We start from the raw sequence: 57,671 nt of genomic DNA on the forward strand, positions 1-57,671 counted from the left end.
CGTTGCTCCCATTACTACATCGGAGTGTCCGCCTAAATATTTTGTTACGGAGTGCATAACAATGTCGGCACCTAGATTAAGCGGGTTTTGAAGGTAAGGAGAAGCAAAGGTGTTGTCAACAACCAAAATCAGATTATTTTTTTTTGCAATCTCTGAACAAGCCGCTATATCAATAATTTTCATGGTTGGGTTGGTTGGTGTTTCCACCCAAAGCATTTTTGTGTTATTGTTTATGTAAGAGTTTATATTGCTTGCATCGTGCATGTTTACATAATGAAATTTTATTCCAAAAGGTCTGAACACCTTTTCAAACATGCGATACGAGCCTCCATATAAATCATCGGCTGCAATTACCTCATCACCCGGGCGCAATAATTTTATGATGGCATCGGAAGCCCCCATTCCGCTTGAGAAACACAAGCCATATTTTGCATTTTCAAGAGAAGCAATACATTTTTCTAATGCACTTCGTGTTGGGTTTTTACCGCGTGCGTAGGCGTATCCTTTGTGCTGACCCGGACTTGGTTGTACATACGTAGATGTTTGGTAAATAGGAGTCATGATAGCTCCTGTTGTAGGATCTGGCTCTTGGCCTGCATGTATTGCTTTGGTTGCGAATTTCATAAAAAGGTGTTATTTATATAATTCAAAAATAATAGTTGAGTCTTCTTTTTCAATAAAATGTTTAATACTTAAAAAGTTAGCGTTTAAAGTACTTATAATGTTTTGTGTGGATGTGTTTCCGGTACGAAAAAAAATAATTTTTGGTGATTGTTTTTTAAGTATTGCTAAATCTATAAAGTCGGAGTCAAAAGTAACGATAGTATAATTATGTTGTTTCGCATAATACCAAATGTCAACATCTGATTTGTTTTCTAGGTATAATTCCTTTACCGAAGCGCTATTAGGAAATAGGCTCGAAATTGTTTTAACAACTCGAAAAGAAATGTTTTGATCAAACAGTAGCTTCATGACGCAATATGCAGCTTGTGCTCTTTATCAGCGGCAAAAGCTAAGCAAGCTCTTATCTTTTCCTCATCTAATTCTGGAAAGTCTTCTACTATTTGTTGGATGTTCATTCCGGATGCCATCCAACCCAATACATCATAAACTGCAATACGAGTATTAATAATGCAAGGTTTTCCGAATCGAATGGATGGAGTTATCGTTATATGATTATGGTAATTCACGGTATAAAAGTACTCAAAAATATAAGAAATGTCAAAGAGCTATCAGTTGCGTTGCTTTACTACATACAACGGTCTATTCCTAACGTTGGTGTTTATGCGTGATATATACTCTCCAATTATCCCCAAACAAATTAACTGAATGCTACCGATAAACAATATAGCAAACAACAACAATAAAGCAGATGATGGATGTTGATTTGTTTCTAACCAATTAAAAAAAAGATAACCCAATAACACTACCGATATTGTTAATAAGCACAAGCCTATATTAGAAGCTATTTTTAGTGGTGTGCTGGAAAAAGCCGTTATTCCATCAACAGCCATTGCCCACAATTTTTTGTACGTATAGGTTCCCTTTCCGGCATATCTGGGTTCTCTGTCAAACTCAACAAACGATTGGTTAAAACCAAGCCAAGCAATTTGTGCTCGTAGAAAGCGCTGCTGTTCGGGCATTTGTCTGAGCTGCTCAACAATACGTTTGTTTAGGATTCTAAAATCGCCTGTATCTATTGGTATTTCGAAAGGAATTATTTTTGAAAAAACTCTGTAAAAATATTTTGCAACTAGCTTTTTCAAAAAGCGCTCACCCTTTCTCTCTCTACGTTTTGCATACACTACATCAAAACCCTCATTTAATTTGTTATATAGCTCAGCTATTAATTCCGGTGGGTCTTGCAGGTCGGCATCTATTATAACCACCGAGTTTCCTAGTGCAGCATCAATGCCGGCAGATAACGCTATTTGATGTCCGAAATTTCTACTTAAATCAATGTACTTTACGTTGTTGTCAATAGACGCAAAGCGTTTAATGAGTTCTATCGACTTATCTTTACTACCATCATTCACAAACAGTAGCTCGTAATTCGAAGAGATTTTTTTTATACTTGCCGTAATACGAGTATAAGCTGCATCCAACACCAATTCTTCGTTGTGTACAGGAATAATGACTGAAATTTCTGGTTGCATTAAATGTATTTGTTAAAATAAAAGACGTTGTAATTTTCTTTTACTTAATTTGTAGTAATGTCTGCTAAAATAAAAATACTTTTTGTAGTCCTCTATTTTTCTATACTTTATTATTCGGGAAACATAGAGCTACTTAACCAACCACCGGTAGGCAGCCACACCTGGCGGCAAGCAGATTGTGCCTCGTTTGCAAAAATGTACTACGAGCACGGTATGAACTTTTTAGAACCCCGCGTACACAATTATTTGAGTAACGATGGGTATGCAGCCGGAGAATGCCCTTACTTGTACTACTTCATTGCTATACTCTATAAGCTTTTTGGGCAACATGATTTTATTTTTAGGGGAACAACCCTTTTTATTTTTTTTATTGGGTTGTACAATTTGTTTTTATTTACCTATCGGGTAACAAAAGATCAATTTGCAGCTCTGATTGTGCCGCTATTGCTTTATTCCATCCCGTACATTAATTTTTTTTCCGTTAGTTTTTTGCCCGATACTTCTGCGCTCAGCTTTACATTTGTTGGTTGGAATTTTTTATATAAATACCGGGAAACAGCTAAGAATAGAGACATTTGGATAGCAATGTTTTTTTTCTCACTCGGTATTTTATTAAAGGCAAATGCTGCGCTAAGCTTAATTGCTATTGCAGCGCTATTCTCTTTAGAAATGGTTGGCTGGGTTACGCTAAAAAAAGAGAACAGTTGGTTTAAAAGAATGGATGCAATACCCATATTATTCGCCTTCTTGCTGGCTGCGCTTTGGTACAGGTATGCTATATACTACAACCAAAGCCATTTTGTTTCTTTTTTAGGAACAAGCACTTGGCCCGGTTGGCCTATTTGGGAATCAGAACACGAAAATTTTTTTCATTCACTTAGAAGGTTGGTTCAGTTTACCAATATTTATTGGGGACCCGCACAATTCTTTTTATTTATCCTATTAAGCGTATATGTTTTTATAAACAATAAAGAGCTCTCTGTTTTTTTTAGGGGGGTGTATTTTCTTTTATTGATAGGTATTGCAGCCTTTGTATTTAATTTTTATGTAGGCGTAAGCGAGAATATTTATTACACCATCAACCTTACCATACTACCCGTGTTCACATCTATTTTTTCGTTTCATATATTTAAAAAAACCAACTCAAAAATATACGAGAGTATATTGTTTAAGGGGCTGGTATTAGCAGTGTTTGTTTACTTTGTTTATGACATGCCAAAGCAGTGGCAAAAGCACAACCAACAGCCTGCAAAATGGAATTCGGCACTGTTTTATGAGCCGGAGTTTTTGAAATTAGCCGACAGTGTATTGACTCCCAAAGACGCTAAAATTATTTGTATTCCGGATGTTACGCCAAACGCTACTCTTTACAATATGAACAGGCAAGGTTGGACATCGTTTACATTCAAATCTTTTACAAAACAAATTATTGCCAGCTGTGCCTTGAATGGAGCAAAATACATTATTGTTGATTCGGATAACCTGCAAAAAGATACAACACTGAAACATTCTCTAGGAAAAAAACTCGCTACGTATAAAAATGCATTTATTTACACCATAAATCCAATTAAAGGAAATAGAATAAAAACAAAAAGCAATGTTTATTTATTTTCAGATCCTGGTAAACAGAATAAAATAATTGCCGATAAAACTATTCCGGGATTATGGGAAACATTTTATATACATCAACTAGATAGCAACCACATTGCACTTGTTGATTATGGTGGAAACTATTGGTGTTCCGAACTAAACACAACAGAAAAGTTTATTACAGCATCCAAACAAAGAATTGCAGACTGGGAAACATTTGAAACCATAAACCACCCCGATGGATCTGTTTCCTTTAGAGCGGCAAACGGAAAATATTTATTGTTGCACCCGCAAACAAAAGAAATTAGAGCCACAAGCAAAACAATGAACGACTCAACTCTTTTTTTTATTGAATAGCTAAAAGATGCCTATGAAACCATCCTCCATAGCCATATTTATAGTTGTTATAGCTTGTGCAGTAATTGACATTAGTTTAAAAAACTGGCAAAAAGAGGAACGTGTTATAGAGCACGATATACATAGCTATTACGCATATCTTCCTGCCTATTTTATTTACGATGACATAGCGTTAAAAAAAAGCGACTATCGTTATGGCGACAATCAATACCGATTCTGGCCGGCATATACCGCAGAGGGCGAAAAAGTAATTAAAATGACCATGGGCACTGCCATGTTGTATTCGCCATTTTTCTTTGCCGGGCATTTGTATGCAAAAAATTCAACGTACGAGCCCAATGGATTCTCAGAGCCCTACAAAATAGCTCTTCTGCTAAGTGCATTGTTTTATTTGGGTTTGGGCTTATTGGTTACAAAAAAAATTTTAGAATTGTTTTGCTTTTCCGAAGCAGTAATCTCTCTTACCCTTTTGGTGTTGGGTTTGGGAACGGGCTTGTTGTGCTACTCCTCTCAATCTGCGCCAATGTCGCACGTATATAGTTTTTTTCTTTTTGCTGTTTTTATTTATTACAGTTGTAGGTGGCACGAAAATACATCTATAAAAAATGTGCTTATTATTGGTTTTTCGTTTGGTCTAATTTCTTTGGTAAGGCCATCTAATGGTGTGATTGCATTGTTTTTTATTCTATATAACGTAACAGATAGAAATTCGTTACTGCAAAAAATTAAACTGTTTAAAAATTTTTGGTGGCAGCTTGTTTTAATTATTGTTTGTACAGCAATTGTTTGGGTGCCCCAAATAGCTTACTGGAAAAGTGTTACGGGTGATTATTATTATTATGCATACGGAAACGAAACGTTTTATTGGTTGAAACCTAAATTTTTGGATGTATTGTTTAGTTACCAAAAAGGATGGTTAGTATATACACCACTTATGTTACTTGCTATTGGTGGTGTTTACTTTTTAAAGGATGAACTTAGAAAATTTAGATTAGGAATTATTCTTTTTCTTATTAGTAACACATACATCATTTCTTGTTGGTGGTGTTGGTGGTACGGGGGCTGTTTAGGTCAAAGAAGTTTTATTGAAAGTTATGCATTACTAGCAATACCATTAGCCGCAATTATTCATGTTATTCTCAAGCAAAAAAAGTATGTATCTATTTCTGCTGGTGTTGTTGTGGTGTTTTTTTGTTGGCTCAATATTTTTCAAACGTACCAGTTTGAGTTTAAATCGTTGCACCACGATGGAATGTCGAGGAAATTATATTTTAAGCAGTTTGGAAAGCTCGATAAAGTAGCCGATTTTGAACAGCATGTTCGTTGGCCCAATTACGAAGAAGCGCTTAAGGGAAATCGATAAACCAAGTATATTTTCAGAGATTAATTGTCTCTATCTCTCGAATTCCTTGCTGTTATTGGCAGAGGGTTGGAGCTAATTTGCTCTAGGTTTTTGCGAGATCTAAAAATATCACAAGCCAAATAAATCGCATTTCTAAAAGACTGTTCGTTTGCTTGATTCTTTCCTGCAATATCATATCCTGTACCGTGGTCGGGAGATGTTCTAACCACATCTAACCCTGCGGTATAATTAATGCCTGTGCTAAATGCTAGTGTTTTAAAGGGAATTAAGCCTTGGTCGTGGTACATAGCCAATACTGCATCAAACGAGCTGTGTGTGCCTTGACCAAAAAATCCGTCAGCCGAATAAGGGCCAAATACCATCAAGCCCTCTTGTCTTGCTTTTTCAATGGCGGGAATAATAGCTGTTTTTTCTTCGTCTCCAATTACTCCGTTATCTCCCGCATGCGGATTAAGCCCTAAAACCGCTATGCGTGGCTTACGCACACCAAAATCTTTTATGAGTGATTGATTCAGTAGTTTAATTTTTCTGTACACATTGTCGGTTGTAATGTGCTGTGCTACCTGTGCCACCGGAACATGCCCCGTAACCACCGCAACCCTCAGTTGTTCCGAAGCTAATATCATCAATGCGTTTCCGGAAAACTTTTTCTCCAGAAATTCGGTGTGCCCGGGAAACTTAAAATCGTTTGATTGTATGTTGTTCTTGTTAATTGGGGCTGTTACTAACACATCAATCTTTTTATTCAACAGTGCCACCGTTGCAGCATCTAGCGATTTAAACGCATACTTTCCTCCATTGGCTGTAGGTTTACCCAATTCCATCTCCACTTCTTCTTCGTAGCAACTTACGAGATTTATTTTTTTAAGATTTAACCTATCGGAATCTTTTACAATTTCGTAGGCCACATCATCAAAACCTGTTATTGTTTTTTTGTGGTAGGCAAATGTTTTTGCAGAGCTAAACAAAATGGGTGTACACACATCAAACATAGCTTGTTCTGCGAAGGTTTTAATAATTACCTCCAACCCTATACCATTAATATCTCCGTGTGATATGCCTACTTTTATTTTGTTATCTAAACTCATAGTCGTTCGAGCAAATTAAAAATTTATTAAATAGCTACTCCCAAAATCAACAAACGGACTAGATATTTCTAAAAAAATCAAACAAAAACCTAACTCCCACGCCTGTTCCACCTTTTGATTTGTAACCGTCTTTTGCGCTGATAAACGCAGGTCCGGCAATATCAAAATGCATCCATGGATAAGAAGTAAAATGATACAAAAACTTTCCTGCGGTAATAGCACCGGCACTAGGGCCGCCCACATTTTTAATATCTGCAATCTCTGATTTTATCAAATCGCCATATTCTTCCCAAAATGGGAACTCCGCCAAGCGTTCATACACATTATTTCCTGAGTCTTTTAGTTTTGTTTTTATTTTTTCATCCAACACACCCATACACACCATGCCCTGTGGACCAATAGCTGCCATTGCTGCACCGGTAAGGGTTGCAAAATCCAACACCAGTTCCGGATTGTATTTTTTTGCATACGAAAGAGCATCTGCCAATATCATTCGTCCTTCAGCATCTGCGTTCAACATTTCTACGTTTGTTCCATCGTACATAGTTATTACATCGCCCGGTGCATAGGCATTTCCTCCAGGGCGGTTGTCTGTGGCGGGAACTAGCGCTATCACATGAATAGGTAGTTTTGCTTTAGCTATGGCATATACCGCACACGAAACAGTTGCAGAGCCAGCCATATCACACTTCATCAAATCCATAGAATTTGCTGTTGGCTTTAAGGATAATCCGCCTGTATCGTACACCACACCCTTACCAACTAACACATACGGTTTTTTATTTTTTGCATTTTTAGGCTTCCACTCCATTATGGTAAACGTTGGGGGGTCTATACTTCCCTTGTTTACTGATAACAAGCCGCCCATCTTAAGCGATTGTATTTTCGATTTATTAAAAACCTCAACCTTACAACCCGACTCTTTCCCCATTTTTTCTATCTCCTTTGCCAACCCTACCGCGTTTAAGTGGCTTAGAGGCAAATTAACTAAATCTCGCGCTTTATAAGTTGCATCAAGAATAATAGACATAGTCTCTACCTCTTTATTGTCAAGTTTAGCATCAATTATATGTACAGATTTAAGTGTGTTTTGTTCTTTTTTCGCATCCTTTTTAAAACGGATAAACTGATATGAACCCAATACTAATCCCTCTGCAGCAGCAAAAGAATAAGTTGGATTGCTCGTTAAATTAAAAACAGTTATTTCTTTTATCTTATTGTCGTTTAGTACAGATGCTACTGTGCTTGCGTTTTTTCTGATTTTCTCAACAGAATTATATCCATTTACTTTTTCATCTATTTGTAAAAAAATAACGTAGTGACCGAGTTTATTGATAAAAACCAACCTTTTTTCATTATCAGCAATTCGTTGTTTTATATACAATTTTTGATCTGTAGTAAGTTGTATGTTAGACGGTATTGAATCAACCGATTTTGCAAGTATAAGTACAGACTCACCTTTGGCTGCTACTGTGGCTTTTTTTAGTGTTATCATAGAACTTTTGAACGGTATAAGTTGTTTTAATTGTTATTTTTGGTTTACAAACAAATGTAGGAATTTTATATGCAACGAGGGGGAAAACTTTAACAACAATATAGCGTATCCTTTTCTTTGTGTAATTTTGATTAAACGGGATTTCTATATACTAACAACCCTGTGCAATACATGACAGTAAATTCTCTTATTGATAAAGCGTTAAAAAAAGATTTTCTTTCTATTGAAGAAGGTGTTTTTTTATTTAAGAATGCTCCAACATCTTTGCTAATGCACGTTGGAAACGAGCTTAGAAAAGAAAAGAAAAAAGACGGAAAAGTTACTTGGATAATTGACAGAAACGTAAACACCACCAATGTTTGTACTGCTAATTGTAAGTTTTGTAATTTTTACCGCATTCCCGGACACGCAGAGGCTTACATTACAACTATAGAACAATACAAGCAAAAGATAGAAGAAACATTTAGGTACGGAGGAGAGCAGTTATTGTTGCAGGGCGGACACCACCCCGAATTGGGTCTGAAATTTTATGTCGATTTGTTTAAGGAGTTAAAACGACTTTATCCCAATTTGAAATTGCATTCATTGGGACCACCGGAAATAGCACATATTACAAAGCTCGAAAAATCAACACATACAGAAGTTTTAAAAGCCTTGAAGGAAGCGGGATTAGATTCTTTGCCGGGTGCAGGTGCCGAAATTTTAAACGATCGTGTTCGCAGATTGATTTCTAAAGGGAAATGTGGAGGAAAAGAATGGTTGGATGTGATGCGTGCTGCGCACCAATTAAATCTTACCACTTCTGCAACCATGATGTTTGGACACATTGAAACTATTGAAGAGCGATTTGAGCATTTGGTGTGGCTTAGAGAGGTGCAAAGCGAGAAACCAGCAAACGCAAAAGGTTTCCTTGCATTTATTCCGTGGCCGTTTCAAGATGATGGAACGCTGTTAAAAAGACACAAAGGAATTTCCAACAACGTAACAGGAGATGAATACATACGTATGATAGCCATGAGCAGAATTATGTTACCGAATGTGGAGAATATTCAGGCTTCCTGGCTAACGGTTGGAAAGGAAACAGCTCAACTTTGCCTTCATGCAGGAGCAAACGACTTTGGTTCTATTATGATTGAGGAAAATGTAGTTTCTGCAGCAGGAGCACCACATCGTTTTACGGCCAAGGGAATTCAACAAGCAATAAAAGAAGCCGGCTTTGAGCCTCAACTAAGAAATCAGCAATACGAATACCGAGATGTTCCGCAAACTATTGAGGAACAAGCCATTACATATTAGATAATTTATAATATGTTGATAAGCAATATATTATAAACAAGGTAGTTGTTTCAAATGGAAAGAATTCTACTCATTGGTGGAACAGGAATGCTTTTAGGTGCTACTACTTATTTTTGTTCGAAAAATAAGGAAGTTGTAGTTCTTGCGCGAAACAAACTTACAAGCAACAATCAGAGAATTACATTTCCCATAAAAAGTTTAGTGTGCGATTATCACCACACAGAAAAATTTATAAGTATAATTCAAGACGAGATTAAAGAAAAAGGCGCATTCGATACCATTGTGATTTGGATGCATAGTAGTGCAAAAAGTTCTCTTGTTTCACTTTTAAGTTTTATAGATGAGCGAATGCCAAAAACAATTATTTACCATATTAAAGGATCCAATTATTCTACATACAATGATTTATTGCAAGTAGGTTCTAAATTAATTTATCGAGAAATTATATTGGGAAGTCAAACAGAAAATGGGATAAAAAGGTGGCTTACAAATACTGAAATTTCGGACGGTGTAATAAACGCTTTAACAACGGAAGCGAATTGTTCTGTTGTTGGGTATTTAGAATAATCCTATAGTTATGTTCCACGTGAAACACAATCAATTAAAATAAACAGCAAAATGATTGCTCTTATAACTCTCCTCAATATTTGTCATTTATTTGGCGACTTCTCTCCCCTTTCTACATCAAAGATGTTACAGGCAAAAGAAAAAGGGACACCGTCTATTCCAATTTTCCTACATGCAAGTATTCATGGTTTGCTTATGTTGTCAGTTTTGGTTTTCTTTTGCAGTATTAAACTGGCAATTATACTTTGCTTATTTGAAATTGTAACCCACTTTTTAATAGATACCTGGAAAGGAAAAATGAATGTTTGGTTTCCTATTTTCTCCGATAATAAAAATAAATACCACTGGATGCTTTTTGGATTTGATCAGTTTTTGCATCAGCTGGTGATTGTTTCTATTGTACATCTTGCCTTTATAAATCAGCAACAGCTGTTTGAAGGGCATGTCCATTAAACTCTTACTAAGGGAACATATTTTAAACCAAATGAGGTGCCAATATTGTCATCTGGCTATAATAATCTTCCTTCTTTTTAATTGTTCCATGTGAAACAGTTTTTTCTGGGGTATTTTTAATACGCAGTTCTATTATTTATGAAGTTGCATTGTTGCCTTTATGTGTTATTACGACAATCCTTTTAGGAAGGCTTAACCTGAAGAATTTAATCCTAAGAAATATATAGAATTACAAGAACCTATTTTTAAACCAATAATGAAATGGAATACGTACTAATTTGTATCGTTGCTTTCTTGGCTTCCGTACTAACCCTATTTTCGGGATTTGGACTAGGAACAATTCTTGTTCCGGTTTTCGCTCTTTTCTTTCCAATCGATTTTTCGATTGTCTGTACAGCAATTGTTCATTTCTTAAACAATTTTTTCAAACTTCTTTTAGTAGGTGAACATGCCGATAGAAAAACTGTACTTCGCTTTGGAATACCTGCAATTATATTCTCATTTTTAGGAGCAATGTTGCTCTCTGGATTCTCTAATTTTGAACCAATAGCTACCTATCAAATAAGTAACAATGAATTTGAGGTAACTCCGGCAAAGTTAACGATCGGAATATTGGTGTTTTTATTTGCCCTTTTAGAAGTAATTCCCAAATACAGCTCACTCGCATTCGATAGAAAATACCTGTGTGTAGGAGGAATTCTAAGCGGCTTTTTTGGTGGATTATCCGGAAATCAAGGCGCGTTGAGAAGCGCCTTCCTAGTGAAAGCCAACCTTAGTAAAGAAGGTTTTATAGCAACAGGAGTTGTTATTGCTTGTTTGGTTGATCTGTCTAGACTAAGCGTTTATGCACAAAAAATTGTGTCTTTGCAAGGAGATTTGAATTACACCCTAATGATGCTCGCAACTATAAGCGCATTTATTGGCACGTATTTGGGCAATAAGTTTATTAAAAAAACAACGATTAATTTTCTAAAAAAGGTAGTTACAGTTATGTTGCTTCTATTTTCTGTGCTCTTGGCAACGGGTATTATTTAGAATCCAACACACCTAAAAATTGTTCCACGTGAAACGGTGGCTCTAAAACAAATCTGTCTGTTATCCTCTCGAATAATGTATTTGTACCAATCCGGATTCAAACTGTTTGGAATCTACAAGCTTTAAGTTTAATTCAGGCAACGGTTGTTGGAAAAGAGATATTCCGCTACCTAAAATAATTGGTATAATGGAGATGTAAAACTCATCTATCAAATTTTGCTTAAGAAGGATATTTACAATTTCGGCTCCTCCGTCAACAAATATATTTTTCCCATTCCTTTGTTTTAATTCGGAAATTAAATCAATAATATTTCCTGTGAAATATTCAATATTGTCAATTGCTGATTTAGGTGTTCGTGTAATAATAAAAAGTTTTTTATTAGGATGAGGGTTTTCAACACCCATTGAACAAACCTTATCATACGTTTTTCTACCCATAATTACGGTATCTACACTTTCAGTAAATTTTCCATAACCGTAGTCTTCCCCTTTTTTTTCTACCAAACTTAAAAAATCAAGGCTGTCGTTAGCACCGGCAATTAATCCATCTAAACTCATTGCTATGTAGAGAATAACTTTTCTTTCGGAGTACATAAACAGGTATTAATTTTTGAATTATGACCAATAAATAATTCTGACTTTATATAATTGTTGCACGTGGAACAGATGTGCACAATCTGCTTAAAATCAAATTATTATGTTTGTCGAAAAAGCGCCAATAATTTTATTATTGGCGCTTTTTATAAAATAAATGATGGGTATTAGCGGTTACCTACCTCCCATTAATATAGGCATCCAATTCAGAAATAGAAGCTTCAAAAGTAAATGCATCGTTTAGTTTATAGTAGTTTCCGGTATCGTAGGTATAAGCATAGGCAAACTTTGCAAAATCTAATCGTGTTTGCTCAAAATTAAACAACAACATAATTTCTTTTACTTGTGATGCAACCAAACAGTTAGATTGAATAATTTGTTTTGCCATTGTAAACTTACTATCCTCAAAATTTTTTGATGAAATAGATTGCTTTGCAGAAGCAAAATCTTCGCGGCTCATTGGTCTTGGACAACCAACCGGTCCGTTGTAACCATCTACGTAAACAATTGTAGTTGTTTGAGACGTAGTTGTGGTTGAAGATTGTTGAACAGGAGCGCCCATTCCATCGTTAATGTTTATATTCATAGAAACATTAACACCATCTGTACTTGTATTGGAATTAACTCCGGAAGAGCTTCTTGTGTTGGATTTTGTTGTTGTTGATTGCGAATAGGTAGTTGTTTGTGTGGTAGAAACTGCTGTTTTTTGCACAGGTGCAGCTTGTTGCTGAGGCTGTTGTGGAGGAGTTGCCGGCATTAAATCCTTATCAGACAACCATCTTACAACATATTTGCTTTCTTCTGCACGAATTTCTTCTTTCTTTTTTTCGGTTTCGGAAATTGGTTTGTCTTTAAAGTTCTGACCAATTATTTTTACTCTTTTTTCGGCATCACTAATTTTTCTTTTTTTAACCGAATAGGTTATTTCCTTTCCTGGTCTTACATCTATTTTATCTTTTAGTTCACCTAACGCAGGATCTTCAAAAACCACGCGAATTTGGTAAATCAAGGGATCAAGGTTGTCAATTTTAAAATTGCTTAACGGAGCGGCTGAATAGCTTTGTCCGTTTACAAAAAGAGAGAATTTTTCTCCGTTTTCGGAAAAAACAACGATGTTGCTCTTTTGAGCGATTAATTGACTAAGGGATGTACCCGCAAATAGTAATAGAAATAAATATTTTTTCATTTTTGATTGATTTTTTTCAAAGATATGAAAACAAATAATGTGCCAAAAAAATCAATTAGTCGATAGTTTTTGTTTGATTAGCAAAAAACAAAAAAAAGACGCAGGCTGCAAAAAGAAAAAAAGCTCCCGTTTGGTGCAACACGCCCAACACAACCGGAACAGAATACAGAATTGTAAGAACACCCAACACAAATTGAATGGAAACAATTGTCAACAGGGCGTTAGCGGCTTTTTTTATTGAATCGCCCGTAAAGTCAGGTTTACGTGTTTGTGCCCAAATTACCAACACTACAATAAAAACCACATAAGCCAAATATCTATGTACAAACTGAACTCCGGCAATTCCTTCTAAAAAGTTTATATAAAAAGGTTGTAAATAAGTTACTCCTTCCGCAATCCAACTATTGCCCATTTTTGGAAACGTAGGATAATAATATCCGGCTTTTAATCCAGCCACAAATGCGCCATATACAATTTGCAACGAAACAATAAGCAACAGCAAAACAGATAAACGGAAAAGTTTTTTTTGCGGAGTACCTGTCTCTGACTTAGGGTAGATATAGCCCAAGGCCACCCAAAACGTAACACCAAATACAGTAAACGCACTTATTAAATGTGCTGCCAGTCTATAATGGCTTACATAAGGATTTTTAGATAGCCCGCTTTTAACCATGTACCAGCCCAACACCCCTTGAAAAGCGCCAAGTAAAAGCAACACCAAAAATTTAGAAAAATCGCTTGTATTTATTTTTTTTCTCCACAAAAAATAGAGTAGTGGTATAATAAACACAACCCCAATAAGCCTACCAATAAAGCGATGTATGTATTCCCACCAAAATATAGATTTAAAATCTTCTCTGGTAAAATCGTAATTCAATTCTTTGAACTCAGGCGATTGTTTGTATTTATCAAACAGTACATCCCAATCTCCATCGGTACTTGGGGGTAGTGTTCCCAGCAACATATTCCATTCCACCATAGACAACCCGGAATGTGTAAGACGTGTTATTCCTCCCACCACAACCATTACATATATCAATATGCAGCCTGTTAAAAGCCATGTTATGATTGGTTTGTTGGCTGCTGTCATACTAATTAAGATTTTAGCATTGTATCAAAACTAATACCCATGATTTGCTCTATTATCAATAAACGCAACAACGGAAATTTTGTTCGATTTTATTTTATATACAACTGAAGTTTGTTTTCCAACTACACACCTTCTATGTTTTGATTTATTTGACGGGGGGCACAACTGATTGTTTAGTGCGATTGAATTTAATAGCGAAAAAACAGCTTTTTCAAATTTCACCGCCTCTTTAAATGTCCAGTTTTCAAGTATATACTGTACAGTTTTTAAATAGGTTTGTTGAGCTTTTTTCGACCAAACAACTTCCATTTATTTTCTGTACTTGTTAATCAGTTTTTTAGATTGTAGTGCTACCTGGGCATTAGAAACAACATTGCCCGCTTCTATCTGTTCGTCCCCTTCTTCTATAATCGCTTTTTCGTTATCTGTGATAGTATCCCACCAATCCCCTTTTTCTACACCAATTTTTTTTGCAATAGAATTATATATTTTCTGCAATAGCGTTTTGTCGTTTGTACTATCAATTAATCGGTATAGTTGGATTTTTATTTCTGCAGAGCTCATGTGTGCTAACTTTGTAATACAAATGTACTTCAAAAAAAGAAAATGAGAAAACATAGCTCATTATTCACATCGAGATGAAGCTATAAACTTTTCCCCCCCCCCGAAAGATTTATAAACATCGTTATTTGAAACGAATAAAAAAACAGCTGGTTAATCTTTAAAAAATTATAGTCTGGGGCGCAATTTATTACACCCCCAAAAGGGTGTTTCTTTCCCTAAATTTTTGTTTCTTTGCCTTATACAATGCAACAAAAAACTCTTTCTATATTGATTCCAGCCTACAACGAGGCGCGCACAATACACTTAATTTTAAACAAAGTGAAAGCTGTTGTGTTGCCCGATGGAATTCAAAAAGAAATACTAATTGTAAACGATTGCTCTAAAGACAACACCCAACAAGTTGTTGAAGAGTATATAAAAAGCAATGCCGAAATAAAAATTTCTTTGTACAATCAACCATTTAATCAAGGGAAAGGTGCTGCTATACACAAGGGAATTGAATTGGCAAAGGGCGATTACATTATTGTTCAGGATGCCGATTTGGAGTACGACCCCAATGAATACAATATATTGCTAAAACCTATTTTAGATGGTTTTGCGGATGTGGTATTTGGTTCGCGCTTTATGGGCGGAAAGCCACACAGAATATTGTTTTTTTGGCATTCGATTGGAAATAAGTTTTTAACTTTTTTGTCGAACATGTTTACCAATTTGAATTTGACAGATATGGAAACATGTTACAAATTGTTTAAGGCCGACATCTTAAAGAATATTTCTCTAACCGAAAAAAGATTTGGATTTGAGCCTGAAGTAACCGCAAAAACAGCAAGAATAAAAGGGGTGCGAATTTACGAAGTTGGTATTTCTTATTATGGACGAACGTACGAAGAGGGAAAAAAAATTGGTTGGAAAGATGGGGTTAGAGCTATTTATTGTATTTTAAAATACGGTCTCTTTGGGGCCAAATAGTTTTTTCTGTGAAAAAAATTATACTCGTACTTGTTTTAATTGGCGCGCTTCTTAGCGTCTTTTATTTTCAAAAGAAAGAAATTGTACCACAAAAAAATCCCCTGTTTGTATCCATTGGAAAAACCGGATTCGAATTAAAGAATCAACCCTTTTTTCCTGTTATACTAAACTACATTGTTAGCTCGCAAACAGACGGAAACGATATTTGGCCTGCACCATCGGGCAGTTACAAAAGCGATAGTATTTCGGGTGTTTTGTCGAAAGAGCGTTCGCTAAAACAGCTGGATGCCGATTTTAATCTGATAAAAGAATTAGGTTTTAACACCGTTAGAATAGTTGGTATTGGCGAGGTTTCGGTAAACGAAAAAAACAATAAAGACCTAACATTTCAGTCGTACAGAGGAAATGGCAAAGACACAACCCTTATTCTTGCTACAGAAGATACCTACCAAAAATACACAGCAGCATTGGAGTTATTATTTAATACAGCAGAAAAGAATGGATTGAAAATTATTTTTTTGCTTCGCAATCGTCCAGAAAGCCCTGTTAGCGAAGAACACATGGTTACGCTTGCCGAAAAGTTTAAAGAGAACACTACAATTTTTGCGTACGATTTATTTAACGAACCATTGTACTTTGACAAATACGGGCGAAAAAAAAGACATGTATATTACACCACCAAACGATGGAACGAATTATTTAAAAAAGCATCACCCTATCAGCTTACTACTATTGGATTAGAAGGCATACGAGAGGTTTTTGCGTGGGATCCTAATTTAATTGAAGTTGATTTTTTGTCGCTACACCCTTATGAATACGAGCCGGAACAAGTTAGAAACGAAACATACTGGTACGGAAGATACATTAAAAAACCTTGGATAATAGGAGAAACAGCAATTCCGGCCGATAACGATTCGGTAACGTATGAGGAACAGCAATTGTTTGCGAGAAAAACGATTAAGCAAAGTGTACATTGCGGAGCATGGGGCTATTCGTGGTGGCAATACAAAGATGTAGAGTGGGGGCGGTTTCATCCTAATTTCATGGGGATTGTAAATCAAACGGGGTACACAACTACCGCTAACGGAAAAACAATTTTAGGCACCGTTAAACCTGTTGCAAAGGAATTTTTATCTTTAAACACCAATGCAACTAAAGACAGTTGTGTGTGTCTTCAAAATTACTATGATTATTCGCAGAACAAGGCATTTAAACTAAAGGGAGTTTTGTTGGATAAGAACAACAAGCCCATTGAGGGTGGTGTAGTTTTAGCTTGGAATCAATGGTGGGACCATTCGTACCACACCATTACAAAACCGGATGGTAGTTTTGAAATAACAAGCCATTATCCTTTTTATCACTGGAAAGCCTCTGCAACAGAATATACATTTCAATTGGGAGATATAGATCCCCAAACAGCAAAAAAAGATAAAGATGGTATTCCAACTATTGATTTGGGAACACTACACGTTAAGAAACACACCACTTTCAACCTGTATTCATGGGGGATAGGGGAGGAGTTTTCGCAATAAAATTTTTTAAAACGATTTTTTATAGTACAGATCTAAACACCCCAGTTGGCTTAACTTAGTAATGTTGTGGCTATGATAGATGCGAGTTTGTGACATAGCTGGGAGTTTGGGCTGTTATAAATTACCGCAATTATTGTATTATCTTTGTGTATATGTTAGCAAAAAAGGGAACGAAGCTATACAGCATTTTTTACAATAAGTGCCCACAATGTCATGAGGGTGCTTTTTTTAAAACAAACAACCCATATAACCTTTCACAATTCGATAAGATGGACAAAAAGTGTTCTGTTTGCAATCAATCGTTTGAGCCGGAAACAGGATTTTATTATGGAGCCATGTATGTAAGCTATGGAATTAACGTACTTATTTTTCTTGCCTTTTGGATTATAAGTAGTTATGTGTTGCCCAAAGATGCGGCAACATGGAAAAGTTTTGTTTTGATAATAACTCCGTCTTTGCTTCTGGTTCCTGTTACCTATCGATTGGCAAGATTGGTTTGGATAAACATGTTTGTATCGAAAAAAACAACAGATTAGTTGTCCTTGTAAATCGTTAAGCTAATTTTTCCTTGTTTGTATTCTTCGCTTTCGTCTGCCAACTCAATACGCATGGGTATTCCATTCAATTTTATTCCCCAAATAAAAAGAGTGTTGTTTTCTGTGATTGGGTCATCGTATTTATTGGCAAAAAACTCTTTTAGTTTTATCAATAGTTGCGCAGCTTTTGCTTCGCTTATGGTATAAACATCTATTCGTATCTCTGATAAAGAATCTTCGTCAAACGTATAAGCAATAGTGTAGGTGTCTGATGAATCGGTTGTGGCTTCGTACAATAAATAGTTGGCTTCTTGAACAGATGCTTTTATTACTTCTGCTTTTAACACTTCTGATGGCGACATTCCTAAATAAACCCCACGAACAACATTCTCTTCTGAAACGGTTATTTTTTGGGCTAGTTCATCTACATCGCTTTTCGTTTTGTTAAAATTACACGATGTACTAAATATGGTTAGTACAATAGCAAAAAATAAAAGTTTAATCTGTTTTCTAAAACTCATTCTTTATACTAATTAAATGTGTAATGCTCGTTTTCCGGTTGCATCTAAACAGGCCTCCCGGAAAGACTCTGTATAAGTAGGGTGCGCGTGACTCATTCTTGTTATATCTTCGGCACTAGCCCTGTATTCCATTGCTACCACAGCTTCTGCTATCATATCTGCCACGCGAGGTCCTATCATGTGAACTCCCAAGATTTCATCCGTTGCTTCGTCAGCCAATACTTTTATCAACCCGTCTGTATCCATTGAAGCACGGGCTCTTCCGCTTGCTTTAAATGGAAAAGAACCTGTTTTGTATTTTTTCCCGTCTGCTTTTAATTGTTCTTCTGTATAACCAACACTGGCTACTTCCGGCCATGTATATACAACACCCGGTATTAACAAATAATTAATGTGTGGTTTTTGTCCTGCTATTTTCTCGGCCACAAATACACCCTCCTCTTCTGCTTTGTGCGCCAACATAGCTCCTTTTATAACATCGCCAATGGCGTATATTCCGGGTGTGCTTGTCTCTAAATGTTCATTTACTTCAACTTTTCCTCTTGCATCAAGCTTAACACCTGCTTTGTCTAATCCCAAATTATCGGTGTATGGTTTTCTACCCACAGCTACCAAACAATAATCTCCTTTAAAATCAACTGTTTTGCCTGATTTATCTTCTGCTTTTACAACAACCTCTTTGCCTTTGTTTTCAACAGATGTAACCTTGTGGTTGAAATAAAAATCAAATCCAATTTTCTTAAGCGATTTGTTCAACTCCTTGCCCATTGTGCCATCCATGGTACTTATAATTCCATCGGTAAACTCCACCACACTTACTTTAGCACCTAATCTTGCATACACAGAGCCCAATTCCAATCCGATAACACCACCACCAATAATAATTAGGTGTTTCGGCACTTCTGTTAAATTCAATGCTTCGGTAGAGGAAATAATTCTTTTTTTATCTATTGTAATTCCCGGCAATGAAGATGGTTTGGAACCGGTTGCAATTATTATTTTTCCACCTTCAATAGTTGTTTTCTCGTTTTTATCGTTTACAATATCCACCGTGTTTTTACTTGCAAAGCTTCCATGGCCTGTAAATACAGTGATCTTGTTTTTTTTCATTAAAAAATTAATACCATCACATGTTTGCTTTACAACACCCTCTTTTCTTTTTATCATCTGTGCAAGATTAACTTTTACATCCTTCACATCTATTCCATGTTCTGCAAATGTGTGCGTGGCGTTGTAATAATGTTCAGATGAATCAAGCAGTGCTTTAGATGGAATACACCCCACATTTAAGCATGTGCCGCCAAGTGTATTGTATTTTTCTATTAAGGCAGTTTTTAAACCCAGTTGAGCACAACGAATCGCAGCTACATATCCACCGGGACCAGAGCCAATAACTATAACATCAAATTTTTCCATACATATTAATTTCTACTCAAATTTAATACAAACTTTTGATTTAGTGGTGTATTGGCTATTGCCGCGAAACCAATTAATTTGTAGTTTGAAAGTGTAATTGGAGCATGGCTTGTTTGGCTCTATAAATGGGGATTATATATAGTAGCAACTAGATTTCTATAAATTATAGATGTTCTTATTTTAGTATTTCTTATTTTAATGGTGTTGAAAAATATAACAATACTCTCTAATACCGCAAGAACACAAATTCTGCTGTTTTTGTTTTTTACACCCCTATTTTCCGTTGCTCAGTTTTACACACAACCCCAAAAGGTGGTTGCTTCTGATAGAAGTAGCGGAAGTGTTTTTGGTTGTGCTGTTTCTCTTAGCAGAAATTATGCGGTTGTAGGAGCTCAGTACGAATCGAATGATACATCGGGTTTAAACCTCCTTCCATCAGCGGGTGCGGTGTACGTGTTTGAGAAAAACATAAATGGAGATTGGATTCAGAAACAAAAACTTGTTCCTGCCGATAGGGCTTCGGGTGATTATTTTGGCTCAACTGTATTTATTGACAGTACAATTATTGCCATTGGCGCATATGAAAAAGCTATTCAGACATCGGGGGGATATCTTCATGCAGGTGCTGTATATTTGTTTGAAAGGGTTGCGACAGGCAATTGGGAGGAGAAACAGAAGATTCAACTTTTAGATACTACTAATCATAATCATTTTGGATATTCTTTGTGCATTCAGCAAAACAAGTTGATTGTTGGTTCGCCCGCAGACGCTACAGATGCGCTAGGGCAGAATGTTAAATCGAATGCAGGAGCCGTGTTTTTATTTCAGCGCGATTCTTTAGGTGTTTGGCAACAACAACAAAAGTTAGTTGCGCAGGATAGAGATACCACCGATATGTTTGGTTATTCTGTTTCAATACACAACGATGTTGTTGTTGTTGGAGCGTATAGAGAAGATGAGGATGCCAATGGACAAAACACAAAAAAAGAATCTGGTTCTGTGTATGTTTTTCAGGAGGACTCCTCCGGTTTTTGGGTACAACAACAAAAGTTGGTTGCTCCGGATAGGTTTGCTGGAGACCGCTTTGGGGTATCGGTTTCGGCAAGAACTAATTTAATAGCAATAGGTGCATTTTTAGAAGATGAAGATGTTGTAGGTTTAAACACCCTTTCTGCAGCGGGTTCGGTGTATTTGTTTGAAAAGGACTCGGGCGGTGTGTGGGTAGATAAACAAAAAATAGTAGCATTGGATAGAGGTGCTAACGATTATTTTGGAGAGAATATTTGTGCCGATGGAAACAGAATTATTGTTGGTGCTCGAAATGAATCGCAAGATAGTAATGGAGCGAATACCCTTGCCGCATCTGGTTCTGCGTATGTGTATGAAAAAAATAATAATGGCGTTTGGATTCAAATCCAAAAAATAATTGCTCCGGATAGAGCAGTAAATGACCAGTTTGGAACATCTGTTGCAATTGATAATAAAACGGTGTTGATAGGTGCAATGTTTGAGGACGAGGATATACAGGGGGGCAACACTCTCAATGGCTCGGGCTCTGCCTATTTTTTTGATTATTGTTACGAAAGCTATTTTTCGTTTAGTGCAACCGGTTGCTCTACCTACTTGTCTCCAAGCGGAAAGCGTAATTGGTATTCGTCCGGAACGTATTACGATACGCTAGTAAATTTTTTAGGGTGCGATAGCATTGTTGCCATCTACTTAACAATAGACACAATAGATACAACGGTGTCTCAAAATTCGAATGTACTTGCATCAAACCAGATCAATGCAACATATCAGTGGCTAGATTGTAACAATTCATATTTTCCAATACCGCTTGCTATAGCTCAAACGTACACAACACAAACAAGCGGTAGCTATGCAGTAGAAATTAGTAAAGGCAGTTGTGTTGACACTTCTCTGTGTTATACAGTAAATAATATGTTTGTTTCTCCGGGCAATCGAATAAATGACATTTCTGTATTTCCAAATCCGTTCGTTAACTCTTTATATATAGAAACGCAAACCAAAATAAAAAGCATTGCCATTACCAATGTATTAGGGCAAAACCAAAGTGTAGATTTTTTTATAGTGGGAGACACAGCAAAAATTTATTTACCTAAAATTAATTCCGGTTTGTATGTTGTGCATGTTTATTTAGAGGGAGGAATGTATTTTAACTCTGCTGTTGTATCCGCCTCCTTTCAACCCTAAATAATAGACAGTTGGGAAATACAACTGCCTACAACTAAATATTAGTAAAGTTTTTAGGGGTTTGAATAAGTAAGGAAACCTTACTAATACTAAGTTGCGGTTACCTCTACTAAGACAGATAGTGCGCTTTTTTCAAAAGCTTCTACTGTCTAATTACGGTTCAATAAAGTGTAAGTATTACCTAGATACCAGCACATAATCTTTAAGCGAGTGTGCCTTTTCTCCTTCGCATCTTGTTTTATAATTAACTACACTTACATATACATCGTTTTCAACAAGGTGGCCATTGTACGTGCCATTCCAACCGGCATCTATATTTTTGCTTGAAAAAATTAATTCTCCCCATCTGTTGTAGATAAACAATTCAAAGTCTTGCACTTCTTCGCCTTTAGCAGCAAATACATCGTTTAGTCCATCACCGTTGGGTGTAAAAGAGTTCGGTACGAATACCATGTTTCCACCCACATTTCCCCAAACATTAATCTGTTTTTCTACCGAACAAGCTCCAATAGTTATTTGTACGCTGTAAGCACCTTCTTTTTCTGCGGATATTTTTTGCGTTGTTTCTCCTGTTGACCACAGATAGTTAGCACCTTTGTTTTCTGCACTTAGTATTGGTTGGTGGTTGGAACAGAAAGCGGTGTCGTTGCCGAATGTTGGTATAGTTAGTTTGTTTGCTGTAGTTTTTGCTGAGGATGCACAAAAAACATTTGTAACGGTTACCGAATACTCTCCAACATCATCAATAGTAAGTGTTGGAGTTGTTTCTCCTGTATTCCAAGCATACAAGTAGTTTCCCGCATTAGGGTTTAAGGTAAGTGAATTATTTGGGCAAATAACGGTGTCTATAGGTAAATTAATCGTAGGGGTATCAATTACTGTAATAGTTATATAGTTGGTGTCAAGATATAAGCAAACACTAGTGTCTTTACTGATAAGTTGTACTTGAAATACACCTGCTGTTTGGTAGCTATGGATTGGGTTTAAAAGAGTATTTTGGGATGTATTATCGCCAAATCCCCATATGCTTGTAGCTGTGGTGTTTGTAATTAAGCTCGAAAACTGAATTGCCCCGCCCAAACAAATACTATCACTGGGTGATATAGAAACTTCATTTTTTGCAATTGTAAACTCAAAATTTATTTTGAATACAACCTGGTCATACAAAATCGCTGCATTTTTTATAGTTGCATATGCTCCTGTTGTTGTAGGATATTGCGGGCTACTTGTGCAAGCAGCTTGGTATAGTGTTCCGTCTTCGTCAAATCTGCTCATGCCACCATCTGTGTGTTCCCACCCACCATTAGAACCCATGTTGGTTGCATATTTTAGTGTTGTGGCGCTTTTGTTTAATACTAATACAAAATGATCGAATCCATCTGTGTTTGGCTGCAAGCAGCCTTGAGTTACCGGGAAACCCTGTGTTTCACCCCATGCGGCAATATATATATTTTCGCATTTGTCTATTTTAAATGCGGTTGGTGTTTGCCCTGACATTGAGGGTATTTGAACCGGAGCTCCTAAATTAGTTGCGAAAAATATAGTTGAAAGGGTTGAATCAAAATTTACCAAGAAAATGTTTCCGTTGGTGTTGTAAGTACCATTGCTGCTCGCCATTATAACATCTGATGAAGAACACATAAAAACATTGTCTTGATTATCTAAATCTATAAAGCATACTCCATCCCATCCTGTTGTTCCAACATAGGTTGAATATACAAGTGTTGTAAGGTTTGCTGATAGTTCGCATAGAAAATTATCTTGCCCTCCTCCAATTAAGCTAGTGTTGTTCCCGTTTGGTGTAGTAGGAAAGGCTGCGCTTGTTTCTGTTACCCCACCAACCACAATATTTCCATTAGATTTTGTATTTATACTGCAACCTGCTTCAAATCCGTTTCCACCCAAGAAAGTAGAGGATATTAATGTGGAAAGATTTGCATTCAATCTTACTACACAAGCATCTGAATATCCCAATAATGCGTTTTGGTAAACACCAACCGTTTTTGGAAAATTGAACGATTCTGTTGCAAATGTTGCCAATACAGACCCATTAGCGTCTAAAAAAACGTCCCCATATTTTTTCCCATCATCACCACCACCACCCATAAATGTAGATGCTATAAGCGCATTTCCATTTGGGCCAATTTGAGAAATGAACGCATCCTCTTGTCCATTAAAAGTTGGGTCAAAGCTTGCATTGGTTGTTGGAAAATTGCCAGATCCTGTACTGCCTAAAATGTAAAGGTTATTGTTGTTGTCAGAAATTAAACTTAGGGGAAACTCATTTAGTCCGCCCCCCAAATAAGTAGCATAAATAAGGTTTTGTGCATCCGGAGAAAATTTACTTATGGCAATATCTCCAACTCCTCCAAACGCTGTTTGGTAAGCTCCCAGTGTTGTTGGATACCCCACCCCAAAAGACAGAGCAGCCGAAATAATATTTTTTTGAGAATCGTACGTAGCGCAATACCCATAGTTTTGAGTTGTTGAGCCTGTGTATGTAGAACCCGAAAGAACCGGATCTATTACCAGTGTATAGTTTTTATTGTATCCACTTGGAAAAGCAAACGAAACAATAGTATTTTTTAGTACAAACACACAAGGAACAACGAGTGTTTTTCCATTTATTAGTTGGTATGCGTATGGCTTGCTATCTATAAGCTTTTCAACAGAAGTTAAAATATGTAAATCATTTGATTCAATAGAAAGCCCGTCTTGCCCTGCAAATTGCATTTGTATGGCTGCTGCATTTTGATTGGGCTTTACAATAAAATCATATTTTAAATTGTTTTCTTGAGAATATATTTTTAAGTCTATTCCATTGTATATTTCATTGTATTTAACGATTGAGAATGCACTTAAATTACTCGCCCATTTGGTTTCATCGTTACCTATAAAATAGTTGTAAGCCACTTTTTGCTTGTCTTCCGTTGTAATTTTTGCAGAAGCATTGCTGTTTATAAAACTCACCCTAAAAGCATGGCAATTAATTAAATCATTCTCTATCGGTTTTGTTTTATCATGATTTTTGTGGTGTAATTCTTCTATCGCTTTTGCATCGTACAATGCATAGGTTATGCAATTTTTTTCTAGAAATGCAGCTCCTCCCGGCAAATCTGCTTTGTATTTAACTTGTTGCTCCCATTGATTAGCGTTCGGAATAAATTTTAATGAAGCCTTTGCGGCAACAGAAAAAAACACAATACTTAAGATTGTTGCGGTGTAGTGATTCCTTTGCATAGACATTGTTATTAAGTTAAACAATCGTATAGCCGAATAGCCCGGGCTGTACTTAGAAAGGAGGTTAGATGTGGTTTTCTGTGGGCTAACTACTTTAAATGTATAGTTAAATAATACTACATAGTAGCAGTACTATGGGAGTGGACTGTTTTTAAGGATAAACGGAAAATATAAACGTATGAGTGCGTGTTTATACCTTTTTCTTTATTACTATTTCAATAGGAACTCCGTTAAAATTGAAGTTATCACGAAGTTTATTCTCCAAGAAACGTTTGTACGGATCGTTTATGTATTGCGGAAGATTACAGTAAAATGCAAAATTGGGGTTCTTGCCAGGTAATTGCGTTACAAATTTTATACGTACATCTTTTCCTTTGATGGATGGTGGTGGGTAGTGTTCTATTAAAGGCAACATCAAATCGTTCAATACGCTGGTAGATATTTTATTTTGCTTGTTTTGATACACCATTTCTGCTGTTTCAATAGCTTTCATTAAACGCTGCTTTTCTAATACTGAAATAAAGACAATTGGAATGTCTTTCATTGGAGCAATTTTGGCTCTTATTTTTTCTTCAAACTCTTTTACGGTGTTGTTCTCTTTATCCTCTACCAAATCCCATTTATTAACTAAAATAACAATGCCCTTTCTGTTGGTTTGTGCCAATTGAAATATAGACAAATCTTGTGATTCAACGCCCAAGGTAGCATCTAGCATTAAGATACAAACATCGCACTCTTCAATTGCTTTAATGGAGCGCATTACAGAATAAAACTCTAAATCTTCTTTTACTTTTGCTTTTTTGCGAATACCAGCGGTATCAATCAAAATAAAATCGTGTCCAAAAAAGTTGTATCGTGTATTTATGGTATCTCTAGTGGTGCCGGCAATGGGGGTAACAATACTTCTGTTAATTCCAATTAATGCATTTAGCAACGATGATTTTCCAACATTGGGTCTTCCAACAATTGCGAATTTGGGCAGGTGCTCTAAATCATTTTTTTCGTCAGGGGTAATGTGTTTTACCATTTCGTCCAATAAATCACCTGTTCCGGAGCCGCTGATGGATGCAATAGCAAAAGGATCCCCCATTCCTAATTGATAAAAATCGGCAGCCATAGTGCTTCGTGCGCTGCTATCCACCTTGTTTGCAACCAATAAAACTTTTTTCTTGGATCGTCTCAGAATGTTTGCTACTTCTTTATCGTAATGTGTAACACCTTCAAACACATCTACCACAAATAAAATTACATCCGCCTCTTCAATAGCAAGCTGTACTTGTTTTCTAATCTCTTCTTCAAAAATATCTTCAGACCCCTTGATATATCCACCCGTGTCAATAATTGAAAACTCAATACCGTTCCATTCTCCTTTTCCGTAGTGCCTATCTCTTGTTACTCCGGCTGTTTCATCTACAATAGCTTTGCGCGACTCTGTAATTCTGTTAAAAAGAGTCGATTTTCCTACATTGGGTCTCCCTACAATAGCAACAATATTTCCCATTTACTAAAAGTGATTGTTAATAGAACTTGTTTAATTAAAGTGCAAAGGTAGGAATTATAACCAACTACTCAGATTTAATAAATCGAAATTCTGTTCTTCTGTTTAATTGGTGTTCTTTTTCGGAGCAATCGATACCATTTTGGCAACGATTAAGCAACTGTGTCTCGCCTAATCCTTTGCTTGCAATCCTATCACCATTTATTCCTTTTGCAACAAGATAACCGGCTACAATTTTTGCTCGTTCTTCGGATAGTTTTAGGTTTGATTGGTCATCGCCCTTGGAGTCGGTATGCGATATTACCTCAATTTTTAGCGTTGGATTATCTCTTAATACACTTATTACTTTTTCTAGTTTAACTTTTGTTTCTGCTACCAACTCTTTTGAGCCAGGAGCATAGTATATATTATCTGCTACAGTAATGTTTTTGTTTGCCGATTTAGAGAAATCTTTTATTGCCAAGAAGGGGTCTTCCGCTTCGTCCAGCAATGTCATTTTTTTTACGTCTGCAGGCAACAGCTTATATACAAATCCGCCAGATATCGGGTCTCGCTTCATTTCGTTAATTATTTTTCCGTTTGTTTCCGCAATGAAAACCTTATCTGATGCTGTTAGATTCGGGTTTTTCTCTAAATAAAACTCTAAATTGGCCTTGGATTGAATGTCGGAAAACGTAAAGTCTCCATACTTATCTGTCGTTGTACTCTGCATGGTTTTGCCTTTTCCGTCTTTTAAAGAAACTTTTTGATTGGCAAGTGGTTTCTTTTCTTTATCGCCAAACAAAACCTTTGCACTAATGGTTGTTAGTTTTTGAGTAGGTTCCTCTATCTTTTTTTCCGGATGCTGTTTATAATACTCTTCATTTAATTTCCCGCAGTCTTCTAGTCCAACAGAGGCTCCGGCATATCTAAAATCGATTTTCAAATTTCCTTTGCTTTTGCACAAAAAGAAGCTCATCGTGTCATTGGGAGCAATATTTGTTTTTTCTCTGCACATCCATTTGCCATCTAAGTCGTTAATGGCTATTACGATATCTAAAGGTTTTTTATCAATATTTTGATACGTTACAAAATAATCATCTGTAGAGCCGTTGCAGATAGGCGACTTTATGGAATAATCTTTTCGAAGTAGTTTAGGAGACTCCTGTGCATTTAGTAATATAAACCAACCCAATACAAAAAATAAGGTTGTTAAAAAATGTTTTTTCATTTGTTTTGTGGTTAGCATTTTTTGTAAATGATATATTGGTACAATCACAAAAACTGTACCATATAAAACAATTTAGATTAAGTGAAAATAAGCAAAAAACAACACGAACAAAAACTTAACAGTACGGTTATACAATTGATTGCCGATTGAGGAGAAATATGTAAATTCATCCTATACAATTAACAAACATTATTTATGGCTACTGATAATTTTCAAGGTGTAGATTACTATTTGGTTGATGAGTTATTAACCGATGAACATAAGATGATTCGTGATGCAGCGCGTGCATGGGTTAAAAAGGAGGTTTCTCCCATAATTGAGGATTATGCGCAACGTGCCGAATTTCCAAAACAGCTTATAAAAGGTCTTGCAGATATTGGTGCTTTTGGTCCTTATATTCCTCAAGAATATGGTGGTCCGGGGTTGGATCAAATTTCATACGGACTCATTATGCAAGAGTTGGAGCGAGGCGATTCCGGAATACGCTCAACGGCATCGGTACAGTCATCATTGGTCATGTATCCTATTTATACTTTTGGTACAGAAGCACAAAAGAAAAAATATTTACCAAAGCTCGCAAAAGGCGAATGGATGGGTTGTTTCGGACTAACAGAGCCCGATCACGGTTCTAACCCGGCCGGAATGCTTACCAACATAAAAGACAAAGGCGACCACTATTTACTAAATGGAGCCAAAATGTGGATTTCTAATGCTCCGTTTGCTGATGTGGCTGTGGTTTGGGCAAAAGACGAAGCCGGAGATATTAGAGGATTGGTTGTAGAAAGAGGCATGGAAGGTTTTACTACACCGGAAACGCACAACAAATGGTCGTTACGAGCAAGTGCAACCGGAGAACTTGTTTTTTCGAATGTAAAAGTTCCCAAAGAAAATATTTTTCCAACAGTAAAAGGATTGAAAGGACCTTTGAGTTGCTTGAATTCGGCTCGTTATGGAATTGCTTGGGGAGCAATGGGCGCAGCAATGGATTGTTACGATTCTGCTTTGCGTTATTCACAACAACGTATTCAATTTGATAAACCTATTGGCGCATTTCAGCTTACTCAGAAAAAATTAGCCGAGATGATAACGGAAATAACCAAAGCACAGCTATTGGCTTGGCGTTTGGGCGTTTTGAAAAACGAAAATCGTGCTACACCTGCGCAAATATCAATGGCAAAAAGGAATAATGTGAACATGGCGTTACAAATAGCTCGTGAAGCACGCCAAATACATGGTGGAATGGGCATTACGGGCGAGTATCCAATTATGCGCCACATGATGAATTTAGAATCTGTTATTACATACGAGGGTACTCACGATATTCACTTGTTGATTACCGGTATGGATGTTACCGGGTTTAATGCGTTTATGTAAAAGCCCCACCCGGCCTCCCCAGAGGGGAGGAGAAGGAAACTAATCTTACTTGCGAATCTATATTTAATGACCCGTTCTGTTTCTATATTTCGAATTATTCAGCCATTCTCTTTTGGGACATGGCTGGGGCTTTTGTGTTTATTCGGATTTACCTCCTGTGATGACGAAGAATACTATGCCCCTAAGCCTAAAGGCTACTACAGAATGAGCTTTCCTGAGAAGTCATATGTTACTTTTAATGAAAACTGTCCGTTCCAATTTGAATACCCGGTATATTCAAAAATTGTTCACGACAAAAGACATTCCAATCCTTGTTGGATTAATGTAGAGTTTTATAAATACAACGCCACGCTTCACCTTAGTTATAAGCAGGTGGACGATACCACACTTGAAAAAGCGGTACAAGATTCTTGGGAGCTTGCAAGCAAACACCAAATAAAAGCAGATGGAATAGAAGAGGAATTAATTCAGAATGATTCGACACGAGTATATGGATTGGTGTATCATATTGAGGGCAATGCGGCATCGTCCGTTCAATTTTTTTTAACGGATAGTGTTAAACATTTTATTAGAGGTTCTTTTTATTTTAATTGTAAGCCCAACAAAGATTCGTTGGCTCCTGCGCTTAGCTTTATAGAAAAGGATATAGATAGATTCGTTAAAAATTTCCGGTGGAAGTAAACATTCTTTGAGAATCTTGATGTATATCACCAATAGCTTGTTGTCTTTTTAGTAAATTAGATTGATGAAAAAGATAGCCATTATTGGCGCTGGTTTAAGCGGAACAACAACAGCAATTTATTTATTAAAATATGCTTTGCAACCGGTTGAATTATTTTTATTCGAAGAAAATAAAACTCGCCTAAATAAAGGTGTTGCCTATTCCCAAACAATTCCTTACCAACCATTGAATGTTGTTGCTTCCGGAATGAGCCTGTACACAGATGATTCAACACATTTTGTAGAGTGGCTAAGAAATAAAAACATAGCTATTCCCGGTGCCTCATTGGAGAAGGCTTTTGTAAGAAGAGATGTTTTTGGTAATTATATAAAAGACGAGTTCGAAAAAGTAATTGGCTTGAACCCTAATAAAATAAATGTAAGGGGTGAAGTTGTTACCGATATTAATAAAACAGAAAATACTCTAGTTGTTACTACGTCAAACGGTCAAATTGAAGTTGATGCTGTGTTGCTTGCCACTGGCAATTTCCCTCCGGCAGATATTCCAATAAAAAACGAACAGTTTTACAAAAGCTCTAAATATATTGCTAATCCTTGGTCTTCGGAAGTGATGTTGAATCAAGAGCGCCCTAAAAAATATTTACTAGTTGGAGCTGGTCTTACCATGTTTGATTTGGCAATAAGTTTAAACGCTTGCAATCCGGAGAACAAATTAATATCGCTTTCTAGAAGAGGGTATCTGCCCAACGAGCATCGTTTTTTTGAAAAGAGTTCGTCTATAACGTTTAATGATATTGATTTTGAGAACACGAATTTGGGTGCGCTGCTAATTTATTTTAGAAAAAAAGTAAACGATTTAAAGAAAGAAGGAATTGATTGGAGGCAACTAATGGATGCGTTGAGGGAGCATACACCTGTTATATGGAAAAACCTATCGCAAAAAGATAAAGCACAATTTCTGCGACATGTGCGTCCGTTCTGGGAAGTACATCGACATCGAGTTCCACAACTATCAAATGACAGGTTAAAGGAATTGGTAAGAAAAAATACACTTGAAATTGCAGAAGGACGGATTATTGATATGTGCGAAAAAGATAATAGGGTGGAAGTAACTTATTTTTCTAAGAAGCAAAGAGCCATTGAAAAAATGATGGTGGATGTGGTTGTAAACTGCACCGGTCCACAAAGTAACTATAGAAAAATGAATCACCCTCTAATAGAGCGATTGGTGCAAAAGAAAACGATTCAATCAGACGAACTTCATTTGGGTTTGTTAACCAATGAATGCGGTGCTTTGATAGGAGAAGATGGTGTTGTTTCTAAAAATATATTTACTATTGGTCCTGCACGTAAGGGAATGCTTTGGGAGTCTACAGCACTGAGAGAGATACGAATTCAAGCAAAACAATTTGTTGAAACTATAAATAACTTATAAATGCTATTACCTTTTAAATGGATGCAACAGCGGTCAATCAAAGAGATTTTGATAATTTCTTTTTGTGTTCGATTGATAGCGGTGTTTTTTTCCAAAGGATATGGAATGCACGATGATCATTTTTTGATTATCGAAGCTTCGCAATCATGGGTAGATGGTGGAGATTACAACAATTGGTTGCCTAAAGAAGGTGGTAATCAAACCCCATCGGGTCATAGTTTATTTTATACCGGCTTGCATTTTATTTTTTTCTATATGCTCAAACTACTTGGTGTTGTTGATGCACAAACGAAAATGTTTTTTGTAAGATTGGTTCATGCTGTTTTCTCGTTGGGTATAATTTATTGGGGATACAAGATTGTAAAGAAATTGGCTAATGAAACAGCCGCTTTGCAAACAGCTTGGTTGTTGGGCCTTTTTTGGTTTATGCCGTTTTTAAGTGTCCGAAATTTAGTAGAGGTTGTTTGTATTCCTTTCTTGGTTGTGGGTACGTGGTTTTTACTTAAAGACGAAACCAAAAGTAAGTTTTATTTTATTTCCGGCTTGCTTATTGGTATTGCGTTTTCTATACGCTTCCAAACCGCTTTATTTGCGGGTGGCTTGGGACTAGTGCTGTTGCTACAAAAAAAATGGAAAGGTGTATTTTTATTTGGTTTGGGTTATGTGTTGTGTGCTGTTGCTATACAAGGCGGTATCGATTGGTTTATATGGAAACGCCCGTTTGCTGAGTTTCAAGAATATGTTAATTACAATATTCTAAACGCGAATGAATACATTTCGAATACTTGGTATAGCTATTTATTATTGGTGTTGGGAATATTTATTCCCCCCGTTAGTTTGTTTATTTTTTATGGCGTATTTGTGAGATGGAAAGAGAAGTTGATTCTATTTATTCCCACGTTGATTTTCTTTTCGTTCCATTCTTATTTTCCAAACAAGCAAGAGCGTTTTATTTTTCCGGTAGTTCCTTTTATAGTAATGATGGGTGTTATGGGGTGGACAGCTTTTGTAGAGTCATCTAACTTTTGGAAGAATAGACAAAGAATGGTTTCTATAATTACTAAATCTTTTTGGGTGTTGAATGGCATTATTTTACTGGTTGTTTCGACCGCCTATTCAAAAAAGAGCAGAGTAGAGGCTATGTGTTATTTAGCAAGCAAAGGCGATACAAGGGCTTTGCTGATAGAAGACTCTAATCATGGTGATTATTCCATGCCACCACTTTTTTATTTGCAAAAAAATGTTCGTTACTACGGGATTACATCCAACTACTCTTCAACCCAAGCTATGGAAGAAATACATCGAAATGAAAAAAAAGATTATCCCAACTATGTGTTGTTTATGGAAAAAGATAATTTGGAAGAACGAATTGATTCATTAAAAAAAGTATTGCCAAACATAGCTTACGAAGCCACTATTGAGCCTAGTTTTATTGATAAATTGGTACATTGGTTGAACCCGGTAAATAAAAATCAGACTGCCACTATTTATAGGATTACTAAACAAGAGTAGCTAAACGGCTACTCTTGCTGGGCATTTATTTTACCAACAATAGCCCATTTATTTTTTATCCAAAAATATCGAGAGGCTTAAGGATAAACCTAACGAATTAATATCCCTACTATATATTGATTCGGAATATTGATATATACTATAGTTTAAAGATGTTTCTAAAGCTATGTGATTGTTAAAAAAATACGCATATCCAATACCAGGTGTTAAATTTATATAACTGCCCTCACTTGAACTTTTAGAAACCTCTCCATTAAAAGTCTGTTTAGTATAGCCAATAGAACTTCCTATTTTAGCAAACAGACCTGTTGGAAAATAATATTTTGCATTAACACCCAACCCATAATTAGCACCAACAGTGGTGTTTGCAATAGAATTGTATTTAGTCTTGCCTTTTGACACAGAAAAAACTGGGCTTATACTCAAAAGAAAACCATTGGCCAAAAACTTTCCAACGGTTGGGGTGATTGCCAAATTTAAACTAGAAAACGTGCTATTATAATTAGTATAGGGTTGCTTCGATGATGAATTAATATAACTTGCTGAAGCATTCCCTCCAATTTGATAATATCCTTTTTTAATTGGTTTTTCAAAAGATTTTGATGGGTCTGTCTGAGCTGTTGAACCCATAAATGTTAAAGATGTAATGACTGAAATAATAAACGCCTTCATCGTTTTGCTTTTTGTTTTTCGCCTACTCTATTTTCCGTTTTTCGGCTTTCACGTTTTTTTGTTCTTAGTTCTTGGTTAAGTTTAAAAGTTATTTTTAGTAGGCTAGCTATTAGTTTTTTTGACTAACAGTCTTTTGCCACAACTACTGTTTAACCACTCTAATCATTTGCACTGTATTAGATTGTAGAACTTTTACAAAATAAATTCCATTAGTTTGTTGTGCAAGATTAATGGTGTGTAGTTGTGTTGGTGTTGTTATGTCTGCAACAACAGTTCCTAGCATGTTTACAACTTGAATTTTATCAGCCGGAGAGCTGGTGTATATGGTTATTTCTCCATTCGTAGGATTTGGATATGCCATTACTTCCAAATTGTTTTCTACTATAGTTTCACTTTCAATAACTAGTTCCTCTTCGTTGTTCTCACCGCTAATTTCATTTTCATCTGCAACTTTGCAATTGCCCACTACTACTTGCTTTGTAAATGGAGTACTGTTGCCAATACTGTTCTTTGCAATAAGAGTAACATTGTATGTACCCGGTGCAGTAAATTTAATGGTTGGATGCTTAGCGGTAGAAGTGCTTGGTGTAGCACCCGGCATAAACCAGGTATAGCCAGTTGGCACACCAATACTAGTGTTGGTTGGTTTAAATGTACCGCTAGCACAAAAATTATAGGTAGTTGCGGTAAAGCTTGCTACAGGCACAGCTGTTGGTGTATATGTAAGTTTAACATTGTCTACATAAATATTATTCCCTTTATTTCCTACACTTACAATTCTTACTTTCACATTACTAGCACTAGAGTATGCGGCAAGGTTAATAGTTTCTTTACGCCACTGTGAGCTAGTAGGTTTGAAGGATGCATTAGTAGCAGGAGCAGTTTTAAGAGAGCTTCCTCCTTTAGCATATACTTGCTGCCAAGTATTGCTACAATCTGTATTTATGAAAATAAGTAACGAATCTTTTTTGATTCCTCGTTGTGCATAAGCTACATCAAATGTTAGTGCCAGAGAGTTGTTGGCTCCTGAAACATTTACATATGGCGTTTCTAACGCATCCTGTTGTTTGTTTACAGCATTGGTGCTGTGGTGTGTAATAACCGCGCAGCTGGTGCTTGTTCCAAACGCACCAACACCGGTAACACGTTTCCATTTGTTATTTGTTACGGGTGGCGTGTATTTCCAGCCGGTAGGAATGAATGTGGTGGAAGAAAATCCTTCGTTAAATGGCAAGCTGGCTGTATTTGTGGGTTGAGTAACTTTTGTTAGAACTGTACCCATTGTTGAAGTGCAGCCTTTTGCATCCGTTACTTTCAAAACATATGTACCGGGATAAGCTGTATTAAGGTTTGGAGTTGTATTCCCATTGTTCCATTCATATTGAAAAGGTGCTGTCCCTGATATAATAGTGCTTTTAATTTTTCCTTTTGGCATATTATTACAAGGATTTATAGGTGTGGTAGATAAACTAAAGTCTAATACACATGCTAGAGATGTGGTTGAGCCTGCCAATACATGTGTATTGTGTGTTGTTTCCCAGCCAACATTTACAATATCCAAATATCCACCACCAGAAACAACATCTGCATGTATCTCAATCCACCCGTAATGAAAGGTGCCATCACCGGCAAGGAACTTTACAAATATATACGGCCTAACGTTAGATGGTGATTGAAACCAGTTATACAGATAATTATTGGCGATTGAATAATAGTCGGAACCACTTCCCCAACCAGTTGACAGTTGACTACTCGAAAAGCTGCTCGAGTTTGTATTGGTTGGATATGCAGCTGCGGCTTTTTTTTGTGTAGTGCCATCATAATAGCTACCAACAAGCCCACTAGAAACAGAGTTGATGCTATTAATCGATTTTATTCCAACAAAATATTCGTAGGATCCCTGATATAAATCCGGAAAATAGGAGACCGTAAATTTATAGTCAGATGTGCCATCACTGTCAATGTCTACGCTAATAGACTCATTGGTGTTTAAGCGAATATTAAGGTTTTTTACTTGAACACTGCTGCTTAGTTTTAATGAAACTAAAAGCAGCAAAAATAATTGGGTTGTTTTTGCTTTCATGATATTATTTTTTAACTGGTTAAGTTGCCGCAAAACTATTCTCTTTATAACCACAATTCAAGAAAATGTGATGGGCGTTGTTCTTGGGTTTTTGCAATTAAGCATTTGGCAATGGTTGACTTTCAGGCAATTGTGAATTAGGGTTGTTCCGATTCTCTATTTTGATTTTCACTATTATATTTGACAGATAGTAAGTAAATTTCCAGTAAAACCAATTGCAACCAATGTCTGTGGTATCGCCTTTATTTAATCTTATACATAAACTATCTGTATATGAGCGCAATGAAATAAAAAAATCAATAGAGCCTAAATCGCATCTGTTGTTGCTATTCAATTATTTAGTGAAAGCAAAAAATTATGATGAGAAATTATTGATGAAGGATAATCCCTTTGTTTTTAATAATGGGTATTTACGGAAATTAAAGTCTGCACTTAACAAACATATTTTAGATACTCTTGTAATTACAAATTCGTCTCAACAAGCAATACACGAGCTTACATTAGAGTACATGAGAGCCTCTGTGCTAGTTGAAAAGGGGCTTTTCGCAGACGCAAATAAAATATTAAATGAAGTAGTAGAGCAATGTAAAACTCACGGAGCATATCAACTTAACATAATGTGTTATGAGTTGCAGCTTATAACAGAACTGGCTAACAGCCCAACCATTGAGAGTTTAAAAGACAAAGCGAAAATAATGTCTTCAAGAATTGCCTATTGCTCTTCGCAAACGGGACTTCTATTCGATTTAAATTTTTTTAGAATACACAAATACAAGCAAATTGTAGATATAAAAAATTACGAAGAGTGGATAGAAGAAATTCTTGCTAAACAGAAAGATGTAAAAGGAGAAAGAGAAAAACAGGCTTGTTATTTTCTATTAGGTACACTTTATTTTGATATCGGAAATATAAAGAAAGCACTGTCGGCTATTATGCATGCAAAAAAACTGGCATATCACCATGTACAAGTCACACACAGCTCTATAGACTTGTATTATTATACCCTTATTATCTCGAAGCAATTGCGCTTATTAAGTAAATACAATTTATTTGGGAAGCAGTGGCAAAAATCGATGGAGGAGTTAAGTGTATTGAACAAAGATTTGATAACAAAAAAAATACATACGTTTTATGTTGAGCAAACGCAGGAAATCATTGATATAAACAATAGTCTATTTTATTATAAAACAGGACGTCTTGACGAGCTTATTTATTTTATTGAAAAGAAATTTGTTAAACGTACCTACAACTTAACCGTTAGGAATTATTACGATCTTTTTAAATATGCCTGTATTGCGCATATGATAAAAGGTAACTATAACAAAGCCTACTATTGGGTAAATAAATTAACGGAATTGAACTCTCAACTTCATATGAATATGTCAATCAATACCAATCTATTGCACTTGGCTATTCTTAATGAGTCAGCCATGTATAATTTAGAGTTGGAGGTTAAGAATGCGGATTATTTTATTAAAAAAAATAAAATTTCCAATTGGCAATTGGTTGATTTTGTTGAGATACTTAAGGCATCAATAAAGCAAAAATCCGATGAGCAAATAAAAAAAATGTGGATTGATTTTGAATCGAGATTACTTAATAAAGGAGATAAAAAAAGTCAATCTTTTGTAAGCGATGATTGGTTGCCTTTTTATGTGAGAAGCAAAATTACAGAGCAGACTTTTTTAGAAATTTACACACAAGCAGCATCGTCTAACAGAATCAATTAAGTTGTATTGTGGAAAAACCATTAATAAATAAAAAATACACATTAGAAAAATTCCATGGCAAAGGAGGTTGGACCTTTGCGCGTATACCCGAAATTAAACAAGACAAAAAAGCACACTTTGGTTGGAGAAAGGTTAAAGGAACTATTGATGGTTATGAGATAAAAAAATACCATTTGATGCCAATGGGTAATGGAATGCTCTTTTTACCTGTGAGAGCGGAGATTCGAAAAAAAATTGGGAAGAAAGAAGGAGATAGTGTTCATGTAATTTTGTATCCCGACAATGAACCCTTAGAAGTACCGGAGGAAATGTTGCTTTGTATGCAAGATGAACCGGAAGCGTTGCGCTTTTTCAATTCAATATCTGAAAGCGAGCGTAAATACTATATACAATGGATTTATTCGGCTAAGAAAGAGGAAACAAAAATAAATAGGCTAGCAAAAACAATCAATAGACTATTTAAAGGAATGAAAATGTATGATAAAGAAGAATAAAAATCTATTTAGAATACCGTATTAAAATTTACTCGCAAAAAAATATGCAACCAAGAATTGAAACGCTAAAAGAAAAAAAGCTCATTGGTAAAAATTTGAAAGTTTCCCTAACCAATAATAAAACTGTAGAACTGTGGCGTAGTTTTATGCCAAGGCGAAAAGAAATAACGAATAATTTGACTACGGAACTGTTTTCCTTGCAAGTTTATGAGCCTTCCTATTTTGATAATTTTAATCCAAGTACAGAATTTGAAAAGTGGGCGTTAATTGAAGTTCCAGACTTTGAGAAAATTCCCGAAGGAATGCAAGCTTTCACCTTAGTAAGTGGACTGTATGCAGTTTTTTATTACAAAGGATTAAATACAGATACTAAAATATTTGAATACATTTTTGGAACTTGGCTGCCGAGTTCGGTCTACGTATTAGACCAAAGGCCTCATTTTGAAATAATGGGAGAAAAATATAAAAATGCCGATCCAAATTCGGAGGAAGAAATTTGGATACCTATAAAACCGAAGTAGTAACACGGTTTATTCTATTGCATTTGTATTAGTAATAAAAAGCTATCGAAGCAACGACACGTGTCCCACATACGAATGGCGTCCATCAAATACGTCTAAAACAGCGGCCTTCCAAACATATACATCCTCTTGTGCAAGCGCAGATCCATTATTTGCCTTTCCATTCCAAGGAATTGATTTTTCGGGAGATTCTGTTTGTCCTGTTGTATAAACGATGTTTCCCCATCTGTCAAAAATCCATAATTGGTATTCTTTTATTCCCATTCCCACACCGTTAAATCCATCGTTATCTAAATCACCGTTAGGGGTAAAACAATTGGGCGCAAAGAAAGTAAAGGTTGGCTTTACTGTTATTTTTTTTACAGCAGAATCCTTGCAACCAAACTCATTTATTACATAAAGTGTGGTGGTGTATGTTTCTTGTTCGTTAGGATTCTCTAGATATGGGAAAATGTGTTTAGGATTAGTTGTAGTAGAATCAACCATTCCATCGCCAAAGTGCCAATAAAATTTAGTTACCCCTGATGATTGGTCTGTATATAAAACGGTTGGATCCAAATTGTCGGTTTCACTTGGGTTAATTGTGAAATCGGCATTTGGTATCGGGTATACTGTAATATAATTATTGATATTAAATGTTTGTGTACAACTCTTGTCTGATGTAACAGTTAACCCTATTCTGTAGCTGCCATCATTTGCAAAACAATGATTGGGATTGGGTTGAAAAGAAGTATTTCCATCTCCAAAATCCCAAACCCAATTATTTATCGAACCACTATTAATTACTGTCTGGTTTGAAAAGTCTGTGCAAAGCGGCATGCAGCCGGCTAATTTATTTGCAGAAAAATTTACAATCGCAGTGTCATACACATCTACAATTTTCAGTAAAGAATCTTTACAACCAAAATCACTTTCTACCACCAACTTAACAGTGTATGGGCCGGAGCCTGTATAGTTGTAATTTCCGTTTTGTGTAGTTAAACTATTGCCATCACCTAGCGACCAATTCCAGCCATTGATGGAGCCATTTGTAATGGAAGATTGATCGGTTAAAACAGTTTGTTTTCCTAAGCAAACAGAGGGTGCTGTAAATGCAGCAACAGGAACATCATGTGCCGGAGGAAGCGTGTATGCATAGTTGTAGGAGCTCACACAAGAAATAAATGGAGTGCATACCAATTGAAAATTACCGGGAACGTTTGTGGTGATACATTGATTTGTTGTATTGATAGGGGTTCCGTTAGGATCTGTCCATGCATAGTTTTGCATGCCGGCCGGACCACAAATGGTGGTAACACTGTTTCCGCAAAACTCATCTGTTTGCAATACTTTGTTGGCCGGAGCACATTCTGCATCTATATAGCAATAAGCCCAATCCACATTATAGACGCACCAGTCGTTAATTACTTCAATAGTTACAGTTTGGTTAACAAAAGGAGTTAAATCAATATTTATATTTTGCCATGGAACATAACTTACGGTAAACATTTGTCCCATGGTATTTGGAGCTTGTATTGTTGATGTTGAAAAATTAGGAACACCAACGGGCCCTGTTTGTGTAGAATAAAAGCAATCGTAATTAATACAAGAAATAACAGTTCCGGAAGCATCTTTAAATCTTATTTTTAAGCGTGCCGCCTCCGATTGCGAGTGAGGATAATTTAAAATACACAAGGCAAATTTTAAAATGAACACAGGTGTTGCTGGGTTTACGATAAATGTTTGCGTTGCCATCGAATTTTGCACAACATTAATATCACCCAACTTCAAAGAAAAATTTCCACCAGGACAAACAACGGGAAATCCGCAATAGGGGTCTGTTCCATTGCCTGATGTAATATTGCTGGGACCTGTAACTGTCCAACCATTTGTATTGCCATATTCAAAGTCCATGTTGGTACAAGAAGCCAATGGCGCTACATTACCGTTGTTTTTGTAGCTAGCCTGTTCTTGTTTGTTTTTATTGGCTGCGTTAATTTTTTGAATGTAACCCGGGATTAAAGAATCTGGTATTCCATGTTCTTTAAGATGTTTGGCACATCCATCGTTGTCAAAATTTGTTGTTGTACTTAATAGTATACTAGAAGTAAACAACAGCAATAAGGCTGGTGTGGTTGCTTTCATAAGAACTTATGGGTTAAGTTTGATATTTAATATACCAAACAAAATGTGTTAAGTCAAAACACAAAATCGATAATCGTTGGTTTCAAAAAGTAGTTTTTTCTACCACTTATAATTTATTTTATTGAAAAACAGCGTGTTGCGAATAAAGTATTGTTGTAAATGATGGTTTTTACCAAATTGTCTATTTGATAAATTAAACCAAATGACTTAACTTAAGTCAAACAACAAAACAGATAGAATATGAAAAATACAGTAATGCAAGTTGCGGCAGCAATTATGTTTTTATTTTGTGCCAATGTAAGTATTGCACAGTCGGATGCAGCATCAGGAAATGCAGCTCAAAACAGAGCTGTTGCCTCAGGACAAATGAAACGCCCTCCAATAACCAAACCGAAAACAAAAGCCTTTTTAAGACGAACAGCTGTTGTTATACAAGCAGCAAAAGCTCAAGTGCAAAAAAATAAAAATTTCACAGGCGATTTATCAAAGGCAATTTCTCATCAGCGTTACGCAAAGCAACTATATGCAAAAGGTATGTTGGTGCGTGCTGTACAACACTCTAAAATTGCAAGAATTTATACCAAAAAAGCAATAGCGGCTAATAAAGGAAATGAAACAGAAGAGTCTAGATTTACAGCCGAGGAAAACGAATTATTAGTTAACGCCCCCAAAGACGAGGAACTAACAGCTGATTTAACTAAACAAGGTTTAGCGCCTTCGAAAGATGAAGATGTGGTGTCTAAAGATGATTTGGATATTGATTTAAGTGATAAAGAATAAGAGATAAAATACGTTAATGTGAGGGGGCTTTTTTCGAGCCCCCTTTTTTATTAAACGTTTTTCAAGAACTACCTTAATAAGCTAACACAACCCATAACAGTTTTACTTTTATTTGTGAGTGCGTTGTTAAAATCTATTTTATATATGTAAGTATCAATCTGACATAATCTGTTGTTGTAATACCCGTTCCAACCATCAGTGGTGTTGGTTGTTTCAAATACTTTATTTCCCCACCTATCAAAAATTCTGAATATATAGTTATTTACAACGCCAGAAATTTTCGGTGCAAATACTTCATTTTGCCCATTGTTATTAGGGGTAAAGGCGTTGGGTACGTATAATACATAGTCTGAATCAACTTCTATTGTTACATCTGATGTGTCCGAGCAGATGGAGTCGGTCATTACAATTTGGCGAGCTCTATAAATACCGGCTTCTGTATAACTGTGTTTTTCTGATAGAAAATCACACACATTGATAGATGTCCCATCCCCAAAATCTAAAAGACAATTTGTTCCATTTGAGCTTAGATCTGTAAATGTTATATCTGGCTCTACCATGTTTGTAAATAATGGTGTGGCGGTAACACTTGCTGTTGGCATTTTAAAAACAGTTATTAAACTGTCCAATTTAAAATCAAATACTTTGTTGCACCCAAAATTATTTGTGGCTAATATTTGTAAGCTAGCATTGTAAATCCCCGGAACATATGTATGTGCTACGGATGAAAGTTGAGAAGAGTCTCCATCTCCGAAATTCCAATGGTAGTTTAGTATGTTGCCGGAAGCATTTGTGGTGTCAACAAAATTGACGGTAAAAGGAGCGCACCCTTTTAATTTTTTCATTTTGAAATCCGCTGTTGCCATTGGATTTATTGTAACTGTTTTTGTCAGCACCTTTGTACAACCATTTTCCGATAAGGTAACTTTTACAATTTTGTTACCAGTTGAAGAATAGCTCACGCCACCAGGAGAATCAGCGGTAGAGCTTGCCGGTGTGGCAGATGTTCCAAAATTCCAACTATAATCTGTTGTGGGTGCACCTTGCACAGGACCCGCAATTGAAAACCCAAAGCTATTTCCTGTTAAGCATTGTGGGGCGGGAGCGGTAAGTGTTGGGGAGAATAAAGGATATACTTTGAATGTTTTTTTTGTAGTTACCGAGCAAGAATCAAATTGGTCTCCGGTTAATGTAACGGTGTATGTACCTGGGTTGTTGTATGTATAGGATGGGTTTACGAAGTGAGATGTGTCGTTAGTTAAATTTACATCTCCAAAATCCCAGTGGTATTTAGTAATATTTGTACTCGTGCTAAAAAAATTAATTGTTAATCCCGAGCAAAATGTTTGTTGAGCCTGAATGCTAATAACTTTAGTAGGAGCACAGCTTACAACATTGAACTGAAAATCACGTTTGTTGATGCACAGTAAATTACCATTACGGTATTCTTTTACGCAAACAGCAATAACATATTGCCCAGTATTATTTGGGGTACCAGCAATTAATCCTGTTTGGGGGTTAATTGAAAATGCAGATGATGCACCAAATGGTTTGATAGCAGAATATCCGCCTACATAGCTAACACTACTATAGGGTGGATTAAATGGGGGCTGTGGCATAGGGGTATAAGAATTGGCACCATCAAACGGATTGCAGAGTTCATATGCCAGCGAATCTCCATCTGGATCGGTTGCTTCATGATCAAAAGAAAAAGGTTTTCCGGCACATAAATATATAGGCGGAAAGCTATTGTAATATGCACTACTATTTATTCCTAATGATGTATCTGGTATTGTAATTTGATATGTTGCACCAGTGCTGCCAGGACTAGAAAGATTAGAAATGGTGTTATTGCGACAACATCTTTGATACACAATGTTGTAACCGCCTGCAATTGGAGGAAGGTTAATTGTTGCTGTATAAATAGCCTCTTCTACGCAAACATTAGATGTTGACTTTACGCAAGGGTAGTTTAATACCGAAGGCACATTTATTGAATTGAATTGGTATGGTATAAGTATAGAATCAACCAGTGTGTTCGATGAATTAAATATTCCTATTGCAGCTAGTGTATCGTAGGGGGCTTGCCCATTTATACAATCCCTATACAACTTAAGTGTAATCAAGTAATTATTATTTCCTTGGGAGGTGTAATAAATCTCACCACCAACAATGTGTGTGGCTTTACTTTCAAACATAAGTAATAGAAAGAATACAAATGCAAGTATTGTTTTTAATGCTTTCATGGGTTTTGGGTGGTTAAGTTGTAGCAAATGTATGCTGGTGATACCTTTGGTGTCAAATCAAATTTTATCGCAGATTGGAGATTGAATCTCCAACAAAAAATATAACAAGCTGATTGTGAGGAATAGATTGTTGAACTTGTGTAGGGCAGATTGGAGATTGATGGGTTTGAAATTGTTTTGAAAATATTTTCATTCTTACTTGCTAGAAAGAAACAAATTGGATTTCCTGTTAATATGCACTTTGCAGTTTTGGTTAGTCTGTTTTGTGTAGTGCCCACCCCTATTGAATGGATGGCTATTTTACTATGTTTTGATAAATAAAATAAAGTATGTTTTACATCAGTAATTATTGATGTAATTTTTGAATTAATGCTTGTTATAGAATTCGCATTAATACTATATAATAACAATAAACAAACGCAAATACTTGCGTTTAATTTTGCTTTCATGGGTTAGTTGAAGCTTAATTAAGTTGTGGCGAAATTATTTTAATAAACAATACCACGCAAAAAAAAATCACAATAATATTTCAATTTAAAAGCACATTATTTTATATAAATGGTTGTTATACAAATATTTACAATAAATAATATTTTGTATAAATGGTATAATACAAGCTAATTCATACCTGACAAATACGTTTTTTTTGCGATTTTTTTATTTTCGGTTTATTCGAATAGTCAATCTGGTAGGTGCAGTCGCTTAACAAATGGAATCTTAATAGGAAAATTATTCTATTATTATTCTAGTCGAGTATTCGTTTATGGTAGCGTTGTATAGTCCTTGTGTCCAATTTCGAGTATCAATTGTTTCTCTTTCTCCTGAAATTATTTTTTCCATAACAACCTTACCTAACATGTTCGTAATTTTTATAATGGTAGGACGGTTTTTGCTTTTAGTTTTTTGTTCTATTGTAATGAAATCTGCAGAAGGGTTTGGATAGATTGAAAAGTACTCTGTGAAATTTTTTAATAGGCTTGTGTTTGTTGAGTTGTACGTTAGAATCTTTATACCTGTCCAATTAGAAGAAAAGGGAATTCCTAGCGTGCATATGTAGGATAGAAATATTTTATTTTGATGAATACTTACCCCCCATGTACCAATTGAGTTTAAACTACCCCCATAAAAGTTACAAGAATCGGGTTGTGATGGGTTGGTAACATCAATGATTAGTAAATCAGACTTGCCGGTTGATAGATATGTTAAATTCAAAGTTGTATCAAGTGCAATTTCATTGGCATGTACAGGGCTAGTAAACCAGTTGTTGGTTGGGCAGTTATAGGGATTCCACCAGCCCACTAACTTCATCTGCGAAGTGTCTGCAATGCTTATAACCTCCATTCCACAATAATCTACAGCTAAATAAGCAAGTGTATCTTTTAATACAATATTGTTGTATGCTCTTGGCAAGTTAAGTGGGACATATAATGCCGGATTGCAAAATCGTCCGGTTTCTTTTGGGGAAAATTTGTTGACACAGTTAATTACCCTGAGTCCACCTGCATCATAACACAAATATACGATATCGTTTTTTACTTCCATTCCTCGGGCGTTATATAACCCAGGGTTGGGTGAAGAGACAGGATAATGGATTGTGGGTATAAATTGAGAAACAAAGGAAATGTTTGATGGGTTTGAAACATCTAAAATTAATAGTCCATTTGTCATTGCTCCCAAGTAAGCATAGTTACCTTCTACTTTAATAACTCCGGTTCCTCCTTTATTTGTATGCTTCCATGAATCGGTAACTATTGGAGTTGTAGGGTTTGTAACATCAATGATAGCCATTCCGGAATATTGATTGTTGCTAAAATGATTGCCTGTAGCTAAGTATATATAATTACCTTTTTGTGTCAAGTGCATTACATCAAGTGTGTCAATTTGTTTTGTGAGAACCGAAGCAATTAATGACGGAGTGGAAATGGTAGATATGTCGTAAATAGTTAGCCCACCTTCTTTATTTGCAACATACAAATAAGGTCTGTTTTGAACATCATGAATCATGGTCATAACCATTGTTGAGCATACCGATGGTATATCCGCTTGGTGCTGTATCCCAAGTTGATTGCAGGTTTGCGAATAATTAAACAGGCTAATTGTTAAAAAAACAAATAAGATGATTTTATTGTCTTTTCGAATCATGGTGTAATTGATTAAACTCATTTGATTTCCCTTTTGCAATCGAAAGTGTTTTCCAGTTTTCGTCAGTAATCATTTTTGCAAGAAAAGTAATTTGTCCTACGTGGTACGCGTAGTGAGCAATTTGACGGTTAATAGCTTCGTACACTTTATGTGGTTCGTTTCGAATAAAAATTATTTTTTCTAAATCATTTTCGTTTAGGCTTGTAAGCGTTGCAAATAGAACGCTCCAACCTTTTTGCCAAAACAATAGTAATTCCTCTTTGTTGTGAGTATCAATTTCAAATTCTGTATCTCTGTTGCGCCATTCCTTTTCTCCATCCGTGGTTAAAAAATCGGTCCAACGCGATAGCATATTACCCGCCATGTGTTTCATGATAATGGCAATGCTATTGCTGTTTTTGTTTGGTAACCAAAATATTTTTTCGGTTTCAGAGATTTGTGCCAATGCTTTATCAGCAAGTTGTTGGTAGGTTTTAAAAACTGAAATGCTATTTAATAAATATCCTTTTTCCATTTATTATAGAGTTTGTCATTCTGAACAATAGTGAAGAATCTTTTTTTGTTTAGCATGTAGCAAAAATGCTACATCTCTTTTTCCCATTTCGCTACCACAACAGTTGCAAGGCAGTTGCCCAATACATTTACTGCAGTGCGTCCCATATCCATTAAACCGTCAATTCCTAGAATAATTAAAATTGGTTCTGGCGGTAAATGAAAGGAAGCAACTGTTGCAGATAGAATTACTAAAGATGCACGCGGAACACCGGCTACGCCTTTGCTGGTGAGCATCAGTGTAAGCACCATTATTATTTGTTGCGATAAGCTTAAATCAACTCCTGCTGCTTGTGCCACAAATACCGAAGCAAGAGAAAGGTAAAGAGTTGTTCCATCTAAGTTAAAGCTATATCCGGTGGGCAATACAAAGGCAACAATTTTTCGAGGCACACCAAATTTTTCTAAGTTTTCCATGGCAGATGGCAAAGCCGATTCGGAGCTTGCCGTAGCAAATGCAAGCATAATAGGTTCTTCTATGGCTTGTATAAATTTTTTGATGGGAACTTTTACTAAGAGAGCAATGGGCAAGAGTATGAGTAAAACAAACGCAACTAATGCACCATAGAGAGTAAGTAGCAATTGTATCAAATTTTCAAAAACCCCCAATCCATACTTTCCTACCGTATAGGCAATAGCCCCAAAAACGGCTAAGGGAGCCAAGTACATAACCAAATGAGTAAATTTGAACATTACTTCCGAAATACTTTCTATCACGGTTAGTAATGGCTTTTTCTTTTCATCCTTTACCATTGCCATTCCAACACCAAATAATATACTAAATACTACTATTTGTAATACCTGCCCTTCTGCGATAGATTTAGCAATGTTTTCGGGGAATATATGTAAAATTATATCGTGTGCAGATTGAGCTTTTCCAACTAAATTTTCAGGTAGTGTTGCATCGGGCGGAATAGGTGCACCAACTCCCGCTTTGGTAATATTAATAGCTGCAAGTCCAATGATAAGAGCAAATGTGGTTACTATTTCAAAATATATAATTGATTTGATTCCAATTCTACCTACTTGTTTCAAATTAGAATGCCCCGCAATTCCCACAACCAGTGTACTAAAAAGAAGAGGAGCTATAATTGTTTTGATTAGTTTTAGAAAAATGTCGCTAATTATTTTCAGCTCTTGCGCTATTGTTGGGAAATCGTACCCAAACAAAATTCCCATGATTAGAAATGCAAAAGTAAATGTGGTGAGGTTTCTTTTTTTGTAAAGTAGAAATAGGATCCCTGCAAAAACAAATAAATGTATGAATACTAGCATTCATAAAAATAGCGAAAGAAAATTAAACCGTAATTAGACAGTAGAAGCTTTTGAAAAAAGCGCACTATCTGTCTTAGTACGGGTAACCCCAACTTAGTATTAGTAAGGTTTCCTTACTTATTCAAACCCCTAAAAGCCTTACTAATATTTAGTTGTAGGCAGTTGTATTTCCTAGCTGTCTATTTAGGGTTAAATCAGTTGTATTAAAGTAAGACGGCATGTTTGGTTAATTATTTCTAAGTAGTCAAAATCACGAAAATGCTTTAGAATACAGATTTATGCAACGGTTTTTATTCCCTAGTTTTAAATACCCAATAGTTTCTAATATATTTAACAAATCAAACATTCATATACTTAGTATTGGGCTCTAGAAATACATATTTGTTAATTCTTTTTTTGGCTTTGTTAAGTTTTGCCGGTGCTTTTATTGCCGAGCAAAAAAGGAGTGTTGGGTTTAAGGAATTAATAGAGAATTTTACAACCGTTTACCATCAAAAAGAGAAAGCGCAAGAGGTTGAGTTGACAAGATTTGGGGAACAAGCCAACGCCAATTATTCTTCCGAAAGTCCCGATTGGTTGGAGTCTTTGGAGCAAAACGGTATTTATCTGTTTCGTTTTAAGAACGATTCTTGTGTGTATTGGAGCTCTAATAAAGTTCAATTGCCCACCGATGTTTTGCAAATACCAGATACTTTACAAGTTTTAAAACTTCAGACCGGCTATTATCAGCTTAAAAAGAGAAGACAAAACAACTCGACTGTTATTATCTCTTTATTATTGCTAAAAAGGGAGTGGCCGCACCAAAACGAGTATTTGCAAAATGGTTTTGTCTTTGATTCGAATATTCCCTCCGGAACCATGCTGTTAATGCAGAAAGCTCCAAATTGTATTCCTGTTGTATCGTTATCAAAGAACACACTTTTTTATTTACGATTTTACTCTAGTACCACAACCAATACTGCATTACAGTTTACGGCAATACTGCTCTACACACTTTCTTTCTTGCTTATATTACGCTTGGTAATTGGTTGGCTGTCAGAAATAATCTCAAATCCGTTTTATTTTCTTGTTCTTTTGGGGTCCTTTTTAATAGGCATTGCTCTTCTCGTTAACACCTACCGAATTCCTAAGGTGTTGTTTGAATTAGATTTTTTTAACCCACAACTGTTTGCCGATGCTAATAGTTATTGGTTAAGCTCTATGGGAATGGTTTTTGTGAACACCCTGCTTTTGTTACTCTTTACCTATGTGGTAAACCAAAAACTTAAAAGAGCTACTCAACACACTCCGCTATTTTGGTTTCTTTTTTCTGTAGCATTGATTTGTCTATCTATTTTTGTTATCGACAATTATTTATACCTAATACAAAGCTTTGTCTTTAATTCCACAGCCGTATTTCAGCTCAACAATATTCTTTCATGGAACATTTACAGCTTATTAGGAATATTTAATTTATTGGTGTTTTTATTTTCTATTTATTTTTTTGTACGAGCTACAACAACCTCTATTAGGTACCATTCAAAAGCAGTGTATTCAATAGCGTCAATTGTTATAGGGTTTTGTCTTGTGCTTGTTTTTGCCGACTTGTATTTTGTAGAATTAAGCACAACCTTATTTTTAGTGGTGCTGCTGTACACTATTTTTTTATATCGAACAAGAAGTCAAATTACACCATTTGCTGTTGGGTTGATTTATATTATTATTTTTTCTGCCTATACCGTTTATTTGTTTGAGAGGAAAAATTCTGAGAAAGAGTTTAACAATCTTTCTTCTTTTGCTGATAAGCTGGCGGAAGAGAAAGATGTAATTGCGGAGTATTTGTTTGAGGAGGTTAGCAATAAATTATCTACCGATACCGCTTTATTGGGTAGTTTGACGCCATCAACATTTTCTAGGTTTGAGAATGTTTTGTATGCTAACTATTTTGGAAACTATTGGACCAAGTATTCAATAAAGGCATTTGCATTCGATTCTGTTTGCTATCCGCTTCATAATAGTTTGCAGCCGGAGCTTACTAACAATACTTATTTCGATGAACTTATTTTTACAAACGGAGAGTCAACCTCGTGCGATAAATTTTTTTTTATTTCGAAGGATAAGGAGCAATACTATTTAGCAAAGATTCCCTTATACACCTCAACTAGTAATCACAAGCCAGCACACCTGTATGTAAAGTTTGAATCGCGTGCTACTACTGAGAATAGTGGGTTTCCGGAGCTACTGCTCGATAAAAAATTAATTTTAAAGTTTGATATAAGCCAATATTCCTATGCAGTATATAAGGAGAAAAAACTCGTTGCTAATTACGGAAAATACTATTACCCATTTTTGTACAGCAGTTTATCCGACAAGGATTACCTTCATTTTACTTTTTCTCCAACACCCGAAACCAACGTAGTTATCAGTAAAGCAGCAGTAGGGTATATCAGTAAATTGTCTGCTTTTTCTGTCTTTTTTTCATTGAGTGGACTAGTTGTGTTGTTGGTGTATTTCTTTTTTCTGCTGTATACAAACAAGGCTAAAGAAATATTCTCTACTTTAAAATGGAAAACCCAGACCATACTTGCATTACTGGTGTTTTTGGCGTGTACTGTATTTGCTATTTCTATTCTTGGGTTTATTAAAAGCCTAAACAAAAACGAAATGGAAAATAGCTTGAATCAGAAAATAAATTCTATACACAAAGAGCTACAACATAAGCTGGGCAACGAATTTACATTAGATAAGAATTACAGACCATATATAAATTCAATTCTAGCTAAATACGCCAACGTTTTTTCTACTGATATTATTTTATATGACATAAAGGGAGATTTAATAGCTTCCTCTAGTATGGCAATATTTGAAGAAGGTTTACTATCAGACAAAATGAACCCGTTAGCATTTGCGCAGTTAAACAAAAAATCGGCATCTAGGTATATACATTCCGAACAAATAGGTAAGCTCACTTTTTTATCTGGATATATTCCGTTTAAGAATAAGAGTGGCGATGATATTGCCTACATCAATCTTCCGTATTTTGCGAAACAAAAATTATACGATAAGGAGATTGCGGTTTATTTATCTACCATCATTAACATATATAGTGTTTTGCTTGTACTTTCAGTACTAGTATCAATTAGTATTGCCAATCAATTAACAAGTCCATTGCAGCTCATTCAGCAAAAACTGAGCACTCTTACGTTGGGTAAAAAGCACGAATTAATCGATTGGATAAAAGACGATGAAATAGGCAAATTGGTTGCTGAATACAATAGAACTGTTTTAGAATTAGAACGCAGCGCCATTGCACTAGCTAAAAGCGAAAGGGAAAGCGCGTGGAAGGAAATGGCAAAGCAAGTGGCTCACGAAATAAAAAATCCGCTTACTCCTATGAAGCTCAATATACAGCACTTGCAGCGAATTCAAAAGGTGAGTAAAGACGATTTTGAAAGCAAGTTCGAAAAGATTACAACATCGTTGCTCGAACAAATTGACGCGCTATCTCTTATTGCATCGGCCTTTTCTGATTTTGCGAAAATGCCTACTTCTAATCTCGAGAAAATTAATCTAACCGAGCTGCTTATGGGAGCAACCGAGTTGTATAAAAATACTATCGCAATAAACACACATTTTGATAGTAATGTGGAAATTTTTATTTCAGCAGATAAAATTCAGTTGAGTAGAGCGCTATCTAATATTATAAAGAATGCAACACAAGCGGTTTCCGAGAAGAGAGAGCCCAAACTTGATATATACCTAGAAAAGGAATCTGACCGTGTGGTGTTGCAGATAAGAGACAATGGAATTGGCATTTCCGATGAAATGAAACAAAAGATTTTTACCCCAAACTTTACAACCAAAACAACAGGAATGGGACTAGGGTTGTCTATGGTAAAAAATAGTATTGAAAGTTTTGGTGGTAACATTTGGTTTGAATCAGAGGTGGATAAGGGTACTACATTTTTTATTACTTTTCCAATGGTTTAATTATTTCTACATTATTTCGAAGTAATAGCCAAACAAAAATGAAAAAAAAAGCAAGTGTATCCGTAGGCACACAAGCTCAATCGCTTGGAGCAAAGGCAAAGAACAAGTTTGCTTTAGTGGTTTTTGTTTTGTGCGTTGCATTATACGCCAACACCTTGAATCATGGCTATGCATTTGATGATGCAGTGGCTGTAACAGGAAATAAATTTACAAAGCAAGGAATTAGTGGAATACCTAGTTTGTTAACACAAGATTTTTTTGCCGGTATATACGATAAAGGATTGGAGCTTACAGGGGGTAGATATCGGCCACTTTCGTTAGTTACCTTTGCCATAGAATATCAGTTTTTCGGAGAAAGTCCATTTGTAAGCCATTTGGTAAATATTTTATTGTATGCTTTAACGTGTGCTCTTCTCTATTATACACTTGACAAGCTTATTCCCAATTCTTTTTTACTTACAAGCACCGCAACCCTTTTATTTGCAGCGCACCCAATACACACCGAAGTAGTAGCCAATATTAAAAGTAGAGATGAAATTTTATGTTTTCTATTTTTGATTTTATCTATTCAACAGTATCTGGTTTATTTTAAGACCAATGCAACCAAGAGTCTTGGCGCTTCTTTGGTTTGTTATTTTCTGTCACTTTTATCAAAAGAGAACAGCATTACATTTTTGGCTATTTTACCTATCATGCTTTATTCCTTACTTAATAAAGGATTTAAGGAAAGTATAAGCAAGTCGGTCCCATTTTTTATTACAGGATTTGTGTATGTGCTTATAAGGGCTTATTTGGTGGGTTTTATTGGTGCCGAGGTAAATCCCGATGTAATGGAAAACCCGTTTGTGGGTGTTGATTTTATGACCAAGTTTGCCACCATTGCGGTTATCATGGGAAAATACGTAACCCTTCTTTTTTTTCCTCATCCACTTTCCAGCGATTATTCATTTAATCAAATACCGTATGTTTCCATAAGTAATGGATATGCGCTTGTATCGATTGCTGTGTATGGATTTTTAGCTTTTTTTTCCAGCAAGAATATTCGTAAACTTCCTATTATTTCATTCGGCATATTTTTTTATTTGCTAACTATTTCTTTGGTGTCAAACTTAGTATTCAATATTGGTGCGCCAATGGGCGAGCGTTTTTTATTCATGCCATCATTAGGGTTTTGTTTGGTCTTGGCGGCATTGTTTACTATAGTTTTTAAACCTAAAGAAAACAACCAACTAAAGTTTTTACCCAAACTACATATTCCATTACTATTATTGCTATTGCTCTATTCGGCAAAAACTATTTCGCGAAACAAAGACTGGAAAAACAATCTCACACTTTTTGCGGCAGACGTTAAAACAGTTCCTAATAGCGCTAAAGCCCAATATTATTATGCAAATAACTTATTAAACGAATTAATTAATGATAAAACCAAAAATAATCCGAAAAGAAACGAATGGATCGCGTTAGGTGTAAAGCACGCTACTCGAGCGGTTCAAATTAATCCAAAGTTTCATCATGCACACTATGCCCTAGGAATGTTGTACCAAGAGGCAAATAAAGGCGATTCTTCTCTTGCCTCGTTTAAGAGGGTTTTGGAGCTACAGCCTTCTCACATTCTTACGCAAGCTGCATTGGGCACTACGTATGGCAAATTACTTGGCGATTACGATAATGCTATAAAGTATTTACAAATAGCAGTAACCTATAATCCTAATGATGCCAGTGCTTTCGAAAACCTCGGGATTGCTTATGCCATGAAACAGCAATTTAGCAATGCGTTGGGGGCGTTTGAAAAGGCAATGCAATTAAAACCTGCATCCGCTCAGTCGTATCTTAATTTGGCAATTACCTACCAAAACATGGGCGAGCAACAAAAGGCACAAGCGTTTTTTGATAAGGCATTTGCTATTGATCCTAGTTTAAGAAAGTAAAATCGCCTTTTGCTTATAGAATGACACATTAGTCGGACGAAAAAGAGATTTAGCGCGCCTCAAAAGCACATTTTTTAATTCTAAGGCAAATGCAATTCATTGATTTTCAGTCGCAAAGAAAAATTGTTGGTTTTTTGTTCACAATTTTTGGTGTTTTAAAAAAAGGGTGTACATTTGCAACCATAATAACCTTAAAAACAATTAAAAAATGAAAAAATTAGTATTTTTAGCTGCAGTTATCGTAGCTTCTCTTGCTTCTTGCAAAAAAGACAGAACTTGTACTTGTAAGTATGACTACATGGGTGTTACTTCTTCAACTAGCTACACAGCAAAATTGAAAAAGAAAGATGCTAAAACATGGTGTGAAGGTAATGGAACAAGCTCTTACTACACTTGTACATTAGACTAATTCTATTTTACATTGAATAAAAAAAGCCTCGCATTTGCGAGGCTTTTTTTATATCTTGACTTTATGAAGTTTAGAAAAATTGCGTTAATTCTTATTAGCCTTTTAATAGGTGTAACCTTTATTTTTTCAGGGTATAGCAAACTATTTCCTATTGAGCCATTTGAATACACCTTTGTAGATATTGGTGTGGGCAACTGGTACACATCTCCATTTATTGCTAGATTACTTATTGCCATTGAGTTTTTTATCGGTGTTTTTTTCTTGCTAAATACCTATTTAAACAAGCGTATATTTTATTTTACGCAGGGGATGCTTGCTTTTTTTACCATTTATTTGGCTGTGCAAATTGCAATTAATGGTAATAATGGTAATTGCGGCTGCTTTGGTACTATGCTTGTTTTTACCCCACTGGAAGCCATTCTTAAAAACATTGTTTTAGCTGTATTGGTATGGGTTTTAACTCGCTTTCATTCCGATGTTTTTTCGTTACAAAAATTTCGATTGTTTTTAATTTTGTTTTTGGCTCTTACTTCTATTCTAATCCCGTTCATTTTTAACCCTATTCAATTATCTTATTCAGAAGCCTATTTAAATGCTAATAGAGATAGTTCATTCAAGTTAGAGTTAGATTCACTGTATGTTAATGCGAAGCGAAATGTGCCACCCAAATCCTTGTCTCAAGGGAAACACGTACTTACATTCTTTAGTTTAACGTGTAATCATTGCCGAGTAGCCGCCAAAAAGTTGCGTATAATGAAAGAGTTGAATCCTTCTTTACCGCTCTATTTTGTTTTAAACGGAAAAGAAGACAAACTCAAATTCTTTTTTGAGGATACACGCAGCCAAAATATTCCACATTGCATGCTTCCGGCCAGACCCTTTATTTTTCTTGCCGGGACAGAGCTGCCATCTATTTATTTGGTAAACAATTCGGTTGTGGAATCATCGCTTAATTATTTTGAGCTAGACCAAAAAGAAATAGAGAATTGGTTGCAGAAGCCATAGCTATTAAACTACACATTTGCTAAAATTTTTTAAATGAAAAAATTATTATCTCTGGTGCTTATAGCGGTTAGCGTTTTAACGTCATCGTGCTTTAGAAAAAAATACGATTGCGATTGTACTTATGCAGACGCCTTTTCTGGTGCTGTTGTAAAAACTGAAACAGAAGAAATTCGTGCAAAAACTAAAGCGGGCGCACTTATAGAGTGTGATGATATCGAAATGTCAAAAGAGGGTATTGCGGGTTTAAACAACAATGTAAGCTGTGTGTTAGAAAGAAACTAACTCAATGCCTGCTCCATATCTGCAATAATATCATTATAATTTTCAACCCCTACAGATAGTCGCACCATTTTATCGGTGATTGAAAAATATTTTTTTTCTGCTTGATCAACATCTGCATGTGTCATGGTATATGGGTGTTCGGCCAAACTCTCTGTACTACCAAGGCTTACAGCTAGTTTTATTAGCTTTAATTTATTTAAAAAAGAAAATGCTGCCGGCTCTCCTCCTTTAATATCAAAGGATAGCATAGCACCGGCACTCAAACACTGTTTTTTAAATACATGGTATTGTTCTGTTTGTTCTGCTGTTATATTTCCTAAATAATACACCTTTTCTACTTTAGGATGTTGGTTTAAAAATTCAGCCACTTTGGTAGCATTAAATGCTTGAATATCCATTCTCGCTTTTAATGTTTCTAGGCTGCGCAGCAGCAACCACCCTGTCCAAGGGCCGGCCATGTTGCCCAAAAATGTACGCAATGTTTTTACACGCTTAATCAACTCGTTGGAGCCTAGACACGCACCGGCAATTACATCGCTATGTCCACCAATATATTTGGTGGCAGAATATAAAACCAAGTCGGCTCCATGTTTTAAGGGGTGTTGCCACAATGGCCCCATGTATGTATTATCTACTGCCAACAAAACCTCTTTTCCTATGGTAGAAAAATTGCGTGCTATTTCTTTGCTCGACTCAATGTCTATCAAGTCGTTTGTTGGATTGGCAGGCGTTTCGATATATACAAGGGCAAGGCTATTTGCATGCCCGCTTTTTTCAACCAACTCAATTATTTCTTTTTGGCTTTGCCCTACTTTAAAGCCAAGGGTGTGAATACCAAATTTCGGAAGAATTTTTTTTATGAAATGGTCTGTTCCTCCATACAACGGGTTGCTGTACAGCAATAAATCTCCGGGTTTCAAAAACTCTAATAATACTGTTGTAATAGCAGACATGCCACTTTCAAACACGGCACAATCCTCTGCCTCATCCCATAGGGTTAGTCGGTCTTCCAGAATCTCCAAATCGGGATTATTAATTCTACTGTAAATTAACCCTTGTTCTTCCCCTTCCCTTGCAGCGCGCAATCCGTAAGCTACTTCAAAAAAAGCTTTTCCCTCTTCTGCGTTTTTAAACACAAATGTAGATGTTTGAAAAATCGGACTTTTTATTGCACCCTCTGATAGTTCTGGCTTGTAGCCATAGGACATCATTAAGCTTTCCGGGCGCATTTTTTTCTTGATACTCATATTTTTTTACTCTTTATAAAACTTAATAGGTGTGGTGTAATCATTTAAATATAAAAAATACAAACCGCTACTAAGTGAAGATACATCAATACGTGTAGCAGATACCACTTCGTTATTTAAAACTATTTTCCCTGTTACATCTGTTAGTGTATATTTTCTAATTGTTTGTTGTTCTACTTCCCAGTTTACTTGCAAAACAGTGCTGGCGGGGTTGGGATAAACAATAAATGGATGTTGTGATTTGTTTGTATTGTAAACACCTAGCGGATTCTCCGAAATTTTGTAAACATACACATCCGCAAATGCTTTGGCTGTAATTGCTACAGGGCTGCCGGAAGGGTTGAAATTAGCTGTTTGGAAAAAGTAGCCTGTACTATAAATTTTACGGTCGTAGCTAACAGCAATAGCCAAGCCCATTTGGTCGCCAGAACCGGTAACGGGAGCTACCCAGGTGAAATTACCTGCCGAGTCGAGCTTTTGAACATACCCATCAAATGAAAAAGCTGTAGAGCTTAGTGTGTGTGATCCTGAGCCCGGGTCAAAATCATTTGTGTTTTCAAAATATCCCGTTGTAAAAACTCCTGCATTATCATCAACCGCAATAGCCCAAGCAATACTGTTTCCGCCCCCAGCTACCTGTTTCGCCCAAATATAATTTCCAACATAACCCATTTTACATACAAACGCATCGTTGCCCGATGAAACCAAATTAGCGCTACCCAACCCCGAATCAAAGTCGGCTGCGCCTCCGTTGAAATAGCCTGTTGAATATATATTCTCGTCTTTATCAATAGCAATACCGTTTATTCGTTCATCGCCACTACCCGAAATTGTTTTAACCCAAACAGTGCTTCCCGTTGGAGAAAGCTTGCAGACAAAGGCATCCGAACCCCCGCTTGCTGTTATATAGTTTGAGGATGTGCTAGGGTCAAAATCTACCGTGCCTTTAAAACCTCCTGCAACAATAACTTCGTTTACGCTAGTAGTAGCAATGGATGTGGCCTCTTCGTCATTACTTCCGGTTAAGCTAATTGCCCAACTAAAATTCCCCATGTTGTCTAGTTTACACACAAAAGCGTCTTTGTTTACAGCAGAAATATTTTTATTTGATGTGCTCGGATCAAAATCTACAGTACCTGTAAAATGCCCCGCTACCAATATATTCATCGATTTGTCGAGGGCAATGGCAGTTCCATATTCAGAAGAAGTTCCTGCCAGATGTTTTACCCAGCCAAAGTTT

Annotated in this window: 48 protein-coding genes (2 of these 48 cut by a window edge); 23 read left to right on the forward strand and 25 right to left on the reverse strand. The window is 36.0% G+C overall.

Annotated elements, in window-relative coordinates; translation table 11 throughout:
• The 4 genes in view from J0M08_00300 to J0M08_00315 are tightly spaced (at most 42 nt apart) and all read right to left on the reverse strand, a layout consistent with a single transcriptional unit that may run on beyond the window.
• Positions 1 to 624, reverse strand: the 5' portion of a protein-coding gene (locus J0M08_00300; protein MBN8701481.1) for a cystathionine gamma-synthase. The gene continues 516 nt to the left of window position 1, outside the view; 624 of the gene's 1,140 nt are visible here — the first part of the coding sequence; it begins with the start codon at positions 622 to 624; its stop codon lies beyond the left edge, outside the window.
• Between the two features lie 9 nt (positions 625 to 633).
• Positions 634 to 972: a DUF5615 family PIN-like protein gene (locus tag J0M08_00305; GenBank protein MBN8701482.1), complete on the reverse strand. Its 339-nt coding sequence runs from the start codon at positions 970 to 972 to the stop codon at positions 634 to 636.
• Positions 969 to 1,190, reverse strand: a complete 222-nt coding sequence (locus J0M08_00310) for a DUF433 domain-containing protein (protein ID MBN8701483.1) — start codon at positions 1,188 to 1,190, stop codon at positions 969 to 971. The genes J0M08_00305 and J0M08_00310 overlap by 4 nt, the downstream gene beginning before the upstream one ends.
• 42 nt (positions 1,191 to 1,232) lie before the next feature.
• On the reverse strand, positions 1,233 to 2,156 hold the full coding sequence (locus tag J0M08_00315; GenBank protein MBN8701484.1) for a glycosyltransferase family 2 protein: 924 nt from the start codon (positions 2,154 to 2,156) through the stop codon (positions 1,233 to 1,235).
• Between the two features lie 57 nt (positions 2,157 to 2,213).
• Here J0M08_00315 and J0M08_00320 point away from each other — a divergent pair, with 57 nt between their 5' ends.
• Entirely contained in the window at positions 2,214 to 4,103 is a 1,890-nt protein-coding gene (locus J0M08_00320; GenBank protein ID MBN8701485.1) for a glycosyltransferase family 39 protein, read from the forward strand.
• 13 nt (positions 4,104 to 4,116) lie between these two features.
• On the forward strand, positions 4,117 to 5,466 hold the full coding sequence (locus J0M08_00325; GenBank protein ID MBN8701486.1) for a hypothetical protein: 1,350 nt from the start codon (positions 4,117 to 4,119) through the stop codon (positions 5,464 to 5,466).
• 20 nt (positions 5,467 to 5,486) lie between these two features.
• On the opposite strand, the gene pdxA is transcribed toward J0M08_00325, so the two are convergent.
• Positions 5,487 to 6,554: a 4-hydroxythreonine-4-phosphate dehydrogenase PdxA gene (gene pdxA / locus J0M08_00330; protein MBN8701487.1), complete on the reverse strand. Its 1,068-nt coding sequence runs from the start codon at positions 6,552 to 6,554 to the stop codon at positions 5,487 to 5,489.
• A gap of 58 nt (positions 6,555 to 6,612) precedes the next feature.
• Positions 6,613 to 8,049: a leucyl aminopeptidase family protein gene (locus J0M08_00335; GenBank protein MBN8701488.1), complete on the reverse strand. Its 1,437-nt coding sequence runs from the start codon at positions 8,047 to 8,049 to the stop codon at positions 6,613 to 6,615.
• Positions 8,050 to 8,220: 171 nt separating this feature from the next.
• Here J0M08_00335 and mqnC point away from each other — a divergent pair, with 171 nt between their 5' ends.
• The 4 genes from mqnC to J0M08_00355 all read left to right on the forward strand — a co-directional run bounded on the left by mqnC (position 8,221) and on the right by J0M08_00355 (position 11,400).
• Complete coding sequence (gene mqnC / locus J0M08_00340; protein MBN8701489.1) at positions 8,221 to 9,345, forward strand: dehypoxanthine futalosine cyclase; 1,125 nt, start codon at positions 8,221 to 8,223, stop codon at positions 9,343 to 9,345.
• 54 nt (positions 9,346 to 9,399) lie between these two features.
• Complete coding sequence (locus J0M08_00345) at positions 9,400 to 9,912, forward strand: hypothetical protein (protein MBN8701490.1); 513 nt, start codon at positions 9,400 to 9,402, stop codon at positions 9,910 to 9,912.
• Positions 9,913 to 9,963: 51 nt separating this feature from the next.
• A complete protein-coding gene (locus tag J0M08_00350; GenBank protein ID MBN8701491.1) occupies positions 9,964 to 10,365 on the forward strand; it encodes a DUF3307 domain-containing protein in 402 nt (133 codons plus the stop codon).
• Between the two features lie 261 nt (positions 10,366 to 10,626).
• Entirely contained in the window at positions 10,627 to 11,400 is a 774-nt protein-coding gene (locus J0M08_00355; protein ID MBN8701492.1) for a sulfite exporter TauE/SafE family protein, read from the forward strand.
• Between the two features lie 60 nt (positions 11,401 to 11,460).
• Here J0M08_00355 and J0M08_00360 read toward each other — a convergent pair whose 3' ends face one another.
• The 5 genes from J0M08_00360 to J0M08_00380 all read right to left on the reverse strand — a co-directional run bounded on the left by J0M08_00360 (position 11,461) and on the right by J0M08_00380 (position 14,834).
• On the reverse strand, positions 11,461 to 11,994 hold the full coding sequence (locus J0M08_00360; GenBank protein MBN8701493.1) for a dihydrofolate reductase: 534 nt from the start codon (positions 11,992 to 11,994) through the stop codon (positions 11,461 to 11,463).
• Positions 11,995 to 12,172: 178 nt separating this feature from the next.
• Positions 12,173 to 13,180 (reverse strand): DUF4476 domain-containing protein, encoded by a 1,008-nt coding sequence (locus J0M08_00365; GenBank protein ID MBN8701494.1) that lies wholly within the window; start codon positions 13,178 to 13,180, stop codon positions 12,173 to 12,175.
• A gap of 55 nt (positions 13,181 to 13,235) precedes the next feature.
• Positions 13,236 to 14,270: a COX15/CtaA family protein gene (locus J0M08_00370; GenBank protein ID MBN8701495.1), complete on the reverse strand. Its 1,035-nt coding sequence runs from the start codon at positions 14,268 to 14,270 to the stop codon at positions 13,236 to 13,238.
• A 30-nt stretch (positions 14,271 to 14,300) separates the two neighbouring features.
• The gene (locus J0M08_00375; GenBank protein MBN8701496.1) at positions 14,301 to 14,579 is read right to left on the reverse strand and encodes a type II toxin-antitoxin system RelE/ParE family toxin; all 279 of its coding nucleotides are present in this window, start codon (positions 14,577 to 14,579) and stop codon (positions 14,301 to 14,303) included.
• Positions 14,580 to 14,834: a hypothetical protein gene (locus J0M08_00380; GenBank protein ID MBN8701497.1), complete on the reverse strand. Its 255-nt coding sequence runs from the start codon at positions 14,832 to 14,834 to the stop codon at positions 14,580 to 14,582.
• Positions 14,835 to 15,077: 243 nt separating this feature from the next.
• On the opposite strand from J0M08_00380, the gene J0M08_00385 reads away from it, so the two are divergent.
• The 3 genes from J0M08_00385 (at position 15,078) to J0M08_00395 (ending at position 17,871) form a co-directional block, all read left to right on the forward strand.
• Positions 15,078 to 15,803, forward strand: a complete 726-nt coding sequence (locus J0M08_00385) for a glycosyltransferase family 2 protein (protein MBN8701498.1) — start codon at positions 15,078 to 15,080, stop codon at positions 15,801 to 15,803.
• A gap of 8 nt (positions 15,804 to 15,811) precedes the next feature.
• Positions 15,812 to 17,335, forward strand: coding sequence for a hypothetical protein (locus tag J0M08_00390; protein ID MBN8701499.1), 1,524 nt, complete (start codon positions 15,812 to 15,814; stop codon positions 17,333 to 17,335).
• A gap of 269 nt (positions 17,336 to 17,604) precedes the next feature.
• Entirely contained in the window at positions 17,605 to 17,871 is a 267-nt protein-coding gene (locus tag J0M08_00395) for a DUF983 domain-containing protein (GenBank protein ID MBN8701500.1), read from the forward strand.
• Here J0M08_00395 and J0M08_00400 read toward each other — a convergent pair.
• The gene (locus tag J0M08_00400; GenBank protein ID MBN8701501.1) at positions 17,868 to 18,392 is read right to left on the reverse strand and encodes a hypothetical protein; all 525 of its coding nucleotides are present in this window, start codon (positions 18,390 to 18,392) and stop codon (positions 17,868 to 17,870) included. The two genes, J0M08_00395 and J0M08_00400, sit on opposite strands and share 4 nt — an antisense overlap.
• 12 nt (positions 18,393 to 18,404) lie before the next feature.
• Complete coding sequence (gene lpdA, locus J0M08_00405) at positions 18,405 to 19,808, reverse strand: dihydrolipoyl dehydrogenase (GenBank protein ID MBN8701502.1); 1,404 nt, start codon at positions 19,806 to 19,808, stop codon at positions 18,405 to 18,407.
• 204 nt (positions 19,809 to 20,012) lie between these two features.
• Here lpdA and J0M08_00410 point away from each other — a divergent pair, with 204 nt between their 5' ends.
• On the forward strand, positions 20,013 to 22,022 hold the full coding sequence (locus J0M08_00410) for a T9SS type A sorting domain-containing protein (protein MBN8701503.1): 2,010 nt from the start codon (positions 20,013 to 20,015) through the stop codon (positions 22,020 to 22,022).
• Positions 22,023 to 22,199: 177 nt separating this feature from the next.
• On the opposite strand, the gene J0M08_00415 is transcribed toward J0M08_00410, so the two are convergent.
• The 3 genes from J0M08_00415 to J0M08_00425 form a co-directional block, all read right to left on the reverse strand.
• A complete protein-coding gene (locus J0M08_00415; GenBank protein ID MBN8701504.1) occupies positions 22,200 to 25,262 on the reverse strand; it encodes a gliding motility-associated C-terminal domain-containing protein in 3,063 nt (1,020 codons plus the stop codon).
• 190 nt (positions 25,263 to 25,452) lie between these two features.
• Complete coding sequence (der, locus tag J0M08_00420; GenBank protein ID MBN8701505.1) at positions 25,453 to 26,763, reverse strand: ribosome biogenesis GTPase Der; 1,311 nt, start codon at positions 26,761 to 26,763, stop codon at positions 25,453 to 25,455.
• Between the two features lie 64 nt (positions 26,764 to 26,827).
• On the reverse strand, positions 26,828 to 27,970 hold the full coding sequence (locus J0M08_00425; protein MBN8701506.1) for an OmpA family protein: 1,143 nt from the start codon (positions 27,968 to 27,970) through the stop codon (positions 26,828 to 26,830).
• A gap of 195 nt (positions 27,971 to 28,165) precedes the next feature.
• Here J0M08_00425 and J0M08_00430 point away from each other — a divergent pair, with 195 nt between their 5' ends.
• The 4 genes from J0M08_00430 to J0M08_00445 all read left to right on the forward strand — a co-directional run bounded on the left by J0M08_00430 (position 28,166) and on the right by J0M08_00445 (position 32,972).
• On the forward strand, positions 28,166 to 29,344 hold the full coding sequence (locus J0M08_00430; GenBank protein MBN8701507.1) for an acyl-CoA dehydrogenase family protein: 1,179 nt from the start codon (positions 28,166 to 28,168) through the stop codon (positions 29,342 to 29,344).
• A 66-nt stretch (positions 29,345 to 29,410) separates the two neighbouring features.
• Positions 29,411 to 30,025 (forward strand): gliding motility lipoprotein GldD, encoded by a 615-nt coding sequence (gene gldD, locus J0M08_00435; GenBank protein MBN8701508.1) that lies wholly within the window; start codon positions 29,411 to 29,413, stop codon positions 30,023 to 30,025.
• 64 nt (positions 30,026 to 30,089) lie between these two features.
• Positions 30,090 to 31,460: an FAD/NAD(P)-binding protein gene (locus J0M08_00440; GenBank protein MBN8701509.1), complete on the forward strand. Its 1,371-nt coding sequence runs from the start codon at positions 30,090 to 30,092 to the stop codon at positions 31,458 to 31,460.
• Positions 31,461 to 32,972, forward strand: coding sequence for a glycosyltransferase family 39 protein (locus J0M08_00445; GenBank protein ID MBN8701510.1), 1,512 nt, complete (start codon positions 31,461 to 31,463; stop codon positions 32,970 to 32,972).
• 48 nt (positions 32,973 to 33,020) lie between these two features.
• Here the strand turns inward: J0M08_00445 and J0M08_00450 are convergent, their stop codons facing one another.
• Together J0M08_00450 and J0M08_00455 are read right to left on the reverse strand one after the other, a co-directional pair.
• On the reverse strand, positions 33,021 to 33,644 hold the full coding sequence (locus tag J0M08_00450) for an outer membrane beta-barrel protein (GenBank protein MBN8701511.1): 624 nt from the start codon (positions 33,642 to 33,644) through the stop codon (positions 33,021 to 33,023).
• Positions 33,645 to 33,786: 142 nt separating this feature from the next.
• A complete protein-coding gene (locus J0M08_00455; GenBank protein ID MBN8701512.1) occupies positions 33,787 to 35,727 on the reverse strand; it encodes a T9SS type A sorting domain-containing protein in 1,941 nt (646 codons plus the stop codon).
• A gap of 224 nt (positions 35,728 to 35,951) precedes the next feature.
• On the opposite strand from J0M08_00455, the gene J0M08_00460 reads away from it, so the two are divergent.
• The 3 genes from J0M08_00460 to J0M08_00470 are packed head-to-tail and all read left to right on the forward strand — an operon-like array spanning position 35,952 to position 38,472.
• A complete protein-coding gene (locus J0M08_00460; protein MBN8701513.1) occupies positions 35,952 to 37,457 on the forward strand; it encodes a hypothetical protein in 1,506 nt (501 codons plus the stop codon).
• A gap of 8 nt (positions 37,458 to 37,465) precedes the next feature.
• Positions 37,466 to 37,951 (forward strand): DUF1905 domain-containing protein, encoded by a 486-nt coding sequence (locus tag J0M08_00465; GenBank protein ID MBN8701514.1) that lies wholly within the window; start codon positions 37,466 to 37,468, stop codon positions 37,949 to 37,951.
• A 44-nt stretch (positions 37,952 to 37,995) separates the two neighbouring features.
• On the forward strand, positions 37,996 to 38,472 hold the full coding sequence (locus tag J0M08_00470) for a GyrI-like domain-containing protein (GenBank protein MBN8701515.1): 477 nt from the start codon (positions 37,996 to 37,998) through the stop codon (positions 38,470 to 38,472).
• Positions 38,473 to 38,514: 42 nt separating this feature from the next.
• Here the strand turns inward: J0M08_00470 and J0M08_00475 are convergent, their stop codons facing one another.
• Entirely contained in the window at positions 38,515 to 40,596 is a 2,082-nt protein-coding gene (locus J0M08_00475; GenBank protein MBN8701516.1) for a PKD domain-containing protein, read from the reverse strand.
• Between the two features lie 240 nt (positions 40,597 to 40,836).
• On the opposite strand from J0M08_00475, the gene J0M08_00480 reads away from it, so the two are divergent.
• Positions 40,837 to 41,376: a hypothetical protein gene (locus J0M08_00480; GenBank protein MBN8701517.1), complete on the forward strand. Its 540-nt coding sequence runs from the start codon at positions 40,837 to 40,839 to the stop codon at positions 41,374 to 41,376.
• A gap of 68 nt (positions 41,377 to 41,444) precedes the next feature.
• Here J0M08_00480 and J0M08_00485 read toward each other — a convergent pair whose 3' ends face one another.
• The 4 genes from J0M08_00485 to J0M08_00500 form a co-directional block, all read right to left on the reverse strand.
• Complete coding sequence (locus J0M08_00485; protein MBN8701518.1) at positions 41,445 to 43,622, reverse strand: PKD domain-containing protein; 2,178 nt, start codon at positions 43,620 to 43,622, stop codon at positions 41,445 to 41,447.
• Between the two features lie 729 nt (positions 43,623 to 44,351).
• Positions 44,352 to 45,785 carry a T9SS type A sorting domain-containing protein gene (locus tag J0M08_00490; protein ID MBN8701519.1) on the reverse strand — a complete coding sequence of 478 codons (1,434 nt, stop codon included), beginning with the start codon at positions 45,783 to 45,785 and terminating at the stop codon, positions 44,352 to 44,354.
• The gene (locus J0M08_00495) at positions 45,745 to 46,278 is read right to left on the reverse strand and encodes a DUF1572 family protein (GenBank protein ID MBN8701520.1); all 534 of its coding nucleotides are present in this window, start codon (positions 46,276 to 46,278) and stop codon (positions 45,745 to 45,747) included. The genes J0M08_00490 and J0M08_00495 overlap by 41 nt, the downstream gene beginning before the upstream one ends.
• Before the next feature lie 68 nt (positions 46,279 to 46,346).
• On the reverse strand, positions 46,347 to 47,591 hold the full coding sequence (locus J0M08_00500; GenBank protein MBN8701521.1) for a cation:dicarboxylase symporter family transporter: 1,245 nt from the start codon (positions 47,589 to 47,591) through the stop codon (positions 46,347 to 46,349).
• 381 nt (positions 47,592 to 47,972) lie between these two features.
• On the opposite strand from J0M08_00500, the gene J0M08_00505 reads away from it, so the two are divergent.
• The 5 genes from J0M08_00505 (at position 47,973) to J0M08_00525 (ending at position 55,184) form a co-directional block, all read left to right on the forward strand.
• Entirely contained in the window at positions 47,973 to 51,560 is a 3,588-nt protein-coding gene (locus J0M08_00505) for a GHKL domain-containing protein (protein ID MBN8701522.1), read from the forward strand.
• Between the two features lie 38 nt (positions 51,561 to 51,598).
• A complete protein-coding gene (locus J0M08_00510) occupies positions 51,599 to 53,488 on the forward strand; it encodes a tetratricopeptide repeat protein (protein MBN8701523.1) in 1,890 nt (629 codons plus the stop codon).
• Between the two features lie 208 nt (positions 53,489 to 53,696).
• Entirely contained in the window at positions 53,697 to 53,897 is a 201-nt protein-coding gene (locus J0M08_00515) for a hypothetical protein (GenBank protein MBN8701524.1), read from the forward strand.
• 63 nt (positions 53,898 to 53,960) lie between these two features.
• Positions 53,961 to 54,902: a DoxX family membrane protein gene (locus J0M08_00520; protein MBN8701525.1), complete on the forward strand. Its 942-nt coding sequence runs from the start codon at positions 53,961 to 53,963 to the stop codon at positions 54,900 to 54,902.
• A 33-nt stretch (positions 54,903 to 54,935) separates the two neighbouring features.
• On the forward strand, positions 54,936 to 55,184 hold the full coding sequence (locus J0M08_00525; protein ID MBN8701526.1) for a hypothetical protein: 249 nt from the start codon (positions 54,936 to 54,938) through the stop codon (positions 55,182 to 55,184).
• Here the strand turns inward: J0M08_00525 and J0M08_00530 are convergent.
• Both J0M08_00530 and J0M08_00535 read right to left on the reverse strand, forming a co-directional pair.
• On the reverse strand, positions 55,181 to 56,431 hold the full coding sequence (locus J0M08_00530; protein MBN8701527.1) for a cystathionine gamma-synthase family protein: 1,251 nt from the start codon (positions 56,429 to 56,431) through the stop codon (positions 55,181 to 55,183). The two genes, J0M08_00525 and J0M08_00530, sit on opposite strands and share 4 nt — an antisense overlap.
• Positions 56,432 to 56,437: 6 nt before the next feature.
• Positions 56,438 to 57,671, reverse strand: the 3' portion of a protein-coding gene (locus J0M08_00535) for an SBBP repeat-containing protein (protein MBN8701528.1). Its footprint extends 461 nt past the window's final position; 1,234 of the gene's 1,695 nt are visible here — the last part of the coding sequence; its start codon lies off the right edge, out of view — the gene reads right to left on this strand; its stop codon occupies positions 56,438 to 56,440.

The organism is Bacteroidota bacterium, from assembly GCA_017303975.1.
Taxonomy (GTDB): Bacteria; Bacteroidota; Bacteroidia; order JAFLBG01; family JAFLBG01; genus JAFLBG01.

Excerpts from the sequence above, each read along its gene's own strand:
- J0M08_00305 (MBN8701482.1), bottom strand. The coding sequence starts at position 972 with ATGAAGCTACTGTTTGATCAAAACATTTCTTTTCGAGTTGTTAAAACA.
- J0M08_00315 (MBN8701484.1), bottom strand. The coding sequence starts at position 2,156 with ATGCAACCAGAAATTTCAGTCATTATTCCTGTACACAACGAAGAATTG.
- J0M08_00320 (MBN8701485.1), top strand. The coding sequence starts at position 2,214 with ATGTCTGCTAAAATAAAAATACTTTTTGTAGTCCTCTATTTTTCTATA.
- J0M08_00325 (MBN8701486.1), top strand. The coding sequence starts at position 4,117 with ATGAAACCATCCTCCATAGCCATATTTATAGTTGTTATAGCTTGTGCA.
- pdxA (MBN8701487.1), bottom strand. The coding sequence starts at position 6,554 with ATGAGTTTAGATAACAAAATAAAAGTAGGCATATCACACGGAGATATT.
- J0M08_00335 (MBN8701488.1), bottom strand. The coding sequence starts at position 8,049 with ATGATAACACTAAAAAAAGCCACAGTAGCAGCCAAAGGTGAGTCTGTA.
- mqnC (MBN8701489.1), top strand. The coding sequence starts at position 8,221 with ATGACAGTAAATTCTCTTATTGATAAAGCGTTAAAAAAAGATTTTCTT.
- J0M08_00345 (MBN8701490.1), top strand. The coding sequence starts at position 9,400 with ATGGAAAGAATTCTACTCATTGGTGGAACAGGAATGCTTTTAGGTGCT.
- J0M08_00350 (MBN8701491.1), top strand. The coding sequence starts at position 9,964 with ATGATTGCTCTTATAACTCTCCTCAATATTTGTCATTTATTTGGCGAC.
- J0M08_00355 (MBN8701492.1), top strand. The coding sequence starts at position 10,627 with ATGGAATACGTACTAATTTGTATCGTTGCTTTCTTGGCTTCCGTACTA.
- J0M08_00360 (MBN8701493.1), bottom strand. The coding sequence starts at position 11,994 with ATGTACTCCGAAAGAAAAGTTATTCTCTACATAGCAATGAGTTTAGAT.
- J0M08_00365 (MBN8701494.1), bottom strand. The coding sequence starts at position 13,180 with ATGAAAAAATATTTATTTCTATTACTATTTGCGGGTACATCCCTTAGT.
- J0M08_00370 (MBN8701495.1), bottom strand. The coding sequence starts at position 14,270 with ATGACAGCAGCCAACAAACCAATCATAACATGGCTTTTAACAGGCTGC.
- J0M08_00375 (MBN8701496.1), bottom strand. The coding sequence starts at position 14,579 with ATGGAAGTTGTTTGGTCGAAAAAAGCTCAACAAACCTATTTAAAAACT.
- J0M08_00380 (MBN8701497.1), bottom strand. The coding sequence starts at position 14,834 with ATGAGCTCTGCAGAAATAAAAATCCAACTATACCGATTAATTGATAGT.
- J0M08_00385 (MBN8701498.1), top strand. The coding sequence starts at position 15,078 with ATGCAACAAAAAACTCTTTCTATATTGATTCCAGCCTACAACGAGGCG.
- J0M08_00395 (MBN8701500.1), top strand. The coding sequence starts at position 17,605 with ATGGACAAAAAGTGTTCTGTTTGCAATCAATCGTTTGAGCCGGAAACA.
- J0M08_00400 (MBN8701501.1), bottom strand. The coding sequence starts at position 18,392 with ATGAGTTTTAGAAAACAGATTAAACTTTTATTTTTTGCTATTGTACTA.
- lpdA (MBN8701502.1), bottom strand. The coding sequence starts at position 19,808 with ATGGAAAAATTTGATGTTATAGTTATTGGCTCTGGTCCCGGTGGATAT.
- J0M08_00415 (MBN8701504.1), bottom strand. The coding sequence starts at position 25,262 with ATGCAAAGGAATCACTACACCGCAACAATCTTAAGTATTGTGTTTTTT.
- der (MBN8701505.1), bottom strand. The coding sequence starts at position 26,763 with ATGGGAAATATTGTTGCTATTGTAGGGAGACCCAATGTAGGAAAATCG.
- J0M08_00425 (MBN8701506.1), bottom strand. The coding sequence starts at position 27,970 with ATGAAAAAACATTTTTTAACAACCTTATTTTTTGTATTGGGTTGGTTT.
- J0M08_00430 (MBN8701507.1), top strand. The coding sequence starts at position 28,166 with ATGGCTACTGATAATTTTCAAGGTGTAGATTACTATTTGGTTGATGAG.
- gldD (MBN8701508.1), top strand. The coding sequence starts at position 29,411 with ATGACCCGTTCTGTTTCTATATTTCGAATTATTCAGCCATTCTCTTTT.
- J0M08_00440 (MBN8701509.1), top strand. The coding sequence starts at position 30,090 with ATGAAAAAGATAGCCATTATTGGCGCTGGTTTAAGCGGAACAACAACA.
- J0M08_00445 (MBN8701510.1), top strand. The coding sequence starts at position 31,461 with ATGCTATTACCTTTTAAATGGATGCAACAGCGGTCAATCAAAGAGATT.
- J0M08_00450 (MBN8701511.1), bottom strand. The coding sequence starts at position 33,644 with ATGAAGGCGTTTATTATTTCAGTCATTACATCTTTAACATTTATGGGT.
- J0M08_00455 (MBN8701512.1), bottom strand. The coding sequence starts at position 35,727 with ATGAAAGCAAAAACAACCCAATTATTTTTGCTGCTTTTAGTTTCATTA.
- J0M08_00460 (MBN8701513.1), top strand. The coding sequence starts at position 35,952 with ATGTCTGTGGTATCGCCTTTATTTAATCTTATACATAAACTATCTGTA.
- J0M08_00470 (MBN8701515.1), top strand. The coding sequence starts at position 37,996 with ATGCAACCAAGAATTGAAACGCTAAAAGAAAAAAAGCTCATTGGTAAA.
- J0M08_00475 (MBN8701516.1), bottom strand. The coding sequence starts at position 40,596 with ATGAAAGCAACCACACCAGCCTTATTGCTGTTGTTTACTTCTAGTATA.
- J0M08_00480 (MBN8701517.1), top strand. The coding sequence starts at position 40,837 with ATGAAAAATACAGTAATGCAAGTTGCGGCAGCAATTATGTTTTTATTT.
- J0M08_00485 (MBN8701518.1), bottom strand. The coding sequence starts at position 43,622 with ATGAAAGCATTAAAAACAATACTTGCATTTGTATTCTTTCTATTACTT.
- J0M08_00490 (MBN8701519.1), bottom strand. The coding sequence starts at position 45,785 with ATGAGTTTAATCAATTACACCATGATTCGAAAAGACAATAAAATCATC.
- J0M08_00495 (MBN8701520.1), bottom strand. The coding sequence starts at position 46,278 with ATGGAAAAAGGATATTTATTAAATAGCATTTCAGTTTTTAAAACCTAC.
- J0M08_00500 (MBN8701521.1), bottom strand. The coding sequence starts at position 47,591 with ATGCTAGTATTCATACATTTATTTGTTTTTGCAGGGATCCTATTTCTA.
- J0M08_00510 (MBN8701523.1), top strand. The coding sequence starts at position 51,599 with ATGAAAAAAAAAGCAAGTGTATCCGTAGGCACACAAGCTCAATCGCTT.
- J0M08_00515 (MBN8701524.1), top strand. The coding sequence starts at position 53,697 with ATGAAAAAATTAGTATTTTTAGCTGCAGTTATCGTAGCTTCTCTTGCT.
- J0M08_00520 (MBN8701525.1), top strand. The coding sequence starts at position 53,961 with ATGAAGTTTAGAAAAATTGCGTTAATTCTTATTAGCCTTTTAATAGGT.
- J0M08_00525 (MBN8701526.1), top strand. The coding sequence starts at position 54,936 with ATGAAAAAATTATTATCTCTGGTGCTTATAGCGGTTAGCGTTTTAACG.
- J0M08_00530 (MBN8701527.1), bottom strand. The coding sequence starts at position 56,431 with ATGAGTATCAAGAAAAAAATGCGCCCGGAAAGCTTAATGATGTCCTAT.